Source organism: uncultured Microbacterium sp. (genome assembly GCF_963524805.1).
Taxonomy (GTDB): Bacteria; Actinomycetota; Actinomycetes; order Actinomycetales; family Microbacteriaceae; genus Microbacterium.
In genome coordinates this window covers 1-57,035 of the sequence record NZ_CAURGG010000010.1, presented here as the reverse complement: position 1 = coordinate 57,035, position 57,035 = coordinate 1, and the positions used below count along the sequence as shown (strand labels likewise).

Here is a 57,035-nt window from a genome sequence, read left to right as displayed (position 1 = left end):
ACTGGCCGGCGCCCACATCCAGCGCGATCGTAGCCGCGGTCGTCGTGAACAGCAGGGTCAGCAGCAGGCCGAACAGGCGTGCGGCGCCGGCGGTGCGGCGCGACCGCCGGCCTTCGCGGCTGGCCGCCCAGGTGCGCAGGGCGTCGTCATCGGTCGGGATGGCGTCGAGCACCCGCGTCCACTGCGCCGCGTTGCCGATGCTGAACGGCAGGATGACCGCGTAGAACACCCGGGCGAGCACGCCGACGACCCGGCCGGCGGCCCCCGGTCCGCCGAAGTTCGGGGTGGTGCGCACCATCCCGCCCCACGAATAGGCTTCTCGCGCGATCCGGTCCGGCACATGACCCCGCTTGCGCGGCCGGCCGCCCGCGTTCTGGGCCGCCAGCGCCGCCTCGGTCGGCTGCCAGAACGAGCCGAGGGTGTCTCCCGCGGCCAGCTCGATGCCGTCGATCGGCAGATCCAGCAGGGCCGCCGGTGTCGTGTTGTTCACTCCGTGCACGCGCAGCTCGAGCACACGCGGCGGCGTGGGAACCTGACCGCCCCGTGCCGTCGTTCCGATCGGATCCGTCATGGCGTCCCCAGTCGTCGCCCGATCCCCCTGGGCGTCATGCTAGACCCGCGCGGGGCGGCCGGATAGATCGCGAGGCCTTCCGACGGCGTTACGGTGGAGGCATGCCACTGACCGGGGAATACCAGCCGAGCACGTCCGAATGGGCCCGCACGCAGGCCGAACGCTACGAGGCCTCGGGCGGGAGCGAAGCGAATGACATGCGGGGCGTGCCGATCATCGTGCTGACGACAGTCGGCTGGAAGTCGGGCGCGCTGCGCAAGACCGCCCTCATGCGCGTGGAGCACGACGGGCGCTACCTCGTCGTCGCCTCGAAGGGCGGCGCGCCGGATGAGCCGCGCTGGGGCGAGAACATGCGCCGTCAGCCGCACGTCGAGCTGCAGGACGGTCCGGTCAAGCGCGACTATCTCGCCCGGGAACTGTCCGGCGAAGAGCGCGCCGAGTGGTGGGCCCGAGCGACCGCCGTCTGGCCCGACTACGACGTGTATCAGTCGAAAACGAGCAGACTCATCGCTATATTCGTGCTGGAGCCCGTTCTGGAGTAGGCAGGCGGGAACGCACCCCATCACGTACCGCGCTCACCGGGGGGAGGCGACGTGATCGACTCGTCCCGTGGGTGGATCCGGTCCCGACGGTGGGAATACTCCTTCGCCGCTCTCGGGGGCGTGGCCGCCCTCTGCGCGATCGCCTTCGCCTGCGCCATCGCCCTTCCGCCCACCATCGCCAACATCCAGACCTCGGCGTCCGACGGTGTCTCGCCGTTCGTCCTCGAAGAGTCCGGGGAAACCGCGGCGCTGTCGCTGCCGCAGGGATGGGTGGTGGAGAGAAGGGCCGCGGGGGAAGTGGTGGTGTGGACGCCGGACGGACGCATGAGTGCGGACGTGAGCCTCACCCTCGAACCCAGCGCCACGGCGATCGAGCGGGTCATCGAAGCCAAAGCCCCGCTGCAGATCGAAATCCTCGCTTCAGGTCTCACCATGAGTCATGTGCATCGTGCGGGGGGCGCAGGCTCGGTCGCGGCCGTGAGCCTGGCGGGCGTGAGCGAAGGCCCGACGCTCCTCGTGGTGACCGGTCCGACCCCTGACGCTGCCGGCGACTACGATCTGGCGCTGGCCGAATTGCTCGAGGGCGTCCGATGAGGAGCGGGCGCGCGCTGCTCGCGATGCTGGTGACGGCCGCGCTGCTGACCGCATGCGCTCCCGACTTCGACTCGGCCTGGAAGCCGCCCGCGTGGCCCGCCAGCCAGCTGCACTTCATCGATCAACCGCCGGCGCCGATCGACACGTCCGGCATCGCTCTGAATCCGCAGCGCCTCCGCAACGACGCGCTCGGGGTGCAGGCGCGGTTCGCCTATCTTCCGGGTCGCGGACCGGCCGTTGACGCCTTCAATACGATGGTCGAAGATTTCGTGCGCTCCGCCATCGACGCTCGAACCGCTGCTGTCGGCCTCGCATACGTCCCGACGGCGCAGGCGCGCGGATCCGGAATGGCGGATCGGGGATGCAACGCTGGGTCGGCCACGCGACCGGCCGCGGAGATCCTCGCGGACGCCGCCTACGGACCCAGCGGCGGCGCGGGGGTCGCGGTGGTGTGCGAGATCGAATACGCCGGGGGACCGTTTCTGGCCGAGCGGATGCGCGCCGTCTCGACCGGAGCCGACGGCGTGATCTCGGACACGTCGCTGTCGATCTATGTCGACACCAGCACCGGCCAGACAGCGGTCGCGGCCGAACTGTGGGTCGACACTGCAGCCCTCTCGGTCACGAGGGAGATCATCGATCTGCTTCGACGAGGTGCGGGAGGGCTGAGCCTTCGCCCGGCACAACCCGACGACGACGCTCAGGTGACGATGGTCCGGGAGGCCTTGTCATGGGCCGGCGTCGACGTCCGCGGGGGCGTCACGGTCAAGATCCCCGCGGGCTTCGATTCCGCCCAGCTGTCCCAGCTGGGCTTGGCGCGGACGTCCGAATCGATGTCTCTGGAGATCTCGCCCGACTCCGCGACCGCCCTGTTGTCTGCGTTCGGGGCGAAGGTCCAGTCGTTCGCCGGTCAGCCGTACACAGGTCCCGGCACGGTGCGGGCAGGACGCGAGCGGGTGGACTGCGCACTCGTCGCATGCGTCGCACTGACGTACGACGACGGGCCATCGGTGTTCACCCCGTCGATCCTCGGAGCGCTCGCCGAGCGCCACAGCGCGGCGACCTTTTTTCCGATGGGTGAGAATGCCGCGAAATACCGCGACGTGCTGGCACGGACGGTCGCCGAAGGCCACGAAGTGGAGAACCACACCTGGAATCACCCCCGCCTGACGACTCTCTCCGCGTCGAGGGTCTCGACGCAGATCAGAGACGCGACACGCGCCCTCAATGATGCGACGGGAGCCGAGGTGGGGGTCTTCCGGCCGCCGTATGGGCTGTACACGGATTCCGTCTTAGCCGCTGCCGGCCTCGCGGCGATCCTGTGGGATGTGGACACCTTCGACTGGCAGTCGCCGCGGGATGAGGCGCTCGTGAGCCGTGCGGTCGACCAGCCTGGGCCGGGGTCGATCGTGCTGATGCATGATGTGCAGCCCGGCACCGCGCGAACCGCCGCGGCCGTCTATGACGGTCTGATCGACCGCGGCTTCACGCTCGTCACGGTCGCCCAGCTCTTCGGTGGCGTCCTTCCTTCATCGGGGGCATGGCGCCACGGACCGTGAGTCGCAGCTGAGCATCCCGGCGGGAGCGACTGCCTTCGGGGAGGCGACGGCGGGCTTGCTGCGGATGCCGCTCGAAGGCGTGCCGGGAGCCGAGAGGGCCGTGCGCGCTGGGTAGGGTCGATGAGGCATGCATCGCCTGATCGTCGTCATCCTCTCCGCCGTCGACGCCGCCATCGCGGCGGCCGTCGGCATTGCGGCGACCCTCGCGCCGCTGACACTGCTGTGGGTGCTGGGGCTCGGCGGCACGGCAGACTGGGGCGCGCTGTGGCCCGCGAGCGCGACGGTATGGCAGTTCGGGCACCTCGTTCCGCTGCGGGTGACGCTGCCGGGGGACTATGTGGCCGTCGCGGGCATCGATCCGGGCGCGGCGTCCTTCGTGCTGTCGCTCGCGCCGCTCGCGTTCGCCGCCTTCACGGCGATCTTCGCTGCGCGGTCGGGTGTGCGCGCGTCGCAGGCGGATGCCTGGAGCACCGGCGTCATCACGGGGTCTCTCGTCTTCGCAGCGCTGACGGCGCTGATCGCCCTCAGCTCGGGCAACGACCTCGCCGCGGTGGAGCGGTGGCAGGCGATCCTGCTCCCCGCACTCGTCTTCACTGTGCCGCTGCTGCTGGGCGCTGTCGTGACCGAGTGGCGTGAAGCCGGCGCGGGCTGGGTGGCGCGCGTCCGGGACCGCATCGAGGCGGCGCCTCGCGGTTGGGGAGAGGTGCCCGGACTCATCGTGCGGGGCACCGCCGTGGCCCTCACCGGTTCGATCGGGCTGGGCGCCCTCGCGTTCGCCTTCTCGCTCCTGCCGAGGGGCGGCGAGGTCATCGCGCTGTACGAGGCCGCCCACGTGGACGTGCTCGGCGCGACCGTGATCACGCTGGCGCAGCTGGCGTATCTGCCCACTCTCGTCATCTGGGGCATGGCGTTCGTCGCGGGGCCGGGTTTCGCCGTCGGCGCCGACACGGCGGTCTCCCCGGCGGGAACGCAGCTCGGCGTGATTCCCGGCGTGCCCGTGCTCGGCGCGCTGCCCGAGTCCTCGACGCCGTGGCTGCTGCTCCTGGCCCTGCTGCCGGTCGCGCTCGGCGCACTCGCGGGGTGGATCGCGCGCTCGCAGCTGGCCGCCGTGCACACAACCGCCGCGCACCCGAGCGCGGTGCCGACGAATGCGGTGCCGACCGGGACCGTGCCGATCACGACCGTGCCGTCCGCGCAGCCGACACGTTGGGATGCCGCTCCCGATGCCGCGCGCAGTTCCGCGCTCAGCGCGCTGCTGGCCGGTGCCGAACCGTCGCCGGCATCGCCGGCGGGCCAGGTCGCGGCGACCGATGCGACACACGCCGACGCACGGAGCGAGGACTCGGGCGAGCACCTCGGTCCGCGCGCGGTGATCGCGCTCGGGATCGCGACTCTCGCGGGCGCGGGCGCCGGAGCGCTGTCGGTGCTGGCGTCCGGTTCGATGGGCCCGGGACGCCTCGGGGAGGTCGGCCCGCACGCCGGGGCGGTCGCGCTCGCCGTCGGCGTGGAGATCCTCGTGGGCGCCGCCATCGTGCTGCTGTCCCCGGGTCGCCGACCGAAGCCGGTTCGTGCAGACGCCGAGTCGGCGGCTGTCGACGGGCCGGAGGATGAGGCGGTACCCGACGCCGTGGTTGCTGTCGCCGTGCCGCGTGCAGAACCGCGTGATCCCGAGCCGCAGCCGGCACCGCAGCCCGCGGCATCCCCCGCACCCCGCCGGGGAGACCCCGACACGACCTCCACGGTGGACCTCGGCCCTCGGCGCCCCCAACCGCTGCCCTCGCCTCGGACGCCGCCCGTCCCGCCGGTAGACTGAGCCGGTGCTCACGGTCGCCGTCCTCATCTCCGGCGCGGGCTCCAATCTGCGGGCGCTGCTCGATACCACCGCCGACGACGACTTTCCGGCGCGCGTGATCGTGGTCGGAGGCGATCGCGAGGCTGACGGGTTCCAGCACGCGGAGGACTTCAACATCCCCACGATGCTCGTGCCCTGGCGCGAGTACGACTCCCGCGAGGAGTGGGGCGCCGAGCTCGGCGAACAGCTCGCCGTGTGGCGGCCCGACCTGGTCGTGCTGAGCGGCCTGATGCGGCTCCTGCCTGCACCCCTCGTCGACGCGTGGTCGCCCCGCATCATCAACACCCACCCGGCGTACCTTCCGGAGTTCCCCGGCGCCCACGGTGTCCGCGACGCGCTCGCGGCAGGCGTCGCTCAGACCGGCGCCAGCGTCATCATCGTCGACAACGGGGTGGACAGCGGCCCGATCCTCGCGCAGGAGCGTGTGCCGGTGCTGCCGGGCGATGACGAGCACTCCCTGCACGACCGGATCAAGCCCGTCGAGCGCCGGCTCCTGATCGATGTCGTGCGGCGCATCGCGACCGGAGAGCTCGACCTCGCCGCCGTGCGCGACGCGCGCACCCCACGACCCACTGACTGACACCCACCGAGGAGCCTCCATGGCCGGCCCGAGCCACGACCCGTCCCTGTACCGCGACCGAAACGTCGTGCCGATCCGCCGCGCGCTGGTCTCGGTCAGCGACAAGACCGACCTCCTGCGCCTGGCCGAAGCGCTCGCCGGAGCGGGAGTCGAGATCGTCTCGACCGGCTCCACCGCGGCGACGATCAGGGATGCCGGACACGCGGTGACCGACGTTGCGGCGGTCACGGGATTCCCGGAGTCGCTGGGCGGACGCGTGAAGACCCTGCACCCGAGCGTGCACGCGGGCCTGCTCGCCGACCTCCGGCTGGAGGATCACGAGACGCAGCTCGCCGAGCTCGGCATCCTGCCGTTCGAGCTCGTGGTGGTGAATCTGTACCCGTTCGTCGAGACGGTCGCCTCCGGCGCCCAGGGCGACGATGTCGTGGAGCAGATCGACATCGGGGGACCGGCGATGGTGCGTGCGTCGGCGAAGAACTTCGCGAACGTGGCGATCGTCGTCTCGCCCGGCTCCTACCCCGCGATCATCGAGGCGCTCGGCTCCGGCGGCACGACGCTGACCCAGCGCCGGGAACTGGCCGCCCGGGCGTTCGCGCACACATGCGAGTACGACCGCGCCGTGGCGACCTGGTTCGCCGAGCAGACCCTCGGCGAGCCCGACCTCCCCCAGCACCTGACGATCAAGGCCGAGCGGCTCGCCACCCTGCGCTACGGCGAGAACTCGCATCAGCGCGCGGCGATCTACAGCCGGGTGGGCGGTCACGGCATCGCCCAGGCGACGCAGCTGCAGGGCAAGGAGATGTCGTACAACAACTACGTCGACGCGGATGCCGCCCTGCGCGCCGCCTTCGACATGGTCAAGCCCGCGGTCGCGATCATCAAGCACGCGAATCCCTGCGGCATCGCGGTCGCTGCGCCCAACGCGCTGGACCCCATCGCCAGCGCGCACCTGCGCGCGCACGAGTGCGACCCGGTCTCGGCGTTCGGCGGAGTGATCGCGGCCAACCGCACCGTCACCCTCAAGATGGCGGAGAACCTGCGCGACATCTTCACCGAAGTGATCGTCGCGCCCGACTTCGAACCCGCCGCCCTCGAGGTCTTCGCTCTGAAGAAGAACCTGCGCGTGCTGCAGCTGCCCGCCGACTGGCAGCAGGAGCCGATGGACGTGCGGCTCGTCTCGGGCGGACTTCTCCTGCAGGATGCCGACCGGTTCCCCGACGACATCGAGTCGGTCGCCAAGGACTGGCAGCTGGTGTCGGGGGAGCGGCCGGATGACGAGGAGATGTCGAACCTCATCTTCGCCTGGAAGGCCTGCCGGGCCGTCAAGTCGAACGCGATCGTGCTGGCCCGCAACTCCGCGACGGTCGGCATCGGCATGGGGCAGGTCAACCGCGTGGACTCGTGCCGGCTCGCCGTCGAGCGGGCCGGGGACCGCGCGGCGGGCTCGGTCGCGGCATCCGATGCGTTCTTCCCCTTCGCCGACGGGCCTCAGGTGCTGCTCGACGCGGGAATCTCGACGATCGTGCAGCCCGGCGGCTCCGTGCGCGACGACGAGGTCATCGCTGCGGCGCGCAAGGCCGGTGTGACGATGTTCTTCACGGGTGAGCGGCACTTCTTCCACTGACCCCCCCGACGCTGAGACGACAACTGCACGTCGAGACGGTGGGTTTTACCCGTCGTCTCGACGTGCAGTTGTCGTCTCAGCGAAAAGAGCGGTCGGTCAGGAGGTCGGGCGACCGTACGCCTCGAGCCAGCGCAGCCAGACCTCGCTGAGCGTCGGGTAGGACGGCACGGCGTGCCAGAGCCGGTCCATCGGCACCTCGCCCACGATCGCGACGGTCGCCGAGTGCAGCAGCTCCGCCACATCGGCGCCCACGAACGTCGCGCCGATGAGCACTCCGCGGTCCTCGTCCACGATCGCGCGGGCCCTGCCCTCGTAGTGATCGGCGTACGTGGTCGCGCCAGCCACCCACGACAGGTCGTAGTCGAGCACGCGGATGCGGCGACCCGCCGTGCGGGCGGCGGCTTCGGTCAGCCCCACCGACGCGATCTCGGGATCGGTGAACGTCACCTGAGGGACGTGCTCGTGATCGGCGGTGGCGACGTGCGCGCCCCACGGCGCATCGCTGACCGCAGCCCCCTTCGCTCGCGCCGCGATCACATCCCCCGCGGCCCGCGCCTGATACTTCCCCTGGTGCGTCAGCAGCGCGCGGTGGTTGACATCCCCGACCGCGTACAGCCAGTCCGTGCCGTGCACCCGCATCGTGTCATCGACGGTGAGCCACGCGCCCGGCTCGAGATCGATGCTGTCCAGCCCCAGATCGCCGGTGCGCGGCGTCCGCCCGATCGCGACGAGCACCTCTTCGGCGACGACCCGCCCGCCGTCCGAAAGGGTCAGCACGGCATCCTTCCCGTCGCGGTGGGCGCTCGTGACCTCGACGTGCCTGCGCACGTCCACGCCCATCCTGTCGAGCGAGGCTGCCACGAGTTCGCCCGCGAAGGGCTCCATGTTCTCGAGCAGCCCGGAACGCACGAGCAGGGTGACATTCGTGCCGAACCCGGCGTACGCCGTCGCCATCTCGGCGGCGACCACACCCCCGCCGATGACCGCGAGCGACGCGGGCACGTGTGTCGCGCTGGTCGCATCGCGGCTGGTCCACGGGGCGATCTCGCGCAGTCCCGGAATGTCCGTGAGCAGGGCCGCCGATCCGGTCGCCACGGCCACGGCGTGCCGCGCGACCAGCTCGGTCACCGTGCCGTCCTCCGCGGTGACCCGCACCCGCTTGACGCCGGTGAACTCGGCATGCCCGCGCACAAGATCGATGCCGGCCTTGTGCACCCACTTCACCTGTGACGCGTCATCCCAGTCGTGCGTGATGCGGTCGCGGCGGCGCAGCACTCCGGCGACGTCGAGGTCGCCGGTGATCGCCTGCGCCGCGCCGTCGAGATCGCGCGCCGCGCGCAGCGCCGCCGCACTGCGCAGGAGCCCCTTCGACGGCATGCACGCCCAGTAGGAGCATTCGCCTCCGACGAGCTCGGCTTCGACGATGACCGTGCTGAGTCCTCCCTGCACGGTGCGATCGGCGACGTTCTCGCCCACCGCTCCGGCGCCGATCACGATGACGTCGTATTCGCGTTCGCTCATGTGTTCACGGTATCCGCTGACGCGCGCAGCAGGACGGCAGGCGACGCGCGAATACACCGGATGCCGATCGGCGGCAAGGGGCTGGCGGCGGGGCGCCACATGGGGCGGACTGGACCAGAACCGGTTCAGATCCCCCCGCACCGGTGGATCACGAGGAGTTGCGATGCTGCACATCCCCCGTTCGACTGCCGACGGCCGCGAGGCGCCCATGACGCGGGCCGGCGGTCCGCCCCGAGAAAGGCAGGGCGTGCCGATGATCGCGCGGCCCGTGATCGCGGGCATGCTGGCTGTCGCGCTGTCGGTCGGCGGGGCCGCGGTGCCGGCATCCGCTGGTCTTCTCGAGAGCGCACCCGCGCCCGCCGCCGCCGCGGCGGCCGCACCGCTCACCAATCTCGCGCACCTCGACTTCCTGCTCGACGAAGCCACGCCGCCGACGCAGGTCGATGGACACACGACCTACCGGCTCGAAGAAGAGCCGACGCTGATCCTGCCGTGGACCTATGCGGACGCGCGCCCGGGCGGAACGTTCGAGCGCGTCGGCGGCGGTCCCCTCGATGCGGCGACCGACACGTGGGGTCAGGGCGCCTACAACGCCGACGACGTCGCGCGTGCGGCCGTGGTGTATCTGCGGCATTGGGAGCTGACAGGCGCCGAGACCAGCCGCGAGAGTGCGTACGAGCTGCTGCGGTCGCTCGCCTACCTGCAGACGACGGACGGTGCGAACGCGGGCAACGTGGTGCTGTGGATGCAGCCCGACGGCACCCTGAACCCGTCCGCGGAACCGGTGGAGCTGCCCGACCCCTCCGATTCCGGCCCGAGCTACTGGCTGGCGCGAACGATCTGGGCGCTCGGCGAGGGCTACGCCGCTTTCCAGCAGGCTGACCCCGAATTCGCCGCCTTCCTCGAGGACCGGCTGGCGCTCTCGCTGGAGGCGCTCGACCGGCAGGTGCTGGTGAAGTACGGCCAGTGGGCCGAAGCGGACGGCATGAGGGTTCCGGCATGGCTCATCGTCGACGGGGCGGACGCCTCGGCGGAGGCAGTCCTGGGCCTGGCGGCCCGCGTCGCCGCGCAGCCCGAGGACACCACGGCGCGCGAAGCGATGCGCCGGCTCGCCGAGGGGATCGCGGCGATGTCGGCCGGAGCGATCGACTCCTGGCCCTATGGTGCGATCCTGCCGTGGGCGCAGTCGCGCAGCATGTGGCATGCCTGGGGTTCGCAGATGCCGGCGGCGCTCGCCGAGGCGTCGGTCGTGCTGGGCGACCCCGCGCTCGCCGAGCCGGCGATCGCGGACGCCGCCGTCTTCACGCCCACGCTGCTGACCGCGGGCGGGCCCGACAACGGATGGTTCCCGAGCCCGGCGGACCGGGTGCAGATCGCCTACGGCGCGGACTCGCGGGTGCAGTCCCTGCTGGCGGTGGCGGATGCGACGGGTTCGGCCGGCTTCGAAGCGCTCGCGGGCATGCAGGCGGCGTGGTTCTTCGGCGCCAACCGTGCCGGCGAGCCGATGTACGACCCGGCGACGGGTGTGACCTACGACGGACTGCAGCCCGACGGCTCCGTCAACCGCAACAGCGGCGCGGAGAGCACGATTCACGGACTGCTGACCATGATCGCGCTCGACGCGCGGCCCGACCTCGCCGCTCGTGCGTCGTCGGTCACCACGATCGCCGACCGCGTCGGCCTTCAGGTCGTCGAGGCGGAGAGCGCGACCGACACGGACGGCACCGTCACCACCCCCGAGGCATGGACGGGCGAATCGCTCTGGTCGGGCAGCGCTCTGACACTCGGCGCCGGGCAGCACGCCGTCTTCGACATCGGCTCCGCGGACACGCGGCGCTGGGTCGAGCCGGTCGTGTGGTCGGACTCCGAGGTCGGCAGCGCGTCGCGGTGGACATCCGAGAAGCGGCCGCTCGGGCGACTGGACGAAGCCGCGCCACCGCAGGGCATCTCGCCGACCTACGGCGTGCTCCTGCCCCGCGAGCTGCGCCAGCCGGTGCAGGAGAAGCTCACGAGCGTGCGCGTCGACGTCGTGGACGGAACCCTGCAGCTGGACAACCTGCTCGTGCGGCCGTTCGCCTCCCGCCTGGTGCTCACGGGCGAAGGCGGCACGACCGAGCTCGTGCACTCCAGCGCGCCCACCCCCCAGCCGATCTCCGTCGGTCGCGCGGGCGAAGCGTCGACCGTGGTCGTCTACGACGCCTCCGGTGACGAAGTGCGCCGGTACGACCTGCGCGGTCCGCGGACCGTCTCGGTGCCCAGCGGGGGCTTCGCGATCGTCACCGCCTGAACGCCAGCAATGCGGCCGGCCCCTCGTGGGCGGGCCGCATCGCCGTGTCCGATTTCCGCCAGTCGCGTCGCTCGGCTCATGGCAGGCTGGGAGACGTGAGCATCCCGAGCATGACCTTCGACGAGCGGTACGGCGTGATCCAGTCGCGCGATCCGCGCTTCGACGGGCAGTTCGTCACCGCAGTGCGCTCCACCGGCATCTACTGCCGGCCCAGCTGTCCTGCTCGCACTCCCAAGGCCGCCAACGTGTCGTTCTTCGCAACAAGCGCGGCCGCGCACGAAGCCGGGTACCGCGCCTGCAAGCGCTGCCTGCCGGAGGCGGCGCCCGGATCCCCCGAGTGGGACCTGCGCGGAGACACGACAGCCCGCGCCATGCGCCTCATCGCCGACGGGGTCGTCGAGCGCGAGGGTGTGCCGGGCCTCGCCCGGCGGCTCGGATACTCACCGCGGCACCTGACGCGTCTGCTCACTGCAGAACTGGGCGCCGGCCCGCTGGCGCTCAGCCGCGCGCACCGCGCGCACACTGCCCGCATGCTGCTGGTGGGCACCGATCTGCCCGCCGCCGATGTGGCCTTCTCGGCCGGCTTCAGCAGCATCCGGCAGTTCAACGACACCGTGCGCGAAGTGTTCGGGATGCCGCCGCTCGAGCTGCGGGCACGCCGCCGCCGCACGTCGGGTTCCGCCTCGGCCGGCTCGATCGACCTCGCGCTGCCGCATCGCGGACGGCTCGATGCCGAGGGACTGTTCGCCTGGATGGGCGCTCGCGCGGTCAGCGGCGTCGAGTCGGCCACCCCGGCATCCTTCGCCCGCACGCTGCGCCTGCCCGGCGGGCCCGCCTGGTTCGAACTGCGCCTCGACGAGGAAGGCCGGCTGCGGCTGCGCGCACGGCTGACGCACCTCGGCGACCTGTCGTCGCTGGTCACCCGAGCGCGGCGCCTCTTCGACCTGGATGCCGATCCTCTGGCGATCGACGAGGCCCTGGCACGGCATCCCGAGCTCGCCCCCCTCGTCGCCCGCGTGCCCGGGATCCGCGTGCCGGGTGCCGCCGACCCGCACGAGATGCTCATCCGGGCGATGGTCGGGCAGCAGATCACCGTCGTCGCGGCGCGCACCGCGCTGACCGCGCTGACTGCGGCTCTGGGGGAGCCGGTGGCGGTCGGCGCCGACAACGGTGAGGACCCGCAAGCCGAGACTCGGCTGTTCCCGACCATGGCCGCCATCGCCGCGCGCGGGGGCGAGGTGCTGCGCGGCCCCGCCGCTCGCACGCGGGCGATCGTCGGGGCCGCGGCCGCGCTCGCCGACGGGACCCTGACGCTCGGACCCGGCGACGACGCCGCCGATCAGCGCGCCGCGCTGCTGGCGATGCCGGGCATCGGGCCCTGGACGGCCGACTACGTCCGCATGCGGGTGCTCGGCGACACCGACGTGTTCCTGCCGGGAGATGTCGCGGTGCGCTCCGGCGCGGCCGCGGTCGGGCTGCCCGCCGAGGCGAAGGCCCTCGACCAGTGGGCGGCACGGACGGCCCCGTGGCGCAGCTACCTGACCGCGCACCTCTGGCGGGCGGTGCCGCCCCGCCGCGTGCCGGTCGTCGGACCGGCATCCCTCTCATCGCCACTCTCATCACCCCACACCACATCCGTCACACCGGTCCCTGCGACCGGCACCGAGGAGGCCCCGAAATGACCGCCACCGTCCAGACCGTCGACACGCCCGACGGCGCCTTCACGCTCGTCGCCGATGACCGCGGCCGGGTGCTCGCGTCCGGATGGACAGCCGACGCCGACACCGTGATCGCCCGCATCCACCCCCGCCTGCGTCCGCAAGAGGTGCGCGAGGCGGAATCGGATGCCGCCGCCGCGGTCACCGCCTATTACGCCGGCGATGTCACCGCGATCGATGACGTGGCTGTGGCCCAGCAGGGCACCGAGATGCAGCTCGTCGGCTGGGCCGCCCTGCGGCGCATCGAGCCGGGCCGGCCGCTGTCGTACGCCGAGTTCGCCGCCGCGCTCGGGCAGCCGAGCGCCGTGCGGGCTGCCGCATCCATCTGCGCGCGCAACGCGCCCGCGCTGATCGTGCCGTGCCATCGCGTGCTGCGTTCGGACGGGTCGCTCGGGGGCTTCGCCTGGGGGCTCGACGTCAAGCGCAGTCTGCTCTCGCGCGAGGCGGCCGCCTGACCGGCATCCCGCCGCGTCCTCGGCGCGAGATCACCCTGTCCGCGCGAGATCACTCCCCTCGCACCCGGGCACGGGGTGATCTCGCGAGCAGCGAGTGATCTCGCGAAGTGGACGGGGGAGTGGTTGCGGGCGCGGAACGCGGAGGTCTAGGCTGGAGGGCTCTGGTTCGCGCGCTGCGCGGACACCCGTCGAAGGAGGATGCCATGAACACGATCGCCGTTGCCGTCACGCCGGTCGCTGCCGTCCTCCCCGACCCGATGGGGACCCTCGGACTCCTCGGCTGAGCCGCACCGGCCGCGCCCTCGCGCGGCCGACCAGGCATAGACCCGATCCTCCGCGCGTTCCCCCTCGACAGGGGCACCGCCGGTCGCCATGCCCGGCGATCACCTCCCCGCCATCTCCACCCCGCGCGATCCGCTCCGCGAAACCCAATCCCACAAGGATCATGACTTCCACCCCCGCATCACACGACGGCCGCCCCTCCACCCTGAGAGCGCTCGCGCGCCTCCTCCCGTTCGCCAAGCCCGTCATCGGCCGGCTGAGCATGGGCGCCCTCAGCGCGCTCATCGCGAGCCTGCTCGCCCTGTCGATCCCGCTCGTGCTCGAAGTGCTGGTGCGCGGACCGATCGCGTCGGGCGACTTCACGCAGATCGCGTGGGGCGCGGCAGCGATCCTCGGGCTCGGACTGCTCGAGGCGCTCATGATGTGGCTGCGGCGCTGGTTCGTGCTCGCCCCCGCGACGCAGGTCGAGTTCGACCTTCGCACGGGCTTCTACTCGCGCCTGCAGCGCCTGCCGGTCTCGTTCCACGATCGGTGGCAGTCCGGTCAGCTGCTCAGCCGCATGATGCAGGACATGAGCATGCTGCGGCGCTGGCTCGCGTTCGGTCTCGTGCTGCTCGTGGTCAACATGCTCACGATCCTCGTCGGCGCCGTGCTGCTGTTCCGCTGGCACTGGCTGCTCGGCACCATTTTCCTCGTGTGCTCGCTGCCCCTCTGGTACAGCGGCTACCGGTTCGAGAAGACGTACGGTTCGCTCGCGCGTGCCAGCCAGGACCAGGCCGGCGACCTCGCCACGTCGGTCGAAGAGAGCGTGCACGGCATCCGCGTGCTCAAGGCGTTCGGACGCGGCAAGCACGCCCTCCGCAAGTTCACCGAGCAGGCCGAGACGCTGCGGCAGACCGAGCTGCGCAAGGCCGGCGCCATCGGCGTGATCTGGTTCTGGCTCGTGCTGCTGCCCGACATGGCGTACGCGCTGTGCCTCGGCGCCGGCATCTACCTCGTCCAGCTCGGCCAGCTGCAGGTCGCCGAGCTCATCGCCTTCTTCGCGATGGCGTCGGTGCTGCGCTGGCCGATGGAATCGATCGGATTCCTGTTCTCCTTCACCCTCGACGCACGCACCGCGACCGATCGCATCTTCGAGGTGCTCGACGAGAGCAACGACATCGTCGACCCCGAGCATCCCGTGACCATCGATCGGCCCCGCGGCGAGCTCGCGTTCGAAGGCGTGCACTTCCGCTATCCGGATGCCGCCGCCAGCGAGCGCGACCTGATCGACGGCATCGACCTCGTGCTGCGGCCGGGGGAGACCATGGCGCTGGTCGGACTCACCGGTTCGGGCAAGACCACCCTCACGACGCTCCCCTCGCGCCTCTACGACGTGACGGGCGGGCGCGTGACCCTCGACGGCGTCGACGTGCGCGACCTGACCCTGCACGAGCTGCGTCAGCACGTCGGCATGGCGTTCGAGGACGCGACGCTGTTCTCGCAGACGGTCCGCGACAACGTGCTGCTCGGCCGGGAGGACCTCGAGCCGGGGAGCCCCGAGGCCGAGGCTGTGATGCGCGAAGCGCTGAACGTCGCCCAGGCCGGCTTCGTCGACGACCTGCCCGACGGCGTCGACACGGTGATCGGCGAGGAGGGGCTGTCGCTCTCGGGCGGCCAGCGCCAGCGGCTCGCCCTCGCGCGCGCGGTCGCCGCGCGTCCGGCCGTGCTCGTGCTCGACGACCCGCTGTCGGCGCTCGACGTCGACACCGAGGCGCTCGTCGAAGACGCGCTGCGCGAAGTGCTGCACGCGACGACGGCTCTCGTGGTGGCTCACCGCCCCTCGACCGTCATGCTGGCCGACCGCGTCGCGCTGCTCGAGTCCGGACGCGTCACGGCTGTCGGCACGCACTCGGAGCTGCTGCGCGACAGCGACCATTACCGGCACGTCATCTCGAGCCTCGAGGACGAACAGAGCCGCATGCGCAGAAGCGAGGTGAACCTGTGACCACGTCGACCGTCGAAGGAACCAGCGGCGAAGACCGCTCCGACTACACGAAGGACGAGAGCCGCAGCATCCGTCGTCGTTCCCTGCGCCTGCTGGGATCGCTCGTCTCGCCGCTGCGCTGGCAGCTCGTGCTGGCCGGCGCCGTGCTGGTCGTCTCGACCGCCCTGCGCGTGCTGGGCCCGGCGCTGATCGCGTACGGGATCGACACGGCGCTGCCCGCCGTCATCGACCAGATGAATTGGATGCCGACGATCGGCGTCGTCGCGGTGTACCTGGCGACCGCTCTGGCCGGCGCGTGGCTGATCGGCTGGTACGTCGTGGTGGCGGCGCGGCTGACGCAGTCGGTCATGATCGACCTGCGCAAGCGCATCTTCCTGCACACGCAGCGCCTCAGCCTGGAGTTCCACGAGTCGTACACGTCGGGGCGCATCATCTCGCGGCAGACGAGCGACCTCGACACGATCCGCGAGCTGCTGGACGGCGGGCTGAACGAGCTGGTCTCCGGCATCCTGTACGGCGGGTTCACGCTGATCGCCCTCCTCCTGCTGGACTGGCAGTCCGGGGTCATCCTCGCGGTGATGGGCATCCCGCTGTACCTGCTCATGCGGTGGTTCTACCTGCGCTCGCAGGTCGTGTACCGCGAATCGCGGACGGTGAGCGCCAAGGTGATCGTCAAGTTCGTCGAGACCATGACCGGCATCCGCGCCGTCAAGGCCTTCCGCAAGGAGGTGCGCAACGACGACGAGTTCGGCAAGCTCGCCAGCGACTACCGCGACATCAACATGCGCTCGATCCGCCTCTTCGGAACGTTCGAGCCCGGGCTCATGGTGGTGGCATCGTTCACCGTCGCCCTCGTGCTGCTGTGGGGCGGCATCCGCGTCGCCGACGGCACGATCCTGATCGGAACGCTGATCGCCGCTGTGCTGTACGTGCGCAACTTCTTCGCGCCCATGCAGGAGGTGGCGTTCTTCCTGAACTCCTACCAGTCCGCGACCGCGGCGCTGGAGAAGGTGTCGGGCGTGCTGGAGGAGGAGCCGACGGTTCCCGATCCGGTCACGCCGGTCGATCTGTGGGAGGCACGCGGTCACATCCGCTTCGAGGACGTCGAGTTCGGCTACAGCAGCGGTCGAACGATCCTGCCGGACTTCTCGCTGGACATCCCGGCCGGCCAGACCATCGCGCTGGTGGGCACGACGGGCGCGGGAAAGTCGACCCTGGCCAAGCTGGTCTCGCGGTTCTACGACCCGACGCGCGGCCGCATCACGCTCGACGGCGTGGACCTGCGGAACCTGCATCCCAAGGACCTGCGTCGCGCGATCGTGATGGTCACGCAGGAGGCCTACCTGTTCAGCGGCACGGTCGCCGACAACATCGCGCTCGGCAAGCCCGATGCGACGCTCGAGGAGATCCAGGCGGCTGCGCGGGCGGTCGGAGCGGATGCCTTCATCCAGCGCCTGCCGGACGGATACGGCACCGACGTCAACAAGCGGGGCGGCCGCGTCTCGGCGGGCCAGCGGCAGCTGATCTCGTTCGCGCGCGCGTTCCTCGCCGACCCGGCGGTGCTGATCCTCGACGAGGCGACCGCGTCGCTCGACATCCCGAGCGAGCGCCAGATCCAGCAGGCGCTGCAGACGCTGCTCGCGGACCGCACGGCCATCATCATCGCGCACCGCCTGTCCACTGTCGCGATCGCCGACCGGGTGCTCGTCATGGAGCACGGCGCCATCATCGAGGACGATGCGCCCGACGCGCTGATCGGCGGCGAGGGTCGCTTCGCGCGGCTGCACGCCGCCTGGCGGGAATCGCTGGTCTGACACGCGGTGACGGATGCCGCGGCCCGCGCAGATGCGACGGGTCGCGGCATCCGTCGTCGCGGCTTGCGGCGGGCTACAGCCGGATCTCGGCGATGACCTCGCCGTACTCCGTCTCGCTCACGGGCGTGAAGCCCACGCGGGTGAAGAAGGCCTCCGGGCCGCCCTCGCCGGCCTCGTAGATGACGTCCACGTGGTCCATCCCCCGTCGGCGGGCCTCTTCGATGAGCTCCTCGACGGCGAAGCGACCGACCCCCCGGCCCTGGTCGTCGGCGTCGACGTTGATGCGCCAGAGCACCGAGCGGAAGTGCGGCTCGTGCGCCTCCGGATCGAAGTTGGCGCTCACGAAGCCGACGACCTCGTCGCCGTCGACGACGACCCGCTGCCAGGTGGTCTGCGGATTGACGACGGTCGCGGCCACGCCGTAGCTCACCGGGGCGAGGAACTGCTCCTGGCCGGGCTTGAGGCCCAGCGTGTTGACCGCGACGATCGTCGTCGCGGACAGTTCGACCAGTTTCAGCTCAGCCATGAGCACAGGCTAGTGGGAATCGGCTCCGGCGTCATCGTCCGAGTCCTTGCGTAACGCGCTGTTCACCTGAGCAAACTATCTCGATGTCAAGATACTTTCGCCGTTGCGATAGGCTGGAATCCCGACCTGAACGGAGATCTCCCGGTGACTGACTCCACCATCATCTACACCCACACCGACGAGGCTCCGGCGCTGGCGACAGCGTCGTTCCTGCCGATCGTGAAGGCGGTGACCCGCCAGGCCGGGGTGGATGTCGAGACGCGGGACATCTCGCTGGCCGGGCGCATCCTGGCCGCGTTCCCGCAGAATCTCTCGCCCGAGCAGCAGGTGGGCGACGCGCTGGCCGAGCTCGGGGGGCTGGCCACGCTGCCCGAGGCCAACATCATCAAGCTGCCGAACATCTCGGCATCCATTCCTCAGCTCAAGGGTGCGATCGCCGAGCTGCAGAGCCAGGGCTACGACATCCCGGACTACCCGGACGACGCTCAGACGCTCGAGCAGAAGGACATCCGGGCGCGCTACGACCGCATCAAGGGCTCCGCGGTGAACCCCGTGCTGCGCGAGGGCAACAGCGACCGCCGCGCACCGCTCGCGGTCAAGAACTACGCGCGCAAGCACCCGCACCGCAACAAGGCTTTTCCCGCCGGCTCGAAGACGCGCGTGGCGACGATGGGTCACGATGACTTCAAGTCGAACGAGAAGTCCTTCGTCTCGGCATCCGACGACGTCCTCACCATCCAGCACGTCGCTGCGGACGGCACGGTGACGCCGCTCAAGTCCGGGCTGAAGGTGCTGCCGGGCGAGATCATCGACGCCACGTTCCTGTCTGCCGCGGCGCTGGATGCGTTCCTCGCGCAGACGCTGAAGGATGCCGCCGCCGACGACGTGCTGTACTCGGTGCACCTGAAGGCCACGATGATGAAGGTCAGCGACCCGATCATCTTCGGTCACGTCGTGAAGGCGTACTTCGCGGACGTCTTCGACACGTACGGCGACAAGATCGCCGAGGCCGGCCTGACGCCCAATGACGGACTCGGAGCGATCCTCGCCGGTCTGCCGTCGGTCGAGGGGGGCGAGGAGATCGCCGCGGCCATCACAGCCGATCTGGCGCGCGGACCCCGCCTGTCGTACACGAACTCCGACAAGGGCCTGACCAACCTGCACGTGCCCTCGGACGTGATCGTGGACGCCTCGATGCCGGCCCTCATCCGCAACGGCGGCAAGCTGTGGGGCGTGGACGGCGGCGAGGACGACACGCTCGCCGTGATCCCCGACTCCTCCTACGCCGGCGTCTTCCAGACGGTGATCGACGACGTCAACGCGCACGGTCCGCTGGATCCCGCGACGATCGGCTCGGTGCCCAACGTCGGCCTGATGGCGCAGGCGGCGGAAGAGTATGGGAGCCACGACAAGACGTTCGAGATCGCGGCGCCCGGCGTCGTGCAGGTCGTCGATGCGCAGGGTGACGTGCTGCTCGAGCACGACGTGCGGCCGGGGGACATCTGGCGTGCCACGCAGACCAAGGACATCGCCATCCGCGACTGGGTGAAGCTCGCGGTCACTCGCGCGCGGGCGAGCGGCGCACCCGCCGTCTTCTGGCTCGATGAGGCGCGCTCCCACGACGCGGCGCTGATCGCGAAGGTGAAGACCTATATCGCTGAGCACGACACCGAGGGGCTCACGATCGAGATCCTTCCGCCGGCGGCGGCGACCCAGTACTCGCTCGATCGACTCCGCAAGGGCGAGGACACCATCTCGGTGACCGGCAACGTGCTGCGCGACTACAACACCGACCTCTTCCCGATACTCGAGGTCGGAACGAGCGCCAAGATGCTCTCCATCGTTCCGCTGCTCTCCGGCGGCGGCCTGTTCGAGACGGGCGCCGGCGGGTCTGCTCCCAAGCACGTCCAGCAGCTCGTCGCCGAGGACTACCTGCGCTGGGACTCGCTGGGGGAGTTCTTCGCCCTCGCCGCCTCGCTCGAGCACCTCGCGAACTTCACCGGCAACGTCAAGGCGCAGGTGCTGGCCGACACTCTGGATGCCGCCACCGGAACGTTCCTCGAGAACGACAAGTCCCCGGGGCGCGCGCTCGGCACGATCGACAACCGGGGAAGCCACTTCTATCTCGCGCTGTACTGGGCTCAGGAGCTCGCCGGTCAGAGCGCCGACCCCGAGCTGGCGGAGATCTTCGCGCCGATCGCGGCGGCGCTCGCGGACAAGGAGCAGGACATCGTCGGCGAACTGCTGGCGGTGCAGGGCTCTCCGGTCGAAATCGGCGGGTACTACCACCCCGATCCGCAGTTGGTCGAAGCGATCATGCGCCCCTCGCGCACCCTCAACGAGATCGTCGACGCGCTCCGCTGACGCCCCGGTATCAACGCAAGCGGGGCGGATGCTGCGGCATCCGTCCCGCTCACGCGTCAATGCTCCGGTTGTCGAGTAGCGAGCGCCAGCGAGCGTATCGAGACACGCTCGCATCCGGTCGCTTGAGGTCTCGATACGGCGCTGGCGCGCCTACTCGACCTTGAGCCGCGACCGCATCAACGCGGGCTGCGCTCGCATTGATCCGGTCCGGCTCAATAGTGCACGGACACCTCGGTGCCCATGGGCGCCCAGGTGTACACGAACGCCGCGGCGCTCACGGGCATGTTGATGCAGCCGTGGCTCATGACGTTGCCGAAGTTGTCGTGCCAGTAGGCGCCGTGCAGAGCCTCGTCGCCGTTGTAGTACATGACCCACGGCACGTCGGGCGTGAAGTAGTACGGGGCTTTGGTGAGGTCGCGGTTGCCCATGTTCTGCGTGGCGAGCTTCGCGCGGATGCGGAAGTTGCCGGTGCTGGAGGCGAACCCCTCCTTGCCGGAGGAGATGTACCAGGACTGCACGACCTGCTCGTTCTCGAACAGGTACGCCTGCTGCTGGCTGAGGTTCACCTCGATGCGTCGGAACAGGGTGGTGATCTCCGGTGCCACCTCGGTGACGGGCAGCGCGAACGCCCCGTTGCCGGTGGCCAGCTGGGTGGCGAAGTCGGATGCGACGCTGGAGGTGTCGCCCAGAGCACGACCGGAGATTCCCGCCGCTTCTTCGCGGAGAACCTCCCCGGCGGAGTCGGTGATGACTCTGCCGTCCTGCGGCGCACGATCGACCAGGGCGGCGAGGCCGTCGACCACCGGCTGGATCGCCGCGGCGTCAGCCGTGATCGCGAACGCTCCGTCGCCGGTCGGCTCGACCGCGAGCCACGACGCCACGACCGCGCGGTCGAGCGGAACGGTGCGTTCGGCGCCGACGTAGAAGCCGGCGGTATCGAGCATGCCGTTCAGCGAGGCGACGCTCGCGTCCGCCGTGACGGTCGAGGTCAGCGCGGGCACCTCGACGGGCGTGGCGTCCACCTCGACGCGCGTGTCGCCCTCGGCCAGAGCCGCCTGCAGTGCGAGGCGCACGGCTTCGACATCCACGCCGGAGCCGGGCACGTCGGGAGTCGCCACGAAGCTCGCCGTCCCCGCATCGAAGGCGATCGTCGCGTCGACAGGCTCGACGAACAGGTCGGGGGCTGCCGCGCGCAGCGCGTCGGTGGCGGCATCCGCGTCGATCTGCACGGCGGCGCTCGTGGGATCGGCGAACCAGGTCGTGATGTTCCACATGGGCCGCGCGCCGAAGGCTCGGTCGGCCAGTGCGCGGGCATCCAGCGACGCACCGAGCTCCGCGCCGGTGAGCTCGGGGTCGCCGTCGGCGCCCACGAGCACGACAGTGGTCTCGGCGAGCTGCTTCTGCACGGCGTCCGCGGCCGCACCCGGCGTCAGGCCGCCGACCGGCACGCCCGCGACGGAGGTTCCCGGCGCGATCAGCACGAGTGAGGATGCGACGAGCGCTACGGCGGCGATGCCGGCGGGGATGCCGAGCCACAGCGCGAGATGACGCTTTCGCGGTGCCGGCTGAACGGGCGCCCAGGCGAGCGGGGGAGTGGTGCCTGCGCCGTCGACGGGAGCAGTGGGGGCGTCGTGCGGGGCATCGGCGGACGCCTCGTCGGCTCCCGGCCTGGTGACCAGATCCGTCATGCGCTCACCCCCCGGTTCTCAGCACGTCGATTCCATGGTACGGGACGCATATGCCGCGTCGGGCAACGGATCGATCACGGATGCCGCAAGAAGCACGCGTCCGAGTCCGCGCCGAGGGCGCCTGGACGATATGTAACGGTTTTGTAAACACGCCGCTCAAATTCGCTCCAGCGCTTGCGTGAGGAATGTTCGTAAGGTGTACTAACAAACATGTCACCAGCGGAAGGCCGTCCCGCCTCCTCCACTCTCGAGCCGCCGCAGCCGCACGCAGCGGCCGCCGGCCGCTCGTTCGGACCCGGTCGCGCGCTGCGTCAGGGAGGCAAAGTCCTGCCCGAGCAGGCGCGCGGACACAACCGCTCGCTGCTGCTGCAGACGCTCTTCCACCAGGGCGCGATGAGCCGCGCGGATCTGTCGCGCGAGACGGGCCTGACGCGCGTCACGATCTCCGACCTGATCGCCGAGCTGATCTCCGACGGGTTCGTCGCGGAGATGGGCGTTCGCGAGGCATCCGGTCCGGGCAAGCCCGCCATCCTGGTCGACCTGGACCGCGCCGGCCACCGCATCGTCGGCATCGATCTGTCGGGAAGCGACGTGTTCATCGGGGCGGTCCTCACTCTGGACGGGGACATCGTCGCCCGTCGCGAGGTGCCCGTGGTCACGGACGGCGACGTGGTCGCCGCGGTGGTGAGCCTTGCCCGGGATCTCGTCGGCGACGCCCACGCGCCAGTGCTGGGCATCGGCGTCGGCACTCCGGGTATCGTGAACGAGGCCGGCGTCATCCTCTCGGCGCCCAACCTGCGCTGGGCGGGATTCGACCTGCAGAGCGCTCTCGAGGTCGCGCTCGGACTGCCCGTCCTCGTCGCGAACGACGCCAACGCCGCTGTGCTGGCGGAGTACACCTTCGGCGGCTCGGGCGACGACGTGCTGCTGGTCAAGGTCGGCCGCGGTGTCGGTTCGGGGCTGCTCGCCTCCGGTCAGCCCATGCGCGGCGCGCACTTCGCGGCAGGGGAGATCGGCCACGTCACTGTCGGAACCGACGGAGGGCCGGTCTGCGTCTGCGGCAAGGTCGGCTGCCTCGAAGCATGGCTCGCCGTGCCGGCGCTCACGGCGCGGCTGGCCGCGGCATCCGACGACGACACGCGTGCGGGCATCCTCCGCGATGCGGGAGAGCGGCTGGGCATCGCTCTGGCGCCGATCGTCGGCGTGCTCGATGTCTCCGAGGTCGTCCTCTCCGGCCCCCCTGAACTTCTCGACGGACCCCTCGCTCAGGCGACCGTCGAGACCCTCCGTGCACGGACGCTCGCCGAGTTCCACGACGGCGTCCGGGTGCGGATGACGGAGCAAGGCCAGGACATCGTCCTGCGCGGCGCGGCCGTCATGGTCCTCTCCGGACAACTCGGGGTGTCCTAGACCCCTCGCGTGAAACGAACGCCCCGGACAGGTCGCCCGACCAGCCGGAACCACCAAGAGAAAACACGAAGGAAGACACCATGAACAAGAAGCTCGGAGCCCTCGCGCTCGTCGGCGCTTCCGCTGTCGTGCTCGCCGGCTGCGCAGGTGGCAGCGGCAGCGCCCCCAGCGAGGCGGCGACCGGCGATCTGACGGTGTGGCTGGTCGGCGCGGACACCCCGCAGACGGCCCGCGACTACCTGAAGGAGACGTTCGAGGACGAGAACGAAGGCTGGACCCTCACCGTCGAGGAGAAGACCTGGGCCGATGTCTCGGACACCTACACGGCAGCCCTGTCCTCGAACGATTCGCCCGATGTCGTCGAGGTCGGCAACACGCAGGCGCTCGGCTTCGCCGACGCCGGGCTGTTCCTCGACATCTCCGACATCCAGGCCGACCTGGGCGGTGACGATCTGCTGTCGGGACTGGTGGATGCCGGCACCTACGACGGCGCGCTCTACGCTGCTCCGTACTACGCGGGTGGACGCATCGTCTTCTACACTCCGCAGATCGTCGGCGACACCCTGCCGACCACGCTCGACGAGTACGTCGCGCAGGGCATCGCCCTGAAGACCGACACGGTGTCGGGCATTTACGCGCCCGGCAAGGACTGGTACAACGCTCTTCCCTACGTGTGGGCCCACGGCGGCGAGATCGCCGTCCAGGACGGCGACGAGTGGGACGCGCAGTTCGCGAGCGACGACAGCATCGCGGGCCTCGAGCAGCTCCAGGACGTCTACCTGAACGCGTCGGTCGCACCCGTCGACGGCAACGAGCGTCTCGGCAACATCGACTTCTGCGCCGGCGAGGTCGGATTCCTCTCCAGCCCGGCATGGGCCGCGGGCAACATCACGGGCGACTGGCCGTGGGGCGACGAGGCGGCCGGTGAAGAGGTCTCCGAGGGATGCCCCGACACCTACGGGTCCGACCTCGCCGCATTCGCGCTTCCGGGCATGAAGGCGGGCGAGACCGCGCCGATCTTCGCGGGCGGCTCGAACGTCGCCGTCGCGACGAAGAGCGACTCGCCGGATATGGCGAAGGCAGCCCTGACGATCATGCTCTCCGAGGGCTACCAGAAGCTGCTCGCCGAGCAGGGTCTGACCCCGGGCATCAAGTCGGCAGCGCAGTACCTGCCCGACACCCCGATCGCCAAGGCGCAGGCCGAGGCCCTCGCGAACTCGAAGTTCACCCCGACCAGCCCCAACTGGGCCGAGGTCGAGGCGGCGCAGATCATTCCGGACGCGCTGGTCAAGATCGCCCAGGGCGGCGACGTCGCGGCGATCGCGGCCGAGCTCGACGCGGCGATCGAGGCGATCCTCAACAAGTAGTACACCTGGAGGGGTCCGGGTCATGTGCCTGGACCCCTCCGGCTTGCCCCGCCATCGCAGTCCTGCCCACATCTCTGAGAGGAGAGGACATGAGCGACACCGCCACCGCGGTTCGGTCGACGAAGACCGAACGCCGCGCCGCGCCCCGCCCGCCCGTCTCACGCGAGCGACAGCGTTCCCGCCGCGAAGCCCGCGGCGCCTGGACGCTGCTCGGCCCCTCGCTGATCATCCTCGGGGTGATGGTCGCCTACCCCGCCGTGCTCATGGTGATCCAGTCCTTCACCGACTACACCGTGAAGAACAAGGTCCTGGGCACGCCGCCGAACTTCGTGTGGTTCGAGAACTACATCGCCCTGTTCTCCGAGTCCGACTTCCCCGCGGTGCTCATGCGCAGCCTCGGTCTCATGGTGGTGCTCACCGCCCTGAACATGCTTCTCGGCATCCTGGTCGCCGTCCTGATGACGCGCCTGAGCCGCGCCTGGCGCATCGTCGTATCGGTCGGGCTGCTCCTGGCCTGGGCGATGCCGCCGCTGACGGCGACCGTCGTGTGGGGCTGGATCTTCGACACCCAGTACGGCGTGGTCAACTGGGCGCTGAACACGATGACCGGCACGAGCGACTGGACGAACCACTCCTGGCTGCTCAACCCCTGGTCGTTCTTCTTCGTGCTCACGATCATCATCGTCTGGCAGTCCGTGCCCTTCGTCGCGTTCACCACGTACGCCGCGCTCGGCCAGGTGCCCGGCGAAGTCCTCGAGGCGGCATCGCTCGACGGTGCGACCGGCCTGAAGCGCTTCGGCCTGATCGTCTTCCCGTACCTGCGGAGCGTGCTGACCGTGGTCCTGGTCCTGCAGATCATCTGGAACCTGCGCATCTTCACGCAGGTGTACGCCCTGCAGAGCCGCGGAGGCATCGCCGCCGAGACGAACGTGCTGGGGACCTATCTGTTCCGGCAGGGGATCGGCGAGTTCGGCACGACCGCCGCCATCGGCGTGGTCATGGTCGTGCTCCTCCTCACGCTGTCGTGGGGCTACGTCCGCAGCACGCTCAAGGAGGAGGAGCTGTGAGCACTCAGATCAACGCCGGCGTCCAGCTCGGCACCATCGGCGTCGAGGAGGTCCTGGGCGAGGGCGGCGAGCCCCACGCTCCGAAGCGGCGGTCGATCGAGGCCCGCCGGCCCTCCGGCAAGCGGGTCGCCACCCGCACGATGCTCAACGTCGCCGCGGCGCTCGTCTTCGTGATGTCGGTGTTCCCGGTGTACTGGATGGTGAACATGTCGTTCACCCCGAACGACCAGATCATCAGCCGTGACCCCAGCTTCTTCCCCTGGTCCTTCACGATCCAGAACTACCTCACGGCCTGGACGCGCGAGGCGGCGCAGGGCCAGACCGACTTCCCGCACGCCCTCGCCACCTCGATCACCGTGACGCTCGGCGTGCTCATCGCGACGCTGCTGTTCGCCTTCCTCGCCTCGATCGCCGTCGCGCGCTTCCACTTCCGAGGCCGCCGCGTCTTCATCGTCTCGGTGCTGATCGTGCAGATGATCCCCGGCGAAGCGATGATGTTCACGATTTACGGGATGATCGACGACTGGCGGCTGATCAACACCCTGCTGGGTCTGGGGATCGTCTATCTCGCGAGCGTGATCCCGTTCACGATCTGGACGCTGCGCGGATTCGTCGCGGGAGTCCCCGCGGATCTCGAAGAAGCGGCCATGATCGACGGGTGCACCAAGTCGCAGGCGTTCTGGAAGGTGACCTTCCCCCTGCTCGCGCCGGGCCTGGTCGCGACCGGCATCTTCGCGTTCATCCAGTCCTGGAACGAGTTCACGATGGCGCTGCTGCTGATGAAGGGCTACAACCTGACGCTGCCGACGTGGCTGAACGCCTTCCAGTCGTCCTCGGTCTCCGGGTCGGTCAACTGGGGCGCCGTCATGGCCGGCTCCACGCTGATCGCGATCCCCGTGGTCATCTTCTTCCTGATCGTCCAGGGCCGCATGACCGGTGGACTGGTCGCCGGGGCGGTCAAGGGCTGATGTCCCTGCGCGCGCGTGCCATCCTCCGCGGGGAGGCCGGACCATGAGGATCGGGCTCGACATCGGTGGAACGAAGACGGATGCCGTCGCGGTGGACTCCGCCGGAACGATCGTGGCGCGGCTGCGCCTTCCCACCGGCTGGGGAGCAGACGCGGTGGTGCGGACGGTCCTGGAGGCGGTGCGCTCCCTCGGCGCCCAGGTTCCAGAGTTCGGCCCAATCGACTCCGTGGGCATCGGCATCCCGGGTCAGGTCGAGCCGGGGTCGGCGCGCGTCGTGCACGCGGTGAACCTCGGCGTCGAAGAGCTCGATCTCGCTGCTGCGGTCGGTCCCGCGCTCGGAGTGCCCGTGCGGGTGGAGAACGATGTGAACGCCGCGGCGTTCGGGGCGTACGCCCTGCACTTCCCCCTCTCGGTCGACGGCCAGGGATCGGGCTCGATGGCGTACCTCAACCTCGGCACCGGCATCGCCGCCGGCATCGTCGCCGACGGCGAGCTGTGGCGGGGAGCCCGCGGCACGGCCGGCGAGGTCGGCCACATCTCGATCGACCCGAACGGACCGCTGTGCCGGTGCGGCCAGCACGGATGCATCGAGGCACTGGCAGGGGGCGGGGCCATCGCGGAGCGATGGGCGCGGTCGGGCGCCCTGCCGGTACGGGACGTCTTCGACGCCGCCGAGGCGGGCGATCCGCGGGCAGGCGAGCTGCGGGCGGGCCTGGCCCGGGGTGTCGCCGCGGCCGTGCGGGTGCTGGTGCTGACGGCCGACGTCGACGCCGTCATCCTCGGCGGAGGCATCACCGCCCTCGGGTCGCGATTGATGGCCGACGTCAGCGCCGAGCTCGCCGCGAGCGCCGAAGCCTCCCCGTTCATGCGGTCGCTGCGGCTCGAACAGCGCGTCGAGCTGCTCCCCGCCGGGTCGCCCGCCGCTGCGCTCGGTGCCGCCCTGATCGGTGCGGCGCTGGATCGAGGAGCGCTGGCCCGTGGCTGAGATCGTCATCGTCGCCGATGCCGTGGCCGCCGGCGCCGTCGTCGCCGACGAGATCGCCCGGCTCGTGCGGGCGCAGCCCGACGCGGTGCTGGGCCTGGCCACCGGCTCCACCCCCGTCCCGGTGTACGAGGCACTGCCCGCCCGGTTGGCGGGCGTCGACGTGTCCCGAGTGCGAGCCTTCGCGCTGGACGAATACGTCGGACTCGACCCGGCGCACCCCGAGAGCTACCGCTCGGTCCTCGCGCGCGAGGTCGTCGAGCCGCTCGGACTGGACCCGGCGCGTGTCGAGGTGCCGAACGGCGCCCTGGAGGGCATCGAGCATGCCGGAGACGACTACGAGCGCGCGATCGCCGACGCCGGCGGAGTCGACCTGCAGATCCTCGGGATCGGCACGGACGGGCACATCGGCTTCAACGAGCCGGGTTCGTCGTTCGCGTCACTCACCCGCGTCAAGACGCTGACGGGACAGACCCGCGAGGACAACGCGCGGTTCTTCGACTCGGTCGACGACGTTCCGCGGCACTGCATCACGCAGGGTCTCGGCACGATCCTGCGCGCCCGGCACCTGGTCCTGCTCGCGTTCGGCACGGGCAAGGCGCAGGCGGTCGCCGGGGCGGTGGAGGGACCGGTCACGGCCTCGCTGCCGGCATCCGCGATCCAGCTGCACCCGCACGCGACGGTCGTGCTGGACGAGGCTGCCGCGTCCGACCTGCGCTTCGGCGAGTACTACCGCTACGCCTTCGCGAACAAGCCGGCCTGGCAGGGGCTGTAACGACCCGCCGCTCCCACGCACCGACGTAGGGTCGGAGCATGCCCCTTCCGGATGACCTCCTCGCGCTGCTGCGCGCCAAGAGCACCTGCTACATCGCGACGATCATGAAGGACGGCTCACCGCAGCTGACCCAGGTGTGGGTCGACACCGATGGCGAACACGTCATCGTCAACAGCGTCGACACGCATCTGAAGGTCCGCAACCTCCGCCGTGATCCGCGGGTCGCCGTCGCGATCAGCGACCCGGCCCGCCCCGGGGCGTTCTACCAGGTCCGCGGTCGGGCGATCAGCGTCACGAAGGAGGGCGGCGAGGACCACATCGAGCACATGGCGCAGAAGTACACCGGCCGTCCCTACCCCTGGTACGGGGGCCGGGACCAGGTGCGCGTCATCATCACGATCGAGGCCGAGAAGGTCAGCAGCACCGGCCGCTGAGCGAGCCCCCGATGCCGGCTGTCACGGCCAGGCGATCGCCAGCAGGTGATCCAGGCTCAGCGGCGCGAGTGCCATGGTGGGCACGTCCGGGGGCGTGATCCACCGCAGCTCGGCGATCTCGGCGCGCACGGCGACGGCGCCCGGCTCCGCCGTCGTGCGGAAGGCCTCGGCGACGACCCGGTGCCCGGGCTCGTTGGCCGCATCGGACTCGAACCGTCCGAGGGGCTCCAGCTCGTCCGCGGCGACCACGAGCCCGAGCTCCTCGTAAAGCTCCCGCGCCAGGGCCTCGGCGGCGCTCTCACCGGCCTCGGGCTTGCCGCCCGGCTGCATGAACACCGACGTGCCGTGCTTGCGCACCACCAGCACGCGGCCGGCGGCATCCGTGATCACGGCGGCGCTGACGAAGATCCGCCGCTCGCTCACGATGCCCTCACGCCGCCGTCATGGTGCGAACACCTTGCCCGGGTTCAGGATGCCGGCGGGGTCGAACACGCGCGTGATCTGCCGCTGCAGCTCCCACTGATCCCCGCCCAGCTCGTCCACGAGCCACCGCCGCTTCAGGACGCCGATGCCGTGCTCGCCGGTCAGGGTCCCGCCCAGGCGCAGGGCGGCGCGGAACAGATCATCGGCGGCGGCCCAGATGTGGTCGGGCACCTCGACCACGCCGCCCTCATCGGGCACGGCGTCGAAGATGAAGTTCGGGTGCAGGTTGCCGTCACCGGCGTGCGCGACGGTGGGGATGACGACGCCGTGCTCGCGCTCGACCCGGGCGATCTCGTCGAACATCGCCGGCAGTGCGCTGCGCGGCACCGACACGTCCTCGATGAGCGTCGTGCCGAGGGTCTCCATCGCCGGATGCATCGAGCGGCGGATCGCCAGCAGGCGTTCGCCCTCCTCCCGGTCGTGCGAGACGGCGACAGTGCCTCCGGAGGATCGCAGAACGTCCGCGATCCGCTCGGCCTCCTCGCCCGCCGCCGGGCCGTCGGTCTGGATCGTCAGCTGCGCGGCCCCGGCCGTCGGCGGATCCAGCTGCAGCAGAGCGTGGACGGCGGCGAGGGATGCCGCATCCATCAGCTCCATGATCGCCGGCTGCGCGCCCGAGGCGGTCACCGCCGAAGAGGCGACGGCCGCGGTGCGAACGTCGGGGAAGGTCGCCGCCAGGGTGCATACCTCTCCGGGAATGAGCCGCCGCAGCTTGAGCGTGGCACCCACCACGACGCCGAGCGTGCCCTCCGAGCCGATCACCAGCGAGGTGAGATCCAGCCCGGTGACTCCCTTGACCGTGCGATGCCCGAGCCTCAGCAGCCGGCCGTCGGCGAGCACCAGATCCACGCCGAGCACCGCGTCGCGCACGACGCCGTACTTCGCGCACAGCAGGCCGCCGGCGCCTGTGGCGATGTTGCCGCCCACGGTGGAGATCGCACGACTCGCCGGATCCGGCGCCCACCACAGACCCTGCTCGGCAAGAGCCGCGTTGAGGTCGCCGTTGAGGATGCCCGGCTCGACGACCGCGAGCAGGTCGTCCGGGCGCACCTCGACGATCCGCTGCATGCCGCGCACCGAGAGCGCGATCTCACCCGCCCCGGCGTTCGCCCCGCCCGCCAGCCCCGTCCCGGCCCCGCGCGTGACCACCGGAGTGCCGGTCGCGGTCGCGATGCGCAGTGTCTCCTGCACATCCGAGACCGATGCCGCATGGACGACCGCGAGAGGCATGCCGGATGCCGCATGCCCCGACTTGTCGGCGCGCGCATCGTGACGAGCGGCATCGGTCGTGTCGACGCGATCGCCCAGGGCCGCGCGCAGGAGGGCGACGACGTCGGCATCCTCGCTCACGGGAAGCGGAGGTGTGGTCTGCGGTCCGCTCACGCGAACCGGCGGCGCCCGGCCAGGACGCCGGCTGTCACCGCGACCGCGGCGAAGATCAGTCCGACCCAGGTGAGTCCCATGCTCCACCAGGCAACGGTCGCCGAGACGTACACGAGCAATTCGACGACCGCGCGCACGAACGGGTGCACGGCGAGCACAGCCCGCGGCGACACGAACAGCGCCCAGACGAGGATCGCCGCGACGGGCGCGCCGATGCCGACGACGATGTTCCACGGGAACGGCCAGAGCGCGAATCCCCAGATCGCCAGAGTGACGAACGCGAACATCTCGCAGACGAAGGCCAGCACGTCGATCGCGGAGAGCGGCTCTCGCGTGCCGGGCTCGAGCGGCGCTTTCGGCGTCACGCGCGGAGTATCGGACATGCGCCCATTCTACGGCCGGGCCGCGTCCGCGACTCCGGCCGTCCAGACCGATCGCACCTCGAGCTCCTCGGTCAGCAGCACCGCGTCCGCGATCGCCCCGACTGCGAGCGAGCCGAGGTCGTCCCCGCGGCCGATCGCGCGCGCCGGGGTGGCGGTGAGGGCGCGCACGGCCTCGGCCAGCGGAACGCCGGCTTGCACGGTCTGCCGCAGCGCGGCATCCTGCGTCAGCGTCGATCCGGCGATCGCGCCATCGTCCGCGAGGCGCGCGACGCCGCCCTCGACCCGCACGGCGAGCGAGCCGAGCTCGTAGTGCCCGTCGCCGCCCCCTGCCGCCGCCATCGCGTCGGTCACCAGCGCGATGCGGCCCGGAGCGGCTGCGAAGGCGACGCGGATGATCTCGGGGTGCAGGTGCACGCCGTCGGCGATGATCTCGAGGATGACGCGCGGGTCGCCCGCCGCTGCCCCCACCGGGCCCGGGTCTCGGTGGTGCAGGCCGGGCATCGCGTTGAACGCATGGGTCAGGATCGTCGCGCCGGCTGCGATGGCCTCGCGGGTCTGCTCGAGATCGGCCCCCGTGTGCCCGATCGCAGCGGCGGCACCGGCAGCGACCACCGCGCGGACGGCGTGCAGTCCTCCGGGCAGTTCCGGGGCGAGCGTCATCTGCCGGATCGTGCCGCGTCCGGCTTCGAGGAGAAGGTCCAGCGGCGCGGGCTCGGGTGCGCGCAGCAGCGCCTCCTCGTGCGCGCCCTTGTGGCCGGGGGCGAGGAACGGCCCTTCCAGGTGCGAGCCGAGGATGTCCGCATCCGTCCCGGTCAGATCTGCGACCATCGCGGCGCGCTGGGCGAGAGTCTCCACGGGCGCACTCACGAGCGAGATCACGGCGCGGGTCGTCCCGTGCGCGCGGTGCAGAGCGCGGGCGGTGCGGATCGACTCGGCCCCGTCGTCGTAGGACGCACCGCCTCCGCCGTGACCGTGGATGTCGAGGAAGCCGGGCGTGAGGACGGCGCCCGCCCCCGCCTGTTCGGTGCCGTCGATCAGCGCGTCGTGCGGCTGCGCGAACCGCCGCCAGCTCTCCCCGATGCCGGTGGCCGCGACACGCCCGCCCTCGAACCGCACCCACGCGTCCTCGACCTTGCGACCGGCATCCACCAGCCGCACGGAATGGATGCAGGTGCTCATCGTGCGGCCCAGGGGATCTCGTCCGACGCGTGGAAGCCGATGCCCAGGCCCGACCACAGCGGACCCAGTCCACCGACCCGGACGCGGAATGATTCCCAGCTGCGCAGCTCGCCCTCGGCCGGCGACCAGGCGGCTTCGGCCGCGGCGGCGATGCGCGGGAAGGCCATGAGGTCGATGTCCGCGAGTGTGCGGATCGTCTCGGTCCACAGCGGCGCCTCCACGCCCAGGATGTCCTCGTCGGTCACGCCCTCGATCACCCCGGCCGGATCCCAGGAATAGGCGCGCTCGACGCTCGTCGGACCGTTCGCCCACGTGAGCCCCAGCGGGCTGTCGTCGGCATGCTTCATGTCGAGATAGACGGCGTCGGCGGGGGAGAGGATGAGCCCGGCGTCGTTGCGCACGAACCTGCGCGCGTTCTCGTCCATGCCGTACAGCGGGACGACGAAGCCCCAGTACTGCCCGACCGTGCTCGGGTCGATGCCGGGGGCCGCACCCGCTTCGTGCCACGTGATCGGGGTCTTGCCGATGTCCGCGACGATCTGCGTCACGCGCTGCATGAAGAGCGCGAAATCCTCCGGCGAGGTGCCCAGCGCCTCATCGCCCCCGATGTGCACGTACGGTCCCGGCGTCATCGCCGCCAACTCACCCACCACGTCGGCCACGAAGTCGTACGTCGCCTCGTCGTGGATTCTCAGCGACGAGAATCCGACAGCCATGCCGGTGTAGGGCTCGCCCGCGGTCGGCGCGGCACCGCCGTGCGACTCGACGATCGCCAGCACCTCCGGCGAGGAGACGGGCGCCTCGACGATGTCGGGGTAGGCGAGTCCGACGGCGTGCGTATGACCCGGCAGATCGACCTCGGGGACGACGATCATGTGGCGGGATGCCGCGTAGTCGACGATCGCGCGGTAATCGGCCTTCGAGAAGAAGCCGCCGGCGTCACCGCCCACGGCGGAAGCGGAAGCCAGCTCGGTCAGCTTCGGACGCGAATCGAGGTGGATGCGCCACCCCTGGTCGTCGGTGAGGTGCAGGTGCAGGGCGTTGAACTTGAGCGCCGCAGCGCGATCGATGTAGCCCATGACCGTCTCGACCGGCAGGAAGTGCCGTGCGACGTCGAGCATCACGCCGCGGTAGCCGAACCGAGGTTCGTCCTCGATCCGCACGGCGGGAATCACGTAGTGCCCGCCCTCGGCCGTGACCAACTGACCCAGCGTGTGCACGCCGTAGAACAAGCCGGCCGCGTCTGCGCCGGTGATGACGATGGATGCCGCGTCCGCCACGATCCGGTAGGACTCGGGCGCGCCGCCGGGCTGGATTCGCAGATCGATCAGGAGGCCCTCTCCGCCGCACGGGGTGACGCCGGTCCGGGCCGCGATGAGCGCCGTCAGCCGGGCCGCGGCATCCACGTCTCCGACGATGCGCGTGTCCTCCTGCAGACGGAAGCCGGGGCCGCCGGATTCGCTGCAGCTGACGGGTGCGGGCACCAGCGCGAGGGTCATGTAAGGAAGCCTAACAAATAGAGGTTCCCCGCGTCAGCCGGATCGGGACGGCGGGCATCCGATATGCTCGGTGGGTCGCGACTGGCGTTGAGGTGGGTCACCACCGGGGAGCGACCGACACGGCACTCGACCGTACGCCTGGGTCGATGCGTATTTCGATGGAACCGCCCGGATCCGGGCATCCCGCACCCGAAGCCGTCGTCAGAGGAGAACGCTCATGTCCGACCCTTACTTCACCGCGCCGCTCGCGGAGGTCGACCCCGAGATCGCGCAGGTGCTCGAGCGTGAACTCGAGCGTCAGCGCGGCTACCTGGAGATGATCGCCTCCGAGAACTTCGTTCCGGTCTCGATCCTGCAGTCGCAGGGATCGGTGCTGACCAACAAGTACGCCGAGGGCTACCCGGGGCGCCGCTACTACGGCGGCTGCGAAGAGGTCGATGTCGCGGAGGAGCTGGCGATCGAGCGCGCGAAGTCGCTGTTCGGGGCGGCTTTCGCGAACGTGCAGCCGCATTCCGGAGCGACGGCGAACGCGGCGGTGCTGCACGCCATCGCGCGGCCGGGCGATACGCTGCTCGGGCTTTCGCTCGATCAGGGCGGGCATCTGACGCACGGCATGAAGATCAACTTCTCCGGCCGCCTGTTCAACATCGTCGCCTACGGCGTCGACCCCGAGACGTCGGTGATCGACATGGACGAGGTGCGCCGGCTCGCGGTCGAGCACAAGCCGAAGGTCATCATCGCCGGCTGGTCGGCATATCCGCGGCAGTTGGACTTCGCAGCCTTCCGCGCGATCGCCGATGAGGTCGGGGCGCTGCTGTGGGTGGACATGGCGCACTTCGCGGGGCTGGTCGCGGCGGGTCTGCACCCGAACCCGGTGCCGCACGCGCACGTCGTCTCCTCGACCGTGCACAAGACGATCGGCGGCCCGCGCTCGGGCTTCATCCTCACGAACGACGCCGAGATCGCCAAGAAGATCAACACCGCGGTCTTCCCCGGGCAGCAGGGCGGACCGCTCATGCACGTGATCGCCGCGAAGGCGACAGCGTTCAAGCTCGCCGCGACGCCGGAGTTCAGGGAGCGCCAGCAGCGCGTCCTGAGCGGCGCGCACATCATCGCCGAGCGGCTGTCCCAGCAGGATGTGAAGGATGCCGGCATCGCGGTGCGCTCGGGCGGCACGGACGTGCACCTCGTGCTCGTCGACCTGCGCGACGCGGCGATCGACGGCAAGCAGGCCGAGGATCTTCTGCACGAGATCCACATCACGGTCAACCGCAACGCGGTGCCCAACGACCCGCGGCCGCCGATGATCACGTCGGGTCTGCGCATCGGAACGCCCGCGCTCGCGACCCGCGGCTTCGGAGACGCCGAGTTCACCGAGGTCGCCGACGTCATCGCGCTCGCGCTGCTTCCGGATGCCGACGTCGAGGCGCTCCGCGCCCGCGTCGCCGCCCTGACCGCCGCGTTCCCCCTGTATCCCGGGCTCGAGCAGTAGCCCCCGGCTCCTGCTCCTTCCCGTGAGACTGCAACTGCAGGTCGAGACTGCGGGTGCACCCCGCAGTCTCGACCTCCGGATGCAGTCTCACGGTCAGGGGGTGGGGTTGCCGGGATTGATACCTACGGGCATAGTGATGTGAGGTCCGCGCTCGGCGCGGACCGGAACGCGATGAGGAGACGACGATGACGGCATCCACCCTCGACGGCCGCGCGGCCGCGGCGGAGATCAAGGAAGAGCTGCGCGCGCGCGTCGCCGCGCTGAGGGAGCGCGGCGTCGTCCCGGGCATCGCCACGGTGCTGGTCGGCGCCGACCCGGCCTCGCAGCTGTACGTCGGCATGAAGCACCGGCAGTCCGAGGAGATCGGGATGAACTCGATCCAGCGCGAGCTGCCCGCCGATGCGACCCAGGCCGACGTCGAGGCGCTGATCGACGAGCTCAACGCGGACCCGGCGTGCCACGGCTACATCGTCCAGCTGCCGCTGCCCAAGCACATCGACACCGACGCGATCCTCGAACGCATCGATCCGGACAAGGATGCCGACGGGCTGCATCCGACCAACCTCGGGCGCCTGGTCCTGAATGTGAACACGCCGATCACCTCACCACTGCCGTGCACGCCGCGCGGCGTGATCGAGCTCCTGGTGCGCAACGGCTACGACCTCGCCGGCAAGGACGTCGTGGTCGTCGGCCGCGGCGTCACGATCGGCCGTTCCATCGGGCTGCTGCTGACCCGCCGCGAGTACAACGCGACGGTCACCCTGACCCACACGGGCACGGTCGATCTCGGCCGCCACCTGCGACAGGCCGACGTCGTGGTGGCCGCGGCGGGGGTCAAGCACATCGTCCGCGCCGAGGACGTCAAGCCCGGCGCCGCTGTGCTCGACGTCGGAGTGACGCGCGAGACCGACCCCGAGACCGGCAAGAGCAAGGTCTACGGCGACGTGCATCCCGATGTCGCCGAGGTCGCCGGCTGGCTCTCCCCGAACCCGGGAGGCGTGGGTCCCATGACCGTCGCGCTGCTCATGACGAACGTGGTCGAGGCCGCCGAGCGCTCGATCGCCTGAGTCTGCGACAGCGAGACTGCAACGGGAGGTCGAGACAGCGGGGTTCACCCGCAGTCTCGACCTGCGCTTGCAGTCTCGCGGACAGGCCGGAGCCTGACCCGTCAGGCGCGGAAGCGCGTCAGAAACTCCCGGGTGCGCGCCTCGCGCGGGTTGCCGAACACCTCGGCCGGCGGGCCCTGCTCCAGGATGCGCCCCGCGTCGAGGAACACCACCCGGTGCGCCACGTCGCGCGCGAAGGCCATCTCGTGCGTGGCCATCAGGATCGTCGTGCCCTCGTCGGCCAGCTCGCGCACGAGCTCGAGCACCTCGCCCACCAGTTCCGGATCGAGAGCCGACGTGATCTCATCCAGCAGCAGGATCTCGGGATCGGTGGCGATCGCGCGCACGATCGCCGCACGCTGCTGCTGCCCGCCGGAGAGGCGGTCGGGGTGATCGCGCGCTTTGTCGGCGAGGCCGACGCGCTCGAGCATCACGAGGCCGCGGGCCTCGGCATCCCGCTTGGACTCCTTGTGCACCACCCGCGAGGCGAGCGTGACGTTGTCGAGCACGGACATGTGCGGGAACAGGTTGTAGCTCTGGAAGACCACCCCGAACCGCGCCCGCACCCGGTTGGCGTCGATGCGCGGGTCCGAGATGTCCTCGTCGCCGAGCAGCATGCGCCCGTCGTCGATCGGTTCGAGCAGGCTCAGGCACCGCAGCAGCGTGGATTTGCCCGATCCGCTCGCGCCGATCACGGCGACGACCTCGTGTGCCGCGAGCTCGAGCGACACTCCTCGCAGAACATCGCGGTCGCCGAACGACTTCCACAGGTCCTCGGCCCGCAGCAACGCCGTCACAGGATCGATCCGCTCTGCTCGCGACGGCGCAGCCGCGCCGAGTACCAGTCGGTCAGTCGGATCGTCGGGATGGCCAGAAGCACGAACAGGAGCCCGGCCACCAGGTACGGCGTGAAGTTGTAGGTCTGAGACGCCTCGATCTTGGCCGCGAGCACCGCATCGGCGATGCCGAGGATCGAGATGAGCCCGACGTCCTTCTGCATCGCGACGAAATCGTTCATCAGCGGCGGGGTGATCTTGCGCAGCGCCTGGGGGAGGACGACCCGGCGCAGCGTCTGCGTGTACCCGAGCCCCAGGGCGCGCGCCGCGAGGCGCTGCGAGGGGTGCACCGCCTCGATTCCCGCGCGGATCACCTCGGCCACATACGCCGAGTACGTCAGGGTCACGGCGAGGGTGCCGAGCAGGATGAGCGGGATGCGGGTGTTGGTCAGGGTCGGGATGCCGAAGCCCACCACGTAGAGCACGATGATGAACGGCAGGCCGCGGAAGATGTCGGTGTAGGCCGCGGCGATCGCGCGCAGCGGCAGGAAGACCGGGCCGGGCAGCGTGCGCAGCACCGCGATCAGCAGGGCGACGATGGACACCGTCACCAGCGACAGCGCGAGCACCTGCAGGTTGACCAGGAACCCCTCCCACACGCGGGGAAGCGATTCCAGCGCGATCGTCGGGTTGAAGAACGCCTGCTGCACGGCGGCCCAGCCGGGGGTGGCGATGACCGTGACCCAGACGATGATCGCGAACGCGATCGTCGAGGCGACCGCCACGAGCACCGAGCGCTGCGACTGCCGAGCCCGGAACGCGCGCCGCTCGAGCTCGAGCGCACTCGGGACGCGCCCGTCGGGCAGGGGAGAAGTCACGGGACGAAGCTACAGGGCGCCGCAGTGCCCGGTGTGATCGGCGCCGTCGAAGGCGCGCCTCACTGCAGGAGCGTGACGCCCTGGCCCGCGCCCAGCCACTCATCGGTGATCGCGGCGAGCGTGCCGTCATCGCGCAAGGCGTCGACGGCTTCGCTGACACGGTCGGTGAGCGGCGAGTCCTTGGCGAGCACGACGCCCCACTCGTCGGCGACGCCGCCGGCGGGCAGCTCGCCGACGATGTAGGAGTCGTCGATGTAGAGCGCCGTGGCGAGGTAGGCGGTCGGCAGATCGATCACGAACGCGTCGAACTGGCCCGCGTTGAAGGCCGCGACGGCGTCCTCGTTCGAGGCGTAGAGCAGGGGCTCGACGTTCGGGTCGATGACGTCCTCGATCGTCTGGGCGCTCGTGGAGCCGGCCATGGCTCCGAGCGTGAGGTCCTTCAGACCCGCGATCGTGTCCACGCCGTCGGCGGCGCCGCCGTTGATCGCGACGACCGCCTGGCTCGCGGAGTAGTACGGCGACGAGAAGTCGACGGCCTGCTTGCGCTCGTCGGTGATCGTGTACTGCTGGATGTTGAAGTCGAAATTCTTCGGACCAGGGGCGATCGCGGCCTCGAAACTCGTGCGCACCCACTCGACGTCCTCCGCCGCGAAGCCGAGCTGGTCGGCGATCGCATACGCGATCGCGGCCTCGAAACCTTCGCCCGACGACGGGTCGTCGTCGATGACATACGGCTCGTAGGCGATGTCGCCGGTGGCGATCGTGAGCTTGCCGGGGGTGAGGTAGCCCTCGTCCTCGGGCGCGCTGGATCCTCCGGCGGACGGCGAGCCTGCGGCGCAGCCCGTCAGGGCGAGGGCGACGAGCGCGATGCCGACGACGGCGGTGCGCAGGGACGAGTAACGCGACATGGGTGCCTCCGGGAGTGGGGAAAGCGGCGCGCTCGTGCTGGCGGCGCAGCCGCTGGGTTCCATCATCCCCCGCCACCGGCGCGGCGGCGCCGCCGGGAGTCGCTCTGTTACGAGTTCTTCACACGCGGCATCGGATCATCGCCGGGTCGGCGCAGCCGTTCCTCGGCCGCCGCCAGCGCGGTGCGTGCACCGGCGGTCGGGGCGACCGCCACGAGCCCCCGGTAGAGCGTGACGAGGGTGGCGGCATCCAGCGCTCCGGTCCTGGCGCGGTCGCAGTGCACGGCCTGGATCGCCGCCTCGAGCTGGAAGCGTCCGAGCGGGTTGCCGAGGGCGGACGCTCGACGCAGCAGCGCGCGTCCCTCCGCGATCAGCTCGCCGTCCCAGCGGGCGGGATCCTGCTCGTCCAGCGGCGGCCAGGGTCGCGCTCTGCGTGCCGGCGCCCGCGACTGGGAGAACGTGAGGAGAGCCGCCAGACCCCAGGCTTCGGGCTCGGTCTCGAGCAGCGCCGCGAGCAGCACCGCGAGCCAGCGCGCCTCGTCGGCGATCGAGTCGCGGACGGAATCGGCGGCGGGCCCGTCCTCGAGCCAATCGATCGCGTACGCGCCGTAGATCGCCTCGAGAACCGCGTCCAGGCGCGCCGGCATGTCAGCGCGCATCGGAACGGCGAACGGGATTCCGGTGTCGCGGATGCGCCGCTTCGCGCGAACGAGCCGCTGCGCCATCGTGGCAGGCTCGACCGCGAAGGCGCCTCCGATCTGCGCGGCGTCGAAACCGAGCACCACCTGCAGCATGAGCGGCGTGCGGATGCCGGGATCGATCGCCGGGTGGGCGCACGCGAACAGCAGCTCGAGCCGCTTGTCCGGAATCCGCTCCCGTCCGGCGACGATGTCGGCGGCATCCCCCTCGCCCGCTTCGAGCACGTCCTCCAGCAGGGGCACCGCGGCGCGCACAGCGGGGGAGCGGAGCAGATCGCGCAGTCGATTGCGTGCCACGGTCACCAGCCACCCTTCGGGGTTGTCCGGGATGCCGGTCTCGGGCCAGGTGCGCAGGGCCTTCTCGAACGCGTCCGACAGAGCGTCCTCGGCCAGGGCGAGATCCCGCGTCGCGGTCGCCACGACCGCCAGGAGCCGGCCGTACGACGCCCGCGCCGCACGCTCGGCGGCCGCGCGGGCATCGGGCGCAGCGGTCATGCGTAGTCGAAGGCCGTCCAGGCGCCGTCGACGAAGCGGGTGCCGACAGGGCGGATCTCGACCGCACCCCAGTTCACCGATGGCGCCTTGCCGGCCCAGCCGATCGCCTGATCGAGGTCGTCGACCTCGATCACGAACGTGCCGCCGAGCTGCTCCTTGGTGTCCGCGTACGGCCCGTCCTGCACCCGCAGCCCCTCGCCTCCGCGCACGGTCGTGGTGGCAGAGGACGGCTGAAGCACTTCCGCGGAGCGGAGCACACCCGCCGCATCGAGCGCTTTGGCGTACTCGTCGAACTCGCGCATGCCTTCGGCAAGGCCTTCGGGGCCGAGCTCATCGGCCGTCATCTCGGGGTAGTGCAGCAGCAGTGCGTAACGCATGGTGTCCGTCCTTCTTCTCGTCGATCAGTGACACCCCTATGACGCTCGAGCGTCCCGCCGATCGACATCATGTGCGCGAATCAGCTCTTTCCGAGCTCGTCGAGCATGCGCCGCTGCTCGTCGGTGAGTCCGTCCTGCAGCTCGCGGCGCGCGCTCGCCGATTCGGGCGCCGTGAGGGGGGCGGATGCCGCGGCACCGGCATCCGCCACCGTGTTGCCCGTGGCCCTGTCGTAGAGCGCGCCGGCATGGCCCTCGACGCGGTCGTCGATCGCGTCGTAGATCGCCCAGCCGATGAGGATGAGCACCGGTGGCAGGACGTAGCCCCAGAACCAGCCGCCGACGCTCACTCCCGACAGCAGCACGGTGATCACCCACACGATGAGCGCGACGATGAACACGAGCGCGCCCTGCACGACCTTCTCGCCGATCCTGGTGCGCTGTCCGGCCGAGCGCGCGGCCATGGACTGGAACAGCCGGTGGATGAGCGGCTTGACCCAGATGGTCAGGGCGGTGAGGATCACGCCGGCCCACAGTGCAGCCCACCCGACCCGTGCGGGCGTCAGCCAGCCGATGACCAGGAGCACGGCGACGTCGAACACCAGCAGGGACAGGAACCGGACGACCCACTTCTTCATGCCGCTACGTTGCCACGCTTCGCGCCGACCGCGCCACCGCGTTGCTGCGCCACCGGACTGCGCAACCCTGCCGCTCGCGCCGGCCGACGAGCTCAGTGCATGCGCACCAATTGGTCCAGGTCGTCGCCGGGCAGTTCGTCAACGATCGCCATGACCTCCATGTCGACCAGATCGACGCGCCCGGAGATCGTCGTCAGGAACGCCGAGTCGGCGGCATCCCGCCCCGTCGCGATCCGCACGAGCGTCGATCGCGGCGCGAGTGTGGTCGCATCCACGACGTGCCAGCCGTCCTCGACCCAGGCTTCGGCGACCGCGTGGAAATCCATCGGGAACAGGCCCGGTGCGTAGACCGACACCAGCCGGGCCGGCACGTTCAGCGCACGCAGCAGCGCGACGGTCAGATGGGCGTAATCGCGGCAGACCCCTTGCCGGGCGAGCAGCGTGCGGATGGCGCCGTCGGTCGGCAGGCTGGAGCCGCTGACGTACGACAGGTGAGTGCCCACCCACGACGAGACCGAGGCCAGCAGCTCGGCCGGATCGGTGATCGCTCCGAACTCGGCGAACGCGGTGGGGCCGAGTGCGTCCGACTCGGCGTAGCGGCTCGGCCGCCGGTAGGTGATCAGGTCGGTGGCGTTGGCGACCGTCGCGGAAGCCTCACCGGGGATCGAGGCGTCGTACGACGCCACGAGGCGTCCGACCGGGCTCATCACCTTCTGCAGGCGAGTGCCGTGCGAGTCGGGCACCGCCTCGAACGCGAGCGGCTCTCCGTCGAGGGTGAAGGTGATGTGCTCGGTCGTGGGAGTGTGATGCCCGCTCACCGCCATCGAGAACACGAGCTCGGCGGGTTCGGTGACGTTCAGCTCGATACGGCTCGCGACATCTCTCTTCATGCCTCCAGGTTGGCACGCGCAGATGACCGGCGTGTGACGCCGGGGAGGGGTTGACAGGACGAAAGTGGCTCCTGTCAACCCGTCGACAGGCACGTTCGGACGGCGATATCGTGCGCTAAACCGGTTCAGACGACGTGCGGATGCCGTCGAACCGGTGACAGAAGGCAGAGCAGCCCCATGAGTGACGACAAGAACGCCGGTCCCCGGCGACGTCCGACGATCTCGGATGTCGCCCAGCGGGCCGGTGTCAGCAAAGGGCTCGTCTCGTTCGCTCTGAACGACCGACCCGGTGTGAACGTCGACACGCGGGAGCGCATTTTGCGCACCGCGGCGGAGATGGGATGGACACCCGACCTGCGGGCGCGCTCGCTGAGCACGAATCGGTCGTTCGCGCTCGGGATGGTGCTGCAGCGCGACACCGACATCGTCGCCGGCGATCCCTTCTTCCCCGCCTTCATCGCGGGCGTCGAGCGGGAGCTGTCCGAGGCGGGGCAGGTGCTCGTGCTGGCGTCCGTTCCGGATGCGGCCGTCGAGGCGGAGGCCTACCGCAAGCTCGCGGCCGACCGCCGGGTCGACGGCGTGTTCCTGGCGGACCTGCGGGTGGGTGACGAGCGGATCGCCCTCGTCGAATCGCTGGGACTGGACGCGGTGACCCTGGGCCATCCCGACGTCCCCTCGCATTTCCCCGCCGTCTCGGTCGACGACATCGGCGGGGTGGTGGCGACCGTCGAGCACCTGGTCGAACTCGGGCACCGCTCGCTCGCGCACGTGTCCGGGTCGCCCGACATGCTCCATGCACGCAGCCGCCGAGGGGCGTTCGAGCGCGCGTGCGCAGAGCACGGCGTTCGGGGCCGCGTCGTCGACGCCGATTTCAGCGCGCGCGAAGGGGCGGAAGCCACCCGCGCGCTCCTTGCGGACGCCGCGCACCGACCCACGGCGATCACGTACTCGAACGACCTGATGGCGCTCGCCGGGGTCGCCGTCGCCCAGCGGCAGGGACTCAGCGTCCCGCGCGATCTCTCGATCGCCGGGTTCGACGACAGCGATCTGGCGCGTTACGTCTATCCCTCGTTGAGCTCCGTGGCGACGGATGCCGTCGAGTGGGGCTCCGCCGCCGCGCGCGCCCTGCTGGCCTCGGTCGCCCACACCGTCGTCGAGGACGTCGAGCTCGCCCCCGCGCGCCTGGTGCCGCGCGAATCGACCGGACCCGCGCCTCGCGTGCACCCCTCATCTGCAGCATCCGACGGCGGATCGGGCTGAGCCCGCGTCGCCGTTCGGATGACACTCCGGATGCGGCCTGCGGCTGCATCCTCCCCCAGGAAGGAAAGAAAATGCGAAGAAGCATCAAGATCGCGGCCATCGCCGCCACCGGCGCGCTGGCCCTCACCGCGTGCAGCGGCGGAGGCGGAGGCGGCGGCGGCGGAGGCGACCTGGAAGGCCGCGGCGACATCACGATCTGGTACTCCAACAACGAGGCCGAGATCGCGTGGGGCAAGCAGATGGTCGAGGCGTGGAACGCAGACCATCCCGACGAGCAGGTGAAGGCGCAGGAGATCCCGGCGGGGGACAGCAGCGAGGCGGTCATCGGCGCCGCGATCACGGCCGGGAACGCGCCGTGCCTCATCTTCAACACCTCGCCGGCGGCTGTGCCGCAGTTCGAGAAGGCGGGCGGGCTCGTGTCGCTGTCCGGCTTCGAGGACGGCGACGACTACATCACCGCGCGCAGCGGCGACAACGCCGAGCAGTATGCCTCGGCAGACGGCGAGTACTACCAGATGCCCTGGAAGTCGAACCCGGTCGTCATCTTCTACAACAAGGCGATGTTCTCCGCGGCGGGCCTGGATCCGGAGGCGCCCGCGCTGTCGACGTACGACGAGTTCCTCTCGACATCCCGCACCCTGGTCGACTCCGGCGCAGCGCCCTACGCCATCTACCCGGCACCCTCGAGCGAGTTCTTCCAGTCGTGGTTCGACTTCTATCCGCTCTACGGGGCGGAGACCGGCGGCACGCTGCTGGTCGAGGACGGCAAGGCGACCTTCGACTCCGAAGCCGGCGCGACGGTCTCGGAGTTCTGGGCGACGATGTACGACGAGAAGCTCGCGGGACAGGAGGCCTACAACGGCGACTCGTTCGTCGAGGGCAACTCGGCGATGACGATCGCCGGCCCCTGGGCCATCTCGTACTTCGGCGATGACGTCGACTGGGGAACCGTGCCGGTGCCCACCTCGAAGGGAACGCCGGCGGAGGAGACCTACACCTTCAGCGACGCGAAGAACGTCGGCATGTTCACCGCCTGCGAGAGCAAGGGCACGGCCTGGGATGTGCTGAAGTTCGCCACCAGCGAGGAGCAGGACGGACAGCTGCTCGAGCTGACCGGCCAGATGCCCCTGCGGCAGGACCTCACGACGGCGTACCCCGACTACTTCGAGGCGAACCCGGCGTACCAGGTCTTCGGCGACCAGGCCAACCGCGTGGTCGAGGTGCCCAACGTGCCGAACTCGATCGAGGTGTGGCAGACCTTCCGGGACGCCTATTCGAAGACGGTGATCTTCGGCGAGGGTGACATCGACGCGTTCCTGACCGACACGGCGGCCAAGGTCGACGATCTCGTCGGCCAGGGCTGATGAGCGGGACCTGCAGATCATGACCTCCGTGAAAGCGGAGCCGAAGACGGAGTCGGCCCGGGACGGCGCGCAGCGCGCGCGTTCGTCCCGGCGCCGGCGCCGTATCCTCGGCGAGAACCCGCTGGGGCTGCTCCTGAGCGCCCCCTACCTGATCTTCGTCGGCGTCGTCTTCGCCTTCCCGCTCATCTTCGCCGTCTGGATGTCGTTCCAGGACTACTTCTTCGCCGCCCCGGGCGCGGACGTCCAACGCGACTTCGTCGGCTTCGACAACTTCATCACCGTCGCGACCGATCCGGCCGTGTGGCGGTCGTTCCTGAACGTCGGGATCTTCCTGATCATCAACGTCCCGCTCACCGTGGTGCTGTCCCTGTTGCTCGCGACGGCCCTCAATCGGGTCGTCCGCGGGCGCCTGTTCCTGCGCGTGAGCTTCTATGTGCCCTATGTGACGGCATCCGTCGCGGTCGTCGGCGTGTGGCTGTTCATGTTCAGCGGCACCGGGCTGGTCAACCAGGTTCTCGGCCCCGTGGCACCGGACCCGTCGTGGCTGATCAACCCGTTCCTGGCGATGCCGACGATCGCCTTCTTCGTCACGTGGAAGCAGCTCGGCTTCTTCATCCTGCTCTACCTCGCGGCACTGCAGGCGGTCCCCCAGGAGCTGTACGAGTCGGCCGCCACCGATGGAGCGGGTGCCGTGCGCACGTTCTTCTCGGTCACGGTCCCGGGAGTGCGATCGGCGACGCTGCTCGTGCTGCTGCTGGCGACGATCACCGGCGCCAACCTCTTCACCGAGCCGTATCTGCTCACCAACGGCGGCGGACCCAACGGAGCGTCCACCTCGCCGGTGCTCCTGATGTATCAAAAAGGTCTGGAGCAGGGCAATCCCGATGTCGCGGCTGCGATCGGCGTGATCCTCGTGATCCTCGTCCTCGTGCTCGCACTGATCGAACGCAAGCTCGTCGGAGATGAGGAGTCATGACCACCACCGGTACGCGCGCAGACGCGCTGACGACCACGCAGCAGGATCCGGTCGCGACGCGCCGCGGCCACCCCGGTCGCGCGGGACGCATTGCGCGCTGGATCCTGCTGGCGCTGGGGGCTCTGGTGTTCCTGTTCCCCTTCTACTACATGGTGGTCGGGTCGCTGCAGACGAAGCCGGACACCAGTCCCGCCGGGGCGTTCCCGAATCCGGCGAACATCACCTTCCAGAACTACGTGGAGATCAACGAGCGCATCAGCCTGCTGTCGGGCCTGGTCAACTCGGGCATCTTCACCGGCGGGGTGATCCTCTGCACCGTCGTGTTCGGCGTGCTCGCCGGCTACGCACTCTCGGTGCTGGCCTGGCGAGGGCGCGGCGTGACGTTCGCGATCGCGCTGCTGGTGCAGATCGTGCCGTTCCAGCTGCTGATGATCCCGCTCTACGTGCTCATCGCCCGCGACTACGGACTCGCCGACACGCATCTGGGCATGATCCTGCCGTTCGCCATCAACTCGGCGGCCGTCCTGATCTTCCGCCAGTACTTTCTGCAGGTGCCGCGAGCGCTCTTCGATGCCGCCAGGATCGACGGCGCGAGCGAGCTGCGCGTGCTGTGGAGCGTCGCCCTGCCGCTGGTGCGGCCGGCGCTGCTGACTGTCGTGCTGCTCACCTTCATCGGCCCGTGGAACGAGTTCCTCTGGCCCTTCCTCATCACGAAGGAGCCTTCGATGCAGCCCCTGGCCGTCTCGCTCGCGAACTACATCACGACCGTGGCCGCCTCGGCGTCCAACCCGTTCGGCGCGATTCTGGCCGGCGCCGTGGTGCTGGCCATCCCGGCCGTGGCGCTGTTCATCATCTTCCAGCACCAGTTCCAGAGCTCGGACATCGGGTCTGGGGTCAAGGGATGACCGGTGCGCAGACTCGTCTGCCGACCGTGCCCTACACGCTCACCCGCGTCGGGGTGGTCATGTCGCCGGAGGAGGGCAACCCGCTCGAGGTGGAGGGCGTGCTCAATCCCGCATCGGGCCGGGGTCCGGACGGGGAGCTCTACCTGCTCCCGCGTCTGGTCGCCGCCGGCAACGTCTCGCGCGTGGGCCTGGCCCGCGTGATCGTGGAGGACGGCATCCCGATCGGCGTGGAACGGCAGGGCATCGTGCTCGAGCCGGATCGCGCGTGGGAACGGGGCATCGGCAACGCCGGTGTCGAGGACCCGCGGATCACCTGGATGGCCGAGCTCGAGCTGTTCGTGATGACCTACGTCGCGTACGGACCGCTCGGTCCGAGGACGGCGCTGGCCGTCTCGACCGATCTGCGCGAATGGCGGCGGCTCGGGCCGGTGCTGTTCACGTACGACGACGCGCTCGACACCGATCTGAACCTCTTCCACAACAAGGACACGGTGTTCTTCCCGGAGCCGGTCACCGGGCCGGACGGCGTGCGCAGCTTCGCCGTGCTGCACCGGCCGATGTGGGACCTGAGCGAGACCAAGGCCGACCAGGGCGTCATGGTGCCGGCGGGCATCTCGGATCCGCGCGAGTCGATCTGGATCAGCTATGTGCCGGTCGCTGCGGTGACGCAGGACATCTCGGCCCTGACGCTGTGGAGCGGGCACCGATTCGTGGCCGGACCGGAGTATCCGTTCGAAGTGACCAAGATCGGCGGCGGCCCGGCACCGCTGCGGGTGCCGGAGGGATGGCTGGTGCTGCACCACGGTGTCACGGGCCGGATCGTGAAGGCGTTCGACCACCAGCAGAACGTGCACTACGCCGCCGGGGCGATGCTGCTGGATGCCGACGATCCCTCGATCGTGATCGCCCGGACGCCCGAGCCGCTGCTGCAGGCAGAGACCGAGGACGAGCGGGGCGGCATCGTCCCGAACGTGGTCTTCCCGACCGCGATCGAGCAGATCGACGGCGTGACGTACGTCTTCTACGGCATGGCGGACTCGAGGATCGGCGTGGCTCGGCTCGACCGCGCCTGACCCCCCCTCTGCGCGAGATCACCCTCTGCTCGCGAGGTCACCCGCTGCACCTGTGTGCGGCGGGTGATCTCGCGGCGGCGGGGTGATCTCGCGCGAGGAGGGGTCAGTACGAGGGGCGCGCGCCGGTGGCCTCAGCCGCCGGGATGAAGCGTGCCGCGAGGGCTTCCGAGCCACGGGCCAGCAGCCCGACGTCGGCGCCGACCAGCACGAAGGACGCTCCGGCGGCGAGATAGCGGTCGGCCATCTCGGGATCGAAGGCGTTCACGCCGACCGGCTTGCCGGCGGCGCGGACGGCGTCGAAGGTGCGCAGGACCGCGGCGATGACGTCGGGGTGCGTCTGGCGCCCGAGGACGCCGAGGGATGCCGCCAGATCGGCGGGTCCGACGAAGATGCCGTCGACCCCGTACACCGCCGCGATCTCGGCGGCGGCAGCCACTCCCGCCGTGGTCTCGATCTGGACGAACAGCGAGACGTGGTCGTCCGCGTTCTCGAGGTAGGCGTCCACGCGGTTCCACCGGGCCGACCGGGCGAGCGCCGACCCGACGCCGCGACTCCCGCGCGGGGGGTATCGCACGGCCCGGACGACGGCGCGGGCTTCGTCGGCGGACGAGATCATCGGCACCAGCAGGTTCTGCGCGCCGAGGTCGAGCACCTGCTTGATTGTGACCACATCGCCGATCGGGACGCGCACGACCGGGGTGATCGGGTAGGCCGCGACGGCCTGCAGCTGAGCCAGCACCGACTCCAGGCCGTTGGGGGAGTGCTCCATGTCGATGAGCGTCCAGTCCATGCCGGACCCGGCGCAGATCTCCGCGACCAGCGGCGAGCCGGAGCACACCCAGATTCCGGCGAGGGGGCGGGATGCCGCGGCCAGCGTCTCGCGGAAGGTCGGTGCTAGACGAAGCGGCATTCGATCACTCCCATGGGTCCGTAGTCGCACCTGACGCTATCGCCCCGTCCTACCCACATGGGGCGGGTGAAGGACCCTGCCAGGATGATCTCGCCGGCTTCGAGCCGCGCGCCGTGCTGGGCGAACTTGTTGGCCAGCCAGGCGACGCCCGTCGCGGGGTGGCCGAGCACCCCGGCTGCGACGCCCGTCTCTTCGATCTCGCCGTTGCGGCTCAGCACGCCGGGCACCCAGCGCAGGTCGACCTCGTCCGGGCGCTTGTGCACGTCGCCGAGCACCATCGCCCCATACGCGGCGTTGTCCGAGATCGTGTCCACGATCGTGCGGCCCTCCAACTCGATGTGCGAGTTGAGCACCTCGAGCGCGGGCACGGCGTACTCGATCGCGGCCAGGGCGTCCTCGAGCGTGCAGTCCGGGCCCTCGAGCGGCGTCTTGAGCACGAACGCGAGTTCCACCTCGATGCGCACGTTCGAGAACTTCTCGACCGGGATCTCGGCGCCGGAGGGGTAGACCGTGTCATCGAACATCACGCCGTAGTCGGGCTCGGTGATGCCGGTCGCCTGCTGCATCGCCTTGGACGTGAGTCCGATCTTGCGCCCGACCAGGCGGCGGCCGTCCGCGATCATGCGGTCGCGCCACACGCCCTGGATCGCGTAGGAGTCCTCGACCGTCGCCTCGGGGTATCGCGCGGTGATGCGCGGGATGACGCTGTGCGTGCGGTCGGCCGCGGCCAGCTCATCGGCGATCGCGGCGATGTCCGCGTCGGAGAGGGTCATAGCTGGTGGCCGAGCTTGTACTCGCCCTGCTTCCAGCTCGGCAGGTCGTCGGGGTCATCCGCCGGCCTCGTGTACGAGAACCCGTCGGCGCCGATCGTCACCGCCATCTCGGAGGTGTCGGTACGCGCGACCACCGGCTGCGGGTTGCCGTCCAGATCGAGCACGAGCGAGGCCTCGGTGTACCAGGAGGGAACGACGGGATTTCCCCACCAGTCGCGGCGCTGGTTGTCGTGCACGTCCCAGGTGATGACCGGGTTGTCGGGGTCGCCGGTGTAGTAGTCCTGCGTGTAGATCTCCACCCGGTGCCCGTCGGGGTCGCGCAGGTAGAGGTAGAAGGCGTTCGAGACGCCGTGGCGGCCGGGACCGCGCTCGATCGCGTCCGAGCGGCGCAGCGCGCCGAGCTTGTCGCAGATCGCGAGGATGTTGTGCTTCTCGTGCGTCGCGAAGGCCACGTGGTGCATGCGCGGTCCGTCGCCGCCGGTCATGGCGGTGTCGTGCACGGTGGGCTTGCGCCGCATCCACGCGGCGTACACGGTGCCCTCATCGTCCTGGATGTCCTCGGTCACCCGGAAGCCGAGGTCCTGCATGAAGCCCACGGCGCGCGGCACGTCCGGGGTCACCTGGTTGAAGTGGTCGAGCCGCACGAGTTCTCCGGGGGTGTGCAGGTCGTACCGCCACGAGAGGCGCTCGACGTGCTGGACGTCGTAGAAGAACTCGTACGGGAACCCGAGCGGGTCGGTGACGCGCACCGAGTCGCCGATCCCCTTCGTGAAGCCGTCCGCGCGCCGCTCGACGCGGCATCCGAGTTCCTCGTAGAACGCGACGGCCTTATCGAGCTCCGCTGCGGAGCGCACCCGGTACGAGAACGCGGCGACGGCCGCGACGGGACCCTTCCGCAGGACGAGGTTGTGGTGGATGAACTCCTCCGTGCTGCGCAGGTAGATGACCTCGTCGTCCTCCTCGGTCACGTACAGCCCCAGCACGTCGACGTAGAAGACACGGGATGCCGCCAGGTCGGTGACGACGAGGTCCATGTACGCGCAGCGCAGGATGTCCGGCGCGGGCGAGGCCGGCGTCGCGATCGGGTCGTCGGAGTGGATCGGCGCCTCCTGGGAGACGGAGAAGCCGGAGGAGGTGAGGGTCTTGGGGGAGCGGTCGGTCATGTCAGCGTCCTTGCGTGAGATCGAGCGGGGGAGGGTCAGCGCGGGTCGGGATCGTCGAGGTCGGTCTCGTCGTGGTGCTCGTGCTTGCCGAAGGTGGGGTTGTGGGCCGCGCCGAGCGTGATGTGCACCGCCTGCTGGTCGGTGTAGAAGTCGATCGAGCGGTACCCGCCCTCGTGGCCGAGCCCGGACGCCTTCACGCCGCCGAACGGGGTGCGCAGGTCACGCACGTTGTTGGAGTTGAGCCACACCATGCCGGCCTCGACCGACTGTGCGAAATTGTGCGCGCGCTTGAGGTCGCTCGTCCACACGTACGCGGCGAGCCCGTACTTCGTGTTGTTCGCCAGTTCGAGCGCCTCCTCATCGGTGTCGAACGGCGTGATCGCCACCACCGGGCCGAAGATCTCCTCCTGGAAGATGCGGGCATCGGGCGACACATCGGCGAACACCGTCGGGGCGACGAAATTCCCGGTGTCGAAACCGTCCGGACGCCCACCGCCCGCGACGAGGCGGCCCTCGGACTTGCCGAGCTCGACGTAGCTCATGACCTTGTCGTAGTGCTCCGGGTGCACGAGCGCGCCGACCTCGGTCGCCGGGTCGTGCGGGTACCCGACGATCACGCGAGAGGCCTGAGCGGCGTAGCGCTCGACGAACTCGTCGTACACGTCGCGCTGCACCAGGATGCGGCTGCCGGCCGTGCAGCGCTCGCCGTTGAGCGAGAACACGCCGAAGATCGTGGCGTCGATCGCGGCTTCGAGATCGGCATCCGCGAACACGATCGCGGGGGACTTGCCGCCGAGCTCCATCGAGAGCCCCTTGAGGAAGGGCGCCGCGTTGCCGAAGATCAGCTGTCCCGTGCGGCTCTCGCCGGTGAACGAGATGAGCGGAACGTCGGGATGCTTCACGAGCGCGTCTCCGGCGTCCTCGCCGAGACCGTTCACGAGGTTGAACACGCCCTGCGGAAGGCCGGCCTCCTCGAAGATGCCGGCCCACAGCGAGGCCGAGAGCGGCGTGAATTCGGCGGGCTTCAGAACGACGGTGTTGCCGGTGGCCAGCGCCGGGCCCAGCTTCCACGACTCGAGCATGAACGGCGTGTTCCACGGCGTGATGAGCCCGGCGACGCCGATCGGCTTGCGGTTGACGTAATTCAGCTGACGCCCGGGCACCTTGTACGCGTCGTCTGCCTGCGCGACGATCAGGTCGGCGAAGAACCGGAAGTTCTCCGCCGCCCGGCGGGCCTGCCCGAGCGCCTGCGTGATGGGCAGGCCGCTGTCGAAGCTCTCGAGCTCGGCGAGGCGGGCGTCGCGCGATTCGACGATGTCGGCGATGCGGTGCAGCACGCGGGAGCGCTCGCGCGGCAGCATCCGCGGCCACGGCCCCTCGGTGAACGCGCGGCGGGCGGCCGCGACGGCCCGGTCGATGTCTGCCTTCTGGCCGGCCGCAGCCTGCAGATAGGTCTCGTTCGTGACCGGGTCGAGAACGTCGAACGTGTCGCCGTCGATCGAGTCGACGAAGGCGCCGTCGATGTAGTGCTGGATGCGGGTGGGCAGGTCGGCGGGCACGCGGTGCGCAGCGACGGCCGTGGCGGTGTCGGTCATGGTTTCCTCGCAGTCGGTTCAGGATGCCGGGAGGCCGAGGGCCTCGTCGGGGTGTTCGTGGGTCAGGTAGGCGTCGAGCGTTGCGGAGCGGTGGCGGCGTGCGGCCATCTCGATCTCGCCGAGCGCGGCGCCGCGCTCGATGAGCTGCAGGATGTTCTCGTGCTCGCGCACCGACTCGGCCGCGCGGCCGGGCACGAAGCTGAACGTCGAGTCCCGCAGGTGCCCGAGGCGCGCCCACTCCGCGTTCACGAGCTCGAGCATGCGCGGGTTCGCGCACGGAGCGAACAGGATCGCGTGGAACTCCTGGTTGAGCCCGGTGAAGGACCGCGGGTCGAAGTGGTCGAGCGTCTCGACCATCAGGTCGTTCACCGCACGCGCGCGGCGGATGTCCTCGGCGGTGATGCGGCGAGCCGCGAGCGCGGTGGCGGTGCCCTCCAGAAAGCTCAGCGCCTGCATGCTGAACCGGTACTGCGAGTCGTCGACCATCGACACGTGCGCGCCGACGTTCCGCTCGAACGTCACGAGCCCCTCGGCCTCGAGCTGGCGGATCGCCTCGCGCACGGGCACGACGCTCATGTCCAGCTCCTTGGCGATCGAGCCCAGCACGAGCCGGTACCCGGGGGTGAAGTCCTGGTTCGCGATGCGCCCCTTGATCCAGTGGTACGCGCGCTGCGACTTGCTCTGGCTTGCCGCCTCCGCGGCGACGGTCACTTCTGTGCGCGCCATGCGTCGTACCTCCCTCTCCACTCGGCGTTCATCGGGAAGAGGCCGTCGATCGGATGCCCGGCCGAGACCTGATCCGCCACGTAGGCGTCCTCGTCCTCCTGCGCGAGTGCGGCATCCACGACCTCTTCGGCCAGGCCCGGCGGGATCACGATCACGCCGTCGCCGTCGCCCACGACGATGTCGCCGGGCTGGACGGTGGTGCCGCCGCATCCGATGGTCACGTCGAGATCCCACGGCACGTGCTTGCGTCCGAGCACCGCCGGATGCGCCCCCGCGGAGTACACCGGGATGCCGATCCCCGCGACAGTGTCGTAGTCGCGCACGCCCCCGTCGGTGATGATGCCGACCGCGCCGCGTGCCTTCGCGCGCAGGGCGAGGATGTCGCCCAGCGTGCCGGATCCGGTCTCGCCTCGGGCCTCGATCACGATGACCTCGCCTTCGGCGACGCTGTCGAACGCCCGTTTCTGCGCGTTGTATCCGCCGCCGTGGCTCTGGAACAGATCCTCGCGGCCGGGGACGAACCGCAGGGTCTTGGCCGTGCCCACGATCTTGGTGCCGGCGTGCATCGGGCGCACCCCGTCGATCGTGACGTTGTTGAGGCCGCGCTTGCGCAGCTGCGCGGAGAGCCCCGCGACCGGCGCGCGCTCGAGCTTCTCGCGCAGGCCTGCGCTCAGCACAGATGCCGCTGCGGAAGCGTCAGCAGCCGCGGGTGAGAGCCCGGCGGCCTCGCGCGACCCCCACGCCTCGGCGCGCTGGGTGTCATCGACCGCCGGCAGCGACCCCAGTGCGGGATCGAAGGATGCCGAGCCCTGCGTCACCGTGGTGACCAGTCGGCCGGTCGACAGGCCGAGGGCAGGCGCGTCGACCTCCACCACGACGACATCGCCGGGCACGACCACCGACGACCCCGCCGGAGTCCCGGTGAGGATCACGTCGCCGACCTCGAGGGTGAAGTGCTGCGACAGGTCGGCGACCAGCTGAGTTAGCGGGAAGATCAGGCCGGCCGTGGTGTCGTCCTGTGCGAGGACGCCGTTCACCCACGTGCGCAGACGCAGCTCGCCCGGGTCCAGGGCCGCGGCATCCAGCAGCGCCGGACCGACGGGCGTGAACCCGTCACCGCCCTTGGAGCGGACGTTCGAGCCCTTGTCGTTCGCGCGGAGGTCGTACAGGCCGAAGTCGTTGGAGGCCGTCACGAACCCCACATGCCGCCAGGCGTCGTCCATCGAGACGCGCCGCGCGTCCGCGCCGATCACGAGCGCGATCTCGCCCTCGAAGGCGAGCAGCTCCGTGCCCGCGGGCCGCTCGATCGTGCTTCCGGATGCCGCCACCGAGCTCGAGGGCTTGAAGAAGTAGGAGGGTGCCTCAGGTCGCCGCCCGCGCTGGTCGGCCCGGGAGGCATAGCTCAGGTGGATCGCGATGATCTTGCCGGGCCGCGCCGGCAGCGGCCCGAACCGGTCTGCCGCTGCATCCGTCGAAATGGTCATGAGCTCCCTCGCCCTTGCGTCGTATCCGAAATCGTATATTATTTAACCCACCCCCGGCAAGTGCTTCCTCGCGCACTGGCCAGACAGCGCAGTCGACTGACACTGGAGTCTCATATGTCCGCACAGACGCCGACCGGGTTCACTCCCACCGGCACCATCGCCACCTCGACAGACCGCCGCCGCGTGGTCTTCGCCACCGTGGTCGGCACCACCGTCGAGTGGTACGACTTCTTCATCTACGCCACGGCCGTCGCCCTCGTCTTCGGCCAGCTGTTCTTCGCCCCCGCGGGCGAGGAGTTCGGCCAGATCCTCGCCTTCCTCACGGTCGGCATCAGCTTCCTGTTCCGCCCGCTCGGCGCATTCCTGGCCGGCCACTTCGGCGACAAGTACGGCCGCAAGGTCGTGCTGATGCTCACGCTGATCCTGATGGGGGTCGCGACCGCCCTCATCGGGCTGCTGCCCACGTACGAGGCCATCGGCATCTGGGCGCCGGTGCTGCTCATCCTCCTGCGCATCCTGCAGGGCATCTCGGCCGGCGGCGAGTGGGGCGGCGCGGTGCTGATGGCCGTCGAACACGCCCCCAAGACCAAGCGCGGACTGTTCGGCGCCTCGCCGCAGATCGGCGTTCCCCTCGGTCTGCTGCTGGCCTCCGGGATCATGGCGCTCATGACTATCATCGCGCCGGGCGACGCGTTCCTGGCATGGGGCTGGCGCGTGCCGTTCCTGCTCTCGATCGTGCTGATCCTGATCGGTTACTACGTGCGCCGCCGCGTCGAGGAGAGCCCGGTGTTCACCGAGCTCGCCGAGCGCAAGGAGGTCACCCGGACCCCCATCGTGCAGCTGTTCCGCAAGCACGCGCTGCTCGTTCTGATCGCCGCGGTCGTCTTCGCCGGCAACAACGCGGTGGGGTACATGACCACGGGCGGCTACATCCAGAACTACTCCACCAACCCCGAGGGTCCGGTCGGCCTGGAGCGGGAGCCCGTGCTGTGGGCCGTCGCGGCCTCGGCGGTCGTCTGGCTGCTCTCGACGTTCTTCGCGGGCTGGATCTCGGACCGCATCGGCCGCCGGACCACGTACATCATCGGCTGGATCCTGCAGCTGATCGGTGTCTTCACGCTGTTCCCGCTCGTGAACACCGGGGACATCTGGCTGCTGTTCGCCGGGCTCGGCATCCTGACGATCGGCCTCGGTTTCACCTACGGACCGCAGGCGGCGCTGTACTCGGAGCTGTTCCCGGCGTCCATCCGCTTCTCGGGGGTGTCGATCTCCTACGCGATCGGCGCGATCCTCGGCGGCGCCTTCGCCCCCACGATCGCCGCGGCCCTGGTCGCTGCGACCGGAACGACGATGTCGGTGGCGTTCTACCTCGCGGGAATGACGCTGCTGGGACTGACCGCCACGCTGCTGCTGCGCGACAGGTCCGGCATCCCCCTGGGTCCCGACTCGGAGGCGGAGCAGAACGTCAGCCCGATCTACGGGATGGCGAAGGCCTGAGCCACCACCACTGAGCGCGAGATCACCCCGCGCTCGCGAGATCACCCGCCGCGCACCTCGCCGGCGGGTGATCTCGCGAACAGCGGGTGATCTCGGGCAGGGGAGGTCAGGAGTTCACGCGGATGATCTCCTCCTGGTACGGCGCGATCACCGCTCCCGAGATGCGCAGGTCCAGCAGCAGGAACGGACGATCGGATGCCGGCGTCCGGGTCCATGCCGTGAGGCGATCGAGGTCTGCGAGGGAGCGCACCACCACACCCTCTGCGCCGAAGCCTCGTGCGACCCCCGCGAAATCGACCTGCGGGATGAGCATGGGCTCTTCGGCGAGGCCCTTGAGGCCGTACAGGTTCACCTCGGCGCCGTAGGCGGCGTCGTTCCACACCACCGCGAGACCGCGGCCGCCCGCGACACGCACGGCCGACTCCAGGTCGGCCAGTGCCATGAGCCCGCCACCGTCGCCGGTCGTGAGCACGATCGTCGCGTCGGGTCGCGCGCGGGCGGCGCCGGGGACGCTCGGGAAGCCCAGTCCGATGGACTGGAAGGCGGTGCCGACCAGCATCATGCGGTCCGGCGATGCGACCGGCCAGTACATGTTCGCCCAGCCGATGAAGTGGCCGCCGTCCGAGACGACGATGCGGTTCTCCGGCAGCAGCTCGCCGATGCGCGCGGCCGCAGAACGCGGGTCGAGCCGTCCGTCGGGGGCGAGGTCGTCGCCGGATTCGTACGCGCGGGCGGATGCCGCATCCACGCTCTCGCGCCACCCGCTGGGTGCCGCGCCGATGGCGGCGAGCTCGTCGGCGAGCGCGCGCGCCACGACGGCGGCATCCCCCCGGATGTACCCGCCGACGTGCGGGTGGGTCGCTGCCGGTGCGAGATCGACCTGGAAGACGCGCGTGCCCGGTGCGAACAGCGCGCCGAAGCGCATCGTGAACTGGTTGAGCGAGGCGCCGAAGACCACGGCGACATCGGCCTGGGCGACGAGCTGCATCGCGGCCTCGGCGCCGAAGCCGCCGGTCACCCCGAGGTCGAACTCGGAGCGGGGGAAGATGCCGCGCCCGAGCGCCGTCGAGGCGGTCAGGGCCCCGGTTGCGTCCGCGAGCGCGCCGACCGCGTCACCCGCGCCGGCGATCCACGCGCCGCGGCCGGCGAGCAGGAACGGGCGC

The 57,035-nt window shown here is 70.2% G+C and carries 50 protein-coding genes and 1 riboswitch (1 of these 51 running past the window's edge); of the genes, 27 read left to right on the top strand and 23 right to left on the bottom strand.

Features of this window, described 5'->3' with window-relative positions:
* A protein-coding gene (locus RWQ91_RS15560; RefSeq protein WP_314507891.1) for a hypothetical protein crosses the window boundary here: on the bottom strand, positions 1-571 show its 5' portion. It extends 2,132 nt beyond the left edge of the window; only the first 571 of its 2,703 coding nucleotides appear in the window; its start codon is at positions 569-571; its stop codon lies off the left edge, out of view.
* 101 nt (positions 572-672) lie between these two features.
* On the opposite strand from RWQ91_RS15560, the gene RWQ91_RS15555 reads away from it, so the two are divergent.
* The 6 genes from RWQ91_RS15555 to purH all read left to right on the top strand — a co-directional run bounded on the left by RWQ91_RS15555 (position 673) and on the right by purH (position 7,322).
* A complete protein-coding gene (locus RWQ91_RS15555; protein ID WP_314507887.1) occupies positions 673-1,113 on the top strand; it encodes a nitroreductase family deazaflavin-dependent oxidoreductase in 441 nt (146 codons plus the stop codon).
* Between the two features lie 51 nt (positions 1,114-1,164).
* A complete protein-coding gene (locus tag RWQ91_RS15550) occupies positions 1,165-1,707 on the top strand; it encodes a hypothetical protein (protein WP_314507884.1) in 543 nt (180 codons plus the stop codon).
* Positions 1,704-3,266: a polysaccharide deacetylase family protein gene (locus tag RWQ91_RS15545; protein WP_314507882.1), complete on the top strand. Its 1,563-nt coding sequence runs from the start codon at positions 1,704-1,706 to the stop codon at positions 3,264-3,266. Before RWQ91_RS15550 ends, RWQ91_RS15545 begins: the two co-directional genes overlap by 4 nt.
* Positions 3,267-3,393: 127 nt before the next feature.
* On the top strand, positions 3,394-5,079 hold the full coding sequence (locus RWQ91_RS15540) for a DUF6350 family protein (RefSeq protein ID WP_314507881.1): 1,686 nt from the start codon (positions 3,394-3,396) through the stop codon (positions 5,077-5,079).
* A 4-nt stretch (positions 5,080-5,083) separates the two neighbouring features.
* A complete protein-coding gene (purN, locus tag RWQ91_RS15535; protein WP_314507879.1) occupies positions 5,084-5,698 on the top strand; it encodes a phosphoribosylglycinamide formyltransferase in 615 nt (204 codons plus the stop codon).
* A gap of 19 nt (positions 5,699-5,717) precedes the next feature.
* Entirely contained in the window at positions 5,718-7,322 is a 1,605-nt protein-coding gene (purH, locus tag RWQ91_RS15530; protein ID WP_314507876.1) for a bifunctional phosphoribosylaminoimidazolecarboxamide formyltransferase/IMP cyclohydrolase, read from the top strand.
* Between the two features lie 96 nt (positions 7,323-7,418).
* Here purH and RWQ91_RS15525 read toward each other — a convergent pair whose 3' ends face one another.
* A complete protein-coding gene (locus RWQ91_RS15525; RefSeq protein ID WP_314507874.1) occupies positions 7,419-8,843 on the bottom strand; it encodes an NAD(P)/FAD-dependent oxidoreductase in 1,425 nt (474 codons plus the stop codon).
* A 163-nt stretch (positions 8,844-9,006) separates the two neighbouring features.
* Between RWQ91_RS15525 and RWQ91_RS15520 the strand changes: the two genes are divergently transcribed.
* From RWQ91_RS15520 to RWQ91_RS15500, 5 genes are all read left to right on the top strand, one after another.
* A complete protein-coding gene (locus tag RWQ91_RS15520) occupies positions 9,007-11,130 on the top strand; it encodes a hypothetical protein (protein WP_314507872.1) in 2,124 nt (707 codons plus the stop codon).
* Between the two features lie 110 nt (positions 11,131-11,240).
* Entirely contained in the window at positions 11,241-12,812 is a 1,572-nt protein-coding gene (locus tag RWQ91_RS15515) for an AlkA N-terminal domain-containing protein (RefSeq protein WP_314508039.1), read from the top strand.
* Positions 12,809-13,303 carry a methylated-DNA--[protein]-cysteine S-methyltransferase gene (locus RWQ91_RS15510; protein WP_314507869.1) on the top strand — a complete coding sequence of 165 codons (495 nt, stop codon included), beginning with the start codon at positions 12,809-12,811 and terminating at the stop codon, positions 13,301-13,303. Before RWQ91_RS15515 ends, RWQ91_RS15510 begins: the two co-directional genes overlap by 4 nt.
* A gap of 445 nt (positions 13,304-13,748) precedes the next feature.
* Positions 13,749-15,572, top strand: coding sequence for an ABC transporter ATP-binding protein (locus tag RWQ91_RS15505; RefSeq protein ID WP_314507867.1), 1,824 nt, complete (start codon positions 13,749-13,751; stop codon positions 15,570-15,572).
* A complete protein-coding gene (locus RWQ91_RS15500) occupies positions 15,569-17,386 on the top strand; it encodes an ABC transporter ATP-binding protein (RefSeq protein WP_314507864.1) in 1,818 nt (605 codons plus the stop codon). Before RWQ91_RS15505 ends, RWQ91_RS15500 begins: the two co-directional genes overlap by 4 nt.
* 73 nt (positions 17,387-17,459) lie before the next feature.
* Here RWQ91_RS15500 and RWQ91_RS15495 read toward each other — a convergent pair whose 3' ends face one another.
* Positions 17,460-17,912, bottom strand: a complete 453-nt coding sequence (locus RWQ91_RS15495) for a GNAT family N-acetyltransferase (RefSeq protein WP_314507860.1) — start codon at positions 17,910-17,912, stop codon at positions 17,460-17,462.
* A gap of 144 nt (positions 17,913-18,056) precedes the next feature.
* Between RWQ91_RS15495 and RWQ91_RS15490 the strand changes: the two genes are divergently transcribed.
* Positions 18,057-20,276 carry an NADP-dependent isocitrate dehydrogenase gene (locus tag RWQ91_RS15490; RefSeq protein WP_314507858.1) on the top strand — a complete coding sequence of 740 codons (2,220 nt, stop codon included), beginning with the start codon at positions 18,057-18,059 and terminating at the stop codon, positions 20,274-20,276.
* A gap of 212 nt (positions 20,277-20,488) precedes the next feature.
* On the opposite strand, the gene RWQ91_RS15485 is transcribed toward RWQ91_RS15490, so the two are convergent.
* Positions 20,489-21,964, bottom strand: coding sequence for a L,D-transpeptidase family protein (locus RWQ91_RS15485; RefSeq protein WP_314507856.1), 1,476 nt, complete (start codon positions 21,962-21,964; stop codon positions 20,489-20,491).
* Positions 21,965-22,174: 210 nt separating this feature from the next.
* Between RWQ91_RS15485 and RWQ91_RS15480 the strand changes: the two genes are divergently transcribed.
* The 7 genes from RWQ91_RS15480 to RWQ91_RS15450 all read left to right on the top strand — a co-directional run bounded on the left by RWQ91_RS15480 (position 22,175) and on the right by RWQ91_RS15450 (position 28,967).
* Positions 22,175-23,374 (top strand): ROK family transcriptional regulator, encoded by a 1,200-nt coding sequence (locus tag RWQ91_RS15480; RefSeq protein WP_314507852.1) that lies wholly within the window; start codon positions 22,175-22,177, stop codon positions 23,372-23,374.
* A gap of 80 nt (positions 23,375-23,454) precedes the next feature.
* A complete protein-coding gene (locus RWQ91_RS15475; RefSeq protein WP_314507849.1) occupies positions 23,455-24,741 on the top strand; it encodes an extracellular solute-binding protein in 1,287 nt (428 codons plus the stop codon).
* A gap of 89 nt (positions 24,742-24,830) precedes the next feature.
* Positions 24,831-25,808, top strand: coding sequence for a sugar ABC transporter permease (locus RWQ91_RS15470; protein ID WP_314507847.1), 978 nt, complete (start codon positions 24,831-24,833; stop codon positions 25,806-25,808).
* Positions 25,809-25,948: 140 nt separating this feature from the next.
* A complete protein-coding gene (locus RWQ91_RS15465; protein ID WP_399546646.1) occupies positions 25,949-26,776 on the top strand; it encodes a carbohydrate ABC transporter permease in 828 nt (275 codons plus the stop codon).
* A gap of 43 nt (positions 26,777-26,819) precedes the next feature.
* On the top strand, positions 26,820-27,761 hold the full coding sequence (locus tag RWQ91_RS15460) for an ROK family protein (RefSeq protein ID WP_314507843.1): 942 nt from the start codon (positions 26,820-26,822) through the stop codon (positions 27,759-27,761).
* The gene (locus RWQ91_RS15455) at positions 27,754-28,533 is read left to right on the top strand and encodes a glucosamine-6-phosphate deaminase (protein ID WP_314507840.1); all 780 of its coding nucleotides are present in this window, start codon (positions 27,754-27,756) and stop codon (positions 28,531-28,533) included. Before RWQ91_RS15460 ends, RWQ91_RS15455 begins: the two co-directional genes overlap by 8 nt.
* Positions 28,534-28,571: 38 nt before the next feature.
* Positions 28,572-28,967, top strand: coding sequence for a PPOX class F420-dependent oxidoreductase (locus tag RWQ91_RS15450; RefSeq protein WP_314507838.1), 396 nt, complete (start codon positions 28,572-28,574; stop codon positions 28,965-28,967).
* Positions 28,968-28,988: 21 nt separating this feature from the next.
* On the opposite strand, the gene RWQ91_RS15445 is transcribed toward RWQ91_RS15450, so the two are convergent.
* Genes RWQ91_RS15445 through RWQ91_RS15425 form a run of 5 tightly spaced genes read right to left on the bottom strand, consistent with a single transcriptional unit; the run spans position 28,989 to position 33,894 of the window.
* On the bottom strand, positions 28,989-29,390 hold the full coding sequence (locus RWQ91_RS15445; protein ID WP_314507835.1) for an NUDIX domain-containing protein: 402 nt from the start codon (positions 29,388-29,390) through the stop codon (positions 28,989-28,991).
* A gap of 18 nt (positions 29,391-29,408) precedes the next feature.
* Positions 29,409-30,833 (bottom strand): FAD-binding oxidoreductase, encoded by a 1,425-nt coding sequence (locus RWQ91_RS15440; RefSeq protein ID WP_399546611.1) that lies wholly within the window; start codon positions 30,831-30,833, stop codon positions 29,409-29,411.
* Positions 30,830-31,216, bottom strand: coding sequence for a YrdB family protein (locus RWQ91_RS15435; RefSeq protein ID WP_314507833.1), 387 nt, complete (start codon positions 31,214-31,216; stop codon positions 30,830-30,832). The genes RWQ91_RS15440 and RWQ91_RS15435 overlap by 4 nt, the downstream gene beginning before the upstream one ends.
* A 9-nt stretch (positions 31,217-31,225) precedes the next feature.
* Positions 31,226-32,395, bottom strand: a complete 1,170-nt coding sequence (gene nagA / locus RWQ91_RS15430; protein WP_314507831.1) for an N-acetylglucosamine-6-phosphate deacetylase — start codon at positions 32,393-32,395, stop codon at positions 31,226-31,228.
* A complete protein-coding gene (locus RWQ91_RS15425) occupies positions 32,392-33,894 on the bottom strand; it encodes a family 20 glycosylhydrolase (protein ID WP_314507829.1) in 1,503 nt (500 codons plus the stop codon). Before RWQ91_RS15425 ends, nagA begins: the two co-directional genes overlap by 4 nt.
* Before the next feature lie 67 nt (positions 33,895-33,961).
* Positions 33,962-34,045: riboswitch (ZMP/ZTP riboswitch) on the top strand.
* 66 nt (positions 34,046-34,111) lie between these two features.
* On the opposite strand from RWQ91_RS15425, the gene glyA reads away from it, so the two are divergent.
* Both glyA and RWQ91_RS15415 read left to right on the top strand, forming a co-directional pair.
* Positions 34,112-35,386: a serine hydroxymethyltransferase gene (gene glyA, locus RWQ91_RS15420; RefSeq protein WP_314507826.1), complete on the top strand. Its 1,275-nt coding sequence runs from the start codon at positions 34,112-34,114 to the stop codon at positions 35,384-35,386.
* Positions 35,387-35,571: 185 nt separating this feature from the next.
* Positions 35,572-36,453 (top strand): bifunctional methylenetetrahydrofolate dehydrogenase/methenyltetrahydrofolate cyclohydrolase, encoded by an 882-nt coding sequence (locus tag RWQ91_RS15415; protein WP_314507823.1) that lies wholly within the window; start codon positions 35,572-35,574, stop codon positions 36,451-36,453.
* Between the two features lie 101 nt (positions 36,454-36,554).
* Here the strand turns inward: RWQ91_RS15415 and RWQ91_RS15410 are convergent, their stop codons facing one another.
* From RWQ91_RS15410 to RWQ91_RS15380, 7 genes are all read right to left on the bottom strand, one after another.
* Entirely contained in the window at positions 36,555-37,289 is a 735-nt protein-coding gene (locus tag RWQ91_RS15410; protein WP_314507821.1) for an amino acid ABC transporter ATP-binding protein, read from the bottom strand.
* Positions 37,286-38,146, bottom strand: a complete 861-nt coding sequence (locus RWQ91_RS15405; RefSeq protein ID WP_314507819.1) for an amino acid ABC transporter permease — start codon at positions 38,144-38,146, stop codon at positions 37,286-37,288. Before RWQ91_RS15405 ends, RWQ91_RS15410 begins: the two co-directional genes overlap by 4 nt.
* 59 nt (positions 38,147-38,205) lie before the next feature.
* Positions 38,206-39,054 carry a transporter substrate-binding domain-containing protein gene (locus RWQ91_RS15400; protein WP_314507817.1) on the bottom strand — a complete coding sequence of 283 codons (849 nt, stop codon included), beginning with the start codon at positions 39,052-39,054 and terminating at the stop codon, positions 38,206-38,208.
* 107 nt (positions 39,055-39,161) lie between these two features.
* Positions 39,162-40,244: a DUF6596 domain-containing protein gene (locus tag RWQ91_RS15395; RefSeq protein WP_314507814.1), complete on the bottom strand. Its 1,083-nt coding sequence runs from the start codon at positions 40,242-40,244 to the stop codon at positions 39,162-39,164.
* Positions 40,241-40,621 (bottom strand): YciI family protein, encoded by a 381-nt coding sequence (locus RWQ91_RS15390; RefSeq protein ID WP_314507811.1) that lies wholly within the window; start codon positions 40,619-40,621, stop codon positions 40,241-40,243. Before RWQ91_RS15390 ends, RWQ91_RS15395 begins: the two co-directional genes overlap by 4 nt.
* A gap of 80 nt (positions 40,622-40,701) precedes the next feature.
* Positions 40,702-41,256, bottom strand: coding sequence for a hypothetical protein (locus RWQ91_RS15385; protein ID WP_314507807.1), 555 nt, complete (start codon positions 41,254-41,256; stop codon positions 40,702-40,704).
* A 92-nt stretch (positions 41,257-41,348) separates the two neighbouring features.
* Positions 41,349-42,146 carry a transglutaminase family protein gene (locus tag RWQ91_RS15380; protein ID WP_314507804.1) on the bottom strand — a complete coding sequence of 266 codons (798 nt, stop codon included), beginning with the start codon at positions 42,144-42,146 and terminating at the stop codon, positions 41,349-41,351.
* 177 nt (positions 42,147-42,323) lie between these two features.
* Here RWQ91_RS15380 and RWQ91_RS15375 point away from each other — a divergent pair, with 177 nt between their 5' ends.
* The 5 genes from RWQ91_RS15375 to RWQ91_RS15355 all read left to right on the top strand — a co-directional run bounded on the left by RWQ91_RS15375 (position 42,324) and on the right by RWQ91_RS15355 (position 47,724).
* Positions 42,324-43,406: a LacI family DNA-binding transcriptional regulator gene (locus RWQ91_RS15375; RefSeq protein ID WP_314507801.1), complete on the top strand. Its 1,083-nt coding sequence runs from the start codon at positions 42,324-42,326 to the stop codon at positions 43,404-43,406.
* 71 nt (positions 43,407-43,477) lie between these two features.
* A complete protein-coding gene (locus tag RWQ91_RS15370; RefSeq protein WP_314507797.1) occupies positions 43,478-44,770 on the top strand; it encodes an extracellular solute-binding protein in 1,293 nt (430 codons plus the stop codon).
* Positions 44,771-44,786: 16 nt separating this feature from the next.
* Positions 44,787-45,746, top strand: coding sequence for a carbohydrate ABC transporter permease (locus RWQ91_RS15365; RefSeq protein WP_399546644.1), 960 nt, complete (start codon positions 44,787-44,789; stop codon positions 45,744-45,746).
* Positions 45,743-46,651 carry a carbohydrate ABC transporter permease gene (locus tag RWQ91_RS15360; RefSeq protein ID WP_314507792.1) on the top strand — a complete coding sequence of 303 codons (909 nt, stop codon included), beginning with the start codon at positions 45,743-45,745 and terminating at the stop codon, positions 46,649-46,651. Before RWQ91_RS15365 ends, RWQ91_RS15360 begins: the two co-directional genes overlap by 4 nt.
* Positions 46,648-47,724, top strand: a complete 1,077-nt coding sequence (locus tag RWQ91_RS15355) for a glycosidase (RefSeq protein WP_314507789.1) — start codon at positions 46,648-46,650, stop codon at positions 47,722-47,724. Before RWQ91_RS15360 ends, RWQ91_RS15355 begins: the two co-directional genes overlap by 4 nt.
* Positions 47,725-47,827: 103 nt before the next feature.
* Here RWQ91_RS15355 and RWQ91_RS15350 read toward each other — a convergent pair whose 3' ends face one another.
* From RWQ91_RS15350 to RWQ91_RS15325, 6 genes are read right to left on the bottom strand one after another with little or no spacing between them, the layout of a single operon-like run.
* A complete protein-coding gene (locus RWQ91_RS15350) occupies positions 47,828-48,634 on the bottom strand; it encodes an HpcH/HpaI aldolase/citrate lyase family protein (RefSeq protein ID WP_314507785.1) in 807 nt (268 codons plus the stop codon).
* The gene (locus tag RWQ91_RS15345) at positions 48,619-49,407 is read right to left on the bottom strand and encodes a fumarylacetoacetate hydrolase family protein (RefSeq protein WP_314507782.1); all 789 of its coding nucleotides are present in this window, start codon (positions 49,405-49,407) and stop codon (positions 48,619-48,621) included. Before RWQ91_RS15345 ends, RWQ91_RS15350 begins: the two co-directional genes overlap by 16 nt.
* Positions 49,404-50,570: a 3,4-dihydroxyphenylacetate 2,3-dioxygenase gene (gene hpaD, locus RWQ91_RS15340; RefSeq protein WP_314507780.1), complete on the bottom strand. Its 1,167-nt coding sequence runs from the start codon at positions 50,568-50,570 to the stop codon at positions 49,404-49,406. Before hpaD ends, RWQ91_RS15345 begins: the two co-directional genes overlap by 4 nt.
* Before the next feature lie 35 nt (positions 50,571-50,605).
* The gene (gene hpaE / locus RWQ91_RS15335; protein ID WP_314507777.1) at positions 50,606-52,165 is read right to left on the bottom strand and encodes a 5-carboxymethyl-2-hydroxymuconate semialdehyde dehydrogenase; all 1,560 of its coding nucleotides are present in this window, start codon (positions 52,163-52,165) and stop codon (positions 50,606-50,608) included.
* A gap of 18 nt (positions 52,166-52,183) precedes the next feature.
* Positions 52,184-52,891: a GntR family transcriptional regulator gene (locus RWQ91_RS15330; protein ID WP_314507775.1), complete on the bottom strand. Its 708-nt coding sequence runs from the start codon at positions 52,889-52,891 to the stop codon at positions 52,184-52,186.
* Positions 52,873-54,375 carry a fumarylacetoacetate hydrolase family protein gene (locus RWQ91_RS15325; protein ID WP_314507773.1) on the bottom strand — a complete coding sequence of 501 codons (1,503 nt, stop codon included), beginning with the start codon at positions 54,373-54,375 and terminating at the stop codon, positions 52,873-52,875. The genes RWQ91_RS15330 and RWQ91_RS15325 overlap by 19 nt, the downstream gene beginning before the upstream one ends.
* Positions 54,376-54,489: 114 nt before the next feature.
* Here RWQ91_RS15325 and RWQ91_RS15320 point away from each other — a divergent pair, with 114 nt between their 5' ends.
* Complete coding sequence (locus RWQ91_RS15320; RefSeq protein WP_314507771.1) at positions 54,490-55,872, top strand: MFS transporter; 1,383 nt, start codon at positions 54,490-54,492, stop codon at positions 55,870-55,872.
* A gap of 106 nt (positions 55,873-55,978) precedes the next feature.
* On the opposite strand, the gene RWQ91_RS15315 is transcribed toward RWQ91_RS15320, so the two are convergent.
* Positions 55,979-57,035: thiamine pyrophosphate-dependent enzyme (locus tag RWQ91_RS15315; protein ID WP_314507768.1), on the bottom strand; the 1,057-nt coding region annotated here is incomplete at its 5' end.

Excerpts from the sequence above, each read along its gene's own strand:
- RWQ91_RS15515 (WP_314508039.1), top strand. The coding sequence starts at position 11,241 with ATGACCTTCGACGAGCGGTACGGCGTGATCCAGTCGCGCGATCCGCGC.
- RWQ91_RS15400 (WP_314507817.1), bottom strand. The coding sequence starts at position 39,054 with ATGTCGCGTTACTCGTCCCTGCGCACCGCCGTCGTCGGCATCGCGCTC.
- RWQ91_RS15450 (WP_314507838.1), top strand. The coding sequence starts at position 28,572 with ATGCCCCTTCCGGATGACCTCCTCGCGCTGCTGCGCGCCAAGAGCACC.
- RWQ91_RS15485 (WP_314507856.1), bottom strand. The coding sequence starts at position 21,964 with ATGACGGATCTGGTCACCAGGCCGGGAGCCGACGAGGCGTCCGCCGAT.
- RWQ91_RS15545 (WP_314507882.1), top strand. The coding sequence starts at position 1,704 with ATGAGGAGCGGGCGCGCGCTGCTCGCGATGCTGGTGACGGCCGCGCTG.
- RWQ91_RS15540 (WP_314507881.1), top strand. The coding sequence starts at position 3,394 with ATGCATCGCCTGATCGTCGTCATCCTCTCCGCCGTCGACGCCGCCATC.
- RWQ91_RS15345 (WP_314507782.1), bottom strand. The coding sequence starts at position 49,407 with ATGACCCTCTCCGACGCGGACATCGCCGCGATCGCCGATGAGCTGGCC.
- RWQ91_RS15375 (WP_314507801.1), top strand. The coding sequence starts at position 42,324 with ATGAGTGACGACAAGAACGCCGGTCCCCGGCGACGTCCGACGATCTCG.
- RWQ91_RS15470 (WP_314507847.1), top strand. The coding sequence starts at position 24,831 with ATGAGCGACACCGCCACCGCGGTTCGGTCGACGAAGACCGAACGCCGC.
- hpaD (WP_314507780.1), bottom strand. The coding sequence starts at position 50,570 with ATGACCGACCGCTCCCCCAAGACCCTCACCTCCTCCGGCTTCTCCGTC.
- RWQ91_RS15390 (WP_314507811.1), bottom strand. The coding sequence starts at position 40,621 with ATGCGTTACGCACTGCTGCTGCACTACCCCGAGATGACGGCCGATGAG.
- RWQ91_RS15520 (WP_314507872.1), top strand. The coding sequence starts at position 9,007 with ATGCTGCACATCCCCCGTTCGACTGCCGACGGCCGCGAGGCGCCCATG.
- RWQ91_RS15360 (WP_314507792.1), top strand. The coding sequence starts at position 45,743 with ATGACCACCACCGGTACGCGCGCAGACGCGCTGACGACCACGCAGCAG.
- RWQ91_RS15320 (WP_314507771.1), top strand. The coding sequence starts at position 54,490 with ATGTCCGCACAGACGCCGACCGGGTTCACTCCCACCGGCACCATCGCC.
- RWQ91_RS15385 (WP_314507807.1), bottom strand. The coding sequence starts at position 41,256 with ATGAAGAAGTGGGTCGTCCGGTTCCTGTCCCTGCTGGTGTTCGACGTC.
- RWQ91_RS15330 (WP_314507775.1), bottom strand. The coding sequence starts at position 52,891 with ATGGCGCGCACAGAAGTGACCGTCGCCGCGGAGGCGGCAAGCCAGAGC.
- purH (WP_314507876.1), top strand. The coding sequence starts at position 5,718 with ATGGCCGGCCCGAGCCACGACCCGTCCCTGTACCGCGACCGAAACGTC.
- glyA (WP_314507826.1), top strand. The coding sequence starts at position 34,112 with ATGTCCGACCCTTACTTCACCGCGCCGCTCGCGGAGGTCGACCCCGAG.
- RWQ91_RS15525 (WP_314507874.1), bottom strand. The coding sequence starts at position 8,843 with ATGAGCGAACGCGAATACGACGTCATCGTGATCGGCGCCGGAGCGGTG.
- hpaE (WP_314507777.1), bottom strand. The coding sequence starts at position 52,165 with ATGACCGACACCGCCACGGCCGTCGCTGCGCACCGCGTGCCCGCCGAC.
- RWQ91_RS15435 (WP_314507833.1), bottom strand. The coding sequence starts at position 31,216 with ATGTCCGATACTCCGCGCGTGACGCCGAAAGCGCCGCTCGAGCCCGGC.
- RWQ91_RS15505 (WP_314507867.1), top strand. The coding sequence starts at position 13,749 with ATGACTTCCACCCCCGCATCACACGACGGCCGCCCCTCCACCCTGAGA.
- RWQ91_RS15355 (WP_314507789.1), top strand. The coding sequence starts at position 46,648 with ATGACCGGTGCGCAGACTCGTCTGCCGACCGTGCCCTACACGCTCACC.
- RWQ91_RS15465 (WP_399546646.1), top strand. The coding sequence starts at position 25,949 with ATGCTCAACGTCGCCGCGGCGCTCGTCTTCGTGATGTCGGTGTTCCCG.
- RWQ91_RS15325 (WP_314507773.1), bottom strand. The coding sequence starts at position 54,375 with ATGACCATTTCGACGGATGCAGCGGCAGACCGGTTCGGGCCGCTGCCG.
- RWQ91_RS15370 (WP_314507797.1), top strand. The coding sequence starts at position 43,478 with ATGCGAAGAAGCATCAAGATCGCGGCCATCGCCGCCACCGGCGCGCTG.
- RWQ91_RS15380 (WP_314507804.1), bottom strand. The coding sequence starts at position 42,146 with ATGAAGAGAGATGTCGCGAGCCGTATCGAGCTGAACGTCACCGAACCC.
- RWQ91_RS15415 (WP_314507823.1), top strand. The coding sequence starts at position 35,572 with ATGACGGCATCCACCCTCGACGGCCGCGCGGCCGCGGCGGAGATCAAG.
- RWQ91_RS15510 (WP_314507869.1), top strand. The coding sequence starts at position 12,809 with ATGACCGCCACCGTCCAGACCGTCGACACGCCCGACGGCGCCTTCACG.
- RWQ91_RS15425 (WP_314507829.1), bottom strand. The coding sequence starts at position 33,894 with ATGACCCTCGCGCTGGTGCCCGCACCCGTCAGCTGCAGCGAATCCGGC.
- nagA (WP_314507831.1), bottom strand. The coding sequence starts at position 32,395 with ATGAGCACCTGCATCCATTCCGTGCGGCTGGTGGATGCCGGTCGCAAG.
- RWQ91_RS15460 (WP_314507843.1), top strand. The coding sequence starts at position 26,820 with ATGAGGATCGGGCTCGACATCGGTGGAACGAAGACGGATGCCGTCGCG.
- RWQ91_RS15395 (WP_314507814.1), bottom strand. The coding sequence starts at position 40,244 with ATGACCGCTGCGCCCGATGCCCGCGCGGCCGCCGAGCGTGCGGCGCGG.
- RWQ91_RS15475 (WP_314507849.1), top strand. The coding sequence starts at position 23,455 with ATGAACAAGAAGCTCGGAGCCCTCGCGCTCGTCGGCGCTTCCGCTGTC.
- RWQ91_RS15480 (WP_314507852.1), top strand. The coding sequence starts at position 22,175 with ATGTCACCAGCGGAAGGCCGTCCCGCCTCCTCCACTCTCGAGCCGCCG.
- RWQ91_RS15495 (WP_314507860.1), bottom strand. The coding sequence starts at position 17,912 with ATGGCTGAGCTGAAACTGGTCGAACTGTCCGCGACGACGATCGTCGCG.
- RWQ91_RS15555 (WP_314507887.1), top strand. The coding sequence starts at position 673 with ATGCCACTGACCGGGGAATACCAGCCGAGCACGTCCGAATGGGCCCGC.
- RWQ91_RS15350 (WP_314507785.1), bottom strand. The coding sequence starts at position 48,634 with ATGCCGCTTCGTCTAGCACCGACCTTCCGCGAGACGCTGGCCGCGGCA.